52 protein-coding genes are annotated in these 56,513 nt (G+C 60.2%); 26 read left to right on the plus strand and 26 right to left on the minus strand.

Going from position 1 to position 56,513, the window contains the following annotated elements; all coding sequences use genetic code 11:
• The first annotated feature begins 67 nt into the window (after positions 1-67).
• The 3 genes from ACQK2L_RS24510 (at position 68) to ACQK2L_RS24520 (ending at position 2,213) form a co-directional block, all read left to right on the plus strand.
• On the plus strand, positions 68-598 hold the full coding sequence (locus ACQK2L_RS24510; protein WP_425399677.1) for a DUF6980 family protein: 531 nt from the start codon (positions 68-70) through the stop codon (positions 596-598).
• A gap of 253 nt (positions 599-851) precedes the next feature.
• Complete coding sequence (locus ACQK2L_RS24515) at positions 852-1,667, plus strand: hypothetical protein (protein WP_425399678.1); 816 nt, start codon at positions 852-854, stop codon at positions 1,665-1,667.
• A 9-nt stretch (positions 1,668-1,676) separates the two neighbouring features.
• The gene (locus ACQK2L_RS24520) at positions 1,677-2,213 is read left to right on the plus strand and encodes a DUF7691 family protein (RefSeq protein ID WP_425399679.1); all 537 of its coding nucleotides are present in this window, start codon (positions 1,677-1,679) and stop codon (positions 2,211-2,213) included.
• Between the two features lie 353 nt (positions 2,214-2,566).
• On the opposite strand, the gene ACQK2L_RS24525 is transcribed toward ACQK2L_RS24520, so the two are convergent.
• Entirely contained in the window at positions 2,567-2,725 is a 159-nt protein-coding gene (locus ACQK2L_RS24525; RefSeq protein WP_425399680.1) for a hypothetical protein, read from the minus strand.
• A gap of 127 nt (positions 2,726-2,852) precedes the next feature.
• Here ACQK2L_RS24525 and ACQK2L_RS24530 point away from each other — a divergent pair, with 127 nt between their 5' ends.
• Positions 2,853-4,049, plus strand: a complete 1,197-nt coding sequence (locus ACQK2L_RS24530; RefSeq protein ID WP_425399681.1) for a toxin-antitoxin system YwqK family antitoxin — start codon at positions 2,853-2,855, stop codon at positions 4,047-4,049.
• Between the two features lie 46 nt (positions 4,050-4,095).
• Here the strand turns inward: ACQK2L_RS24530 and ACQK2L_RS24535 are convergent, their stop codons facing one another.
• The 3 genes from ACQK2L_RS24535 to ACQK2L_RS24545 form a co-directional block, all read right to left on the minus strand.
• Positions 4,096-5,142 (minus strand): hypothetical protein, encoded by a 1,047-nt coding sequence (locus ACQK2L_RS24535; RefSeq protein ID WP_425399682.1) that lies wholly within the window; start codon positions 5,140-5,142, stop codon positions 4,096-4,098.
• Positions 5,143-5,298: 156 nt separating this feature from the next.
• Complete coding sequence (locus ACQK2L_RS24540; protein ID WP_425399683.1) at positions 5,299-5,544, minus strand: hypothetical protein; 246 nt, start codon at positions 5,542-5,544, stop codon at positions 5,299-5,301.
• A 138-nt stretch (positions 5,545-5,682) separates the two neighbouring features.
• Positions 5,683-7,716 (minus strand): ATP-dependent helicase, encoded by a 2,034-nt coding sequence (locus ACQK2L_RS24545; RefSeq protein WP_425399684.1) that lies wholly within the window; start codon positions 7,714-7,716, stop codon positions 5,683-5,685.
• Between the two features lie 206 nt (positions 7,717-7,922).
• On the opposite strand from ACQK2L_RS24545, the gene ACQK2L_RS24550 reads away from it, so the two are divergent.
• From ACQK2L_RS24550 to ACQK2L_RS24565, 4 genes are all read left to right on the plus strand, one after another.
• Positions 7,923-8,882: a hypothetical protein gene (locus ACQK2L_RS24550; RefSeq protein ID WP_425399685.1), complete on the plus strand. Its 960-nt coding sequence runs from the start codon at positions 7,923-7,925 to the stop codon at positions 8,880-8,882.
• A gap of 103 nt (positions 8,883-8,985) precedes the next feature.
• Positions 8,986-9,990 (plus strand): RluA family pseudouridine synthase, encoded by a 1,005-nt coding sequence (locus ACQK2L_RS24555; RefSeq protein ID WP_425399686.1) that lies wholly within the window; start codon positions 8,986-8,988, stop codon positions 9,988-9,990.
• A gap of 149 nt (positions 9,991-10,139) precedes the next feature.
• Positions 10,140-10,682, plus strand: a complete 543-nt coding sequence (locus ACQK2L_RS24560) for a hypothetical protein (RefSeq protein ID WP_425399687.1) — start codon at positions 10,140-10,142, stop codon at positions 10,680-10,682.
• An 81-nt stretch (positions 10,683-10,763) separates the two neighbouring features.
• Entirely contained in the window at positions 10,764-11,267 is a 504-nt protein-coding gene (locus tag ACQK2L_RS24565) for a hypothetical protein (RefSeq protein WP_425399688.1), read from the plus strand.
• A gap of 29 nt (positions 11,268-11,296) precedes the next feature.
• On the opposite strand, the gene ACQK2L_RS24570 is transcribed toward ACQK2L_RS24565, so the two are convergent.
• From ACQK2L_RS24570 to ACQK2L_RS24580, 3 genes are all read right to left on the minus strand, one after another.
• Positions 11,297-12,688, minus strand: coding sequence for an amidase family protein (locus ACQK2L_RS24570; protein WP_425399689.1), 1,392 nt, complete (start codon positions 12,686-12,688; stop codon positions 11,297-11,299).
• 263 nt (positions 12,689-12,951) lie between these two features.
• Positions 12,952-13,572: a GNAT family N-acetyltransferase gene (locus tag ACQK2L_RS24575; protein ID WP_425399690.1), complete on the minus strand. Its 621-nt coding sequence runs from the start codon at positions 13,570-13,572 to the stop codon at positions 12,952-12,954.
• Positions 13,573-13,614: 42 nt separating this feature from the next.
• The gene (locus tag ACQK2L_RS24580; RefSeq protein WP_425401126.1) at positions 13,615-13,941 is read right to left on the minus strand and encodes a DUF6959 family protein; all 327 of its coding nucleotides are present in this window, start codon (positions 13,939-13,941) and stop codon (positions 13,615-13,617) included.
• Positions 13,942-14,274: 333 nt separating this feature from the next.
• Between ACQK2L_RS24580 and mscL the strand changes: the two genes are divergently transcribed.
• Positions 14,275-14,691 carry a large-conductance mechanosensitive channel protein MscL gene (mscL, locus tag ACQK2L_RS24585; protein ID WP_425399691.1) on the plus strand — a complete coding sequence of 139 codons (417 nt, stop codon included), beginning with the start codon at positions 14,275-14,277 and terminating at the stop codon, positions 14,689-14,691.
• Between the two features lie 120 nt (positions 14,692-14,811).
• Here mscL and ACQK2L_RS24590 read toward each other — a convergent pair whose 3' ends face one another.
• A complete protein-coding gene (locus tag ACQK2L_RS24590; protein WP_425399692.1) occupies positions 14,812-15,540 on the minus strand; it encodes a PIG-L family deacetylase in 729 nt (242 codons plus the stop codon).
• Positions 15,541-15,813: 273 nt separating this feature from the next.
• Here ACQK2L_RS24590 and ACQK2L_RS24595 point away from each other — a divergent pair, with 273 nt between their 5' ends.
• The 3 genes from ACQK2L_RS24595 (at position 15,814) to purN (ending at position 20,539) form a co-directional block, all read left to right on the plus strand.
• Entirely contained in the window at positions 15,814-16,146 is a 333-nt protein-coding gene (locus ACQK2L_RS24595; protein ID WP_425399693.1) for a hypothetical protein, read from the plus strand.
• A gap of 107 nt (positions 16,147-16,253) precedes the next feature.
• Positions 16,254-19,814 (plus strand): isoleucine--tRNA ligase, encoded by a 3,561-nt coding sequence (gene ileS, locus ACQK2L_RS24600; RefSeq protein WP_425399694.1) that lies wholly within the window; start codon positions 16,254-16,256, stop codon positions 19,812-19,814.
• 110 nt (positions 19,815-19,924) lie between these two features.
• Positions 19,925-20,539 (plus strand): phosphoribosylglycinamide formyltransferase, encoded by a 615-nt coding sequence (purN, locus tag ACQK2L_RS24605; RefSeq protein WP_425399695.1) that lies wholly within the window; start codon positions 19,925-19,927, stop codon positions 20,537-20,539.
• A 15-nt stretch (positions 20,540-20,554) separates the two neighbouring features.
• Here purN and ACQK2L_RS24610 read toward each other — a convergent pair whose 3' ends face one another.
• Positions 20,555-22,363 carry a glycoside hydrolase family 2 TIM barrel-domain containing protein gene (locus tag ACQK2L_RS24610; RefSeq protein ID WP_425399696.1) on the minus strand — a complete coding sequence of 603 codons (1,809 nt, stop codon included), beginning with the start codon at positions 22,361-22,363 and terminating at the stop codon, positions 20,555-20,557.
• A 123-nt stretch (positions 22,364-22,486) separates the two neighbouring features.
• Here ACQK2L_RS24610 and ACQK2L_RS24615 point away from each other — a divergent pair, with 123 nt between their 5' ends.
• Positions 22,487-23,017, plus strand: coding sequence for a hypothetical protein (locus tag ACQK2L_RS24615; RefSeq protein WP_425399697.1), 531 nt, complete (start codon positions 22,487-22,489; stop codon positions 23,015-23,017).
• Positions 23,018-23,032: 15 nt separating this feature from the next.
• Here the strand turns inward: ACQK2L_RS24615 and ACQK2L_RS24620 are convergent, their stop codons facing one another.
• The gene (locus ACQK2L_RS24620) at positions 23,033-23,872 is read right to left on the minus strand and encodes an FkbM family methyltransferase (protein WP_425399698.1); all 840 of its coding nucleotides are present in this window, start codon (positions 23,870-23,872) and stop codon (positions 23,033-23,035) included.
• A gap of 123 nt (positions 23,873-23,995) precedes the next feature.
• Here ACQK2L_RS24620 and ACQK2L_RS24625 point away from each other — a divergent pair, with 123 nt between their 5' ends.
• Both ACQK2L_RS24625 and ACQK2L_RS24630 read left to right on the plus strand, forming a co-directional pair.
• Positions 23,996-24,475 carry a CbiX/SirB N-terminal domain-containing protein gene (locus ACQK2L_RS24625; RefSeq protein ID WP_425399699.1) on the plus strand — a complete coding sequence of 160 codons (480 nt, stop codon included), beginning with the start codon at positions 23,996-23,998 and terminating at the stop codon, positions 24,473-24,475.
• A gap of 117 nt (positions 24,476-24,592) precedes the next feature.
• Positions 24,593-25,723: a hypothetical protein gene (locus ACQK2L_RS24630; protein ID WP_425399700.1), complete on the plus strand. Its 1,131-nt coding sequence runs from the start codon at positions 24,593-24,595 to the stop codon at positions 25,721-25,723.
• A gap of 16 nt (positions 25,724-25,739) precedes the next feature.
• Here ACQK2L_RS24630 and ACQK2L_RS24635 read toward each other — a convergent pair whose 3' ends face one another.
• The gene (locus ACQK2L_RS24635; protein WP_425399701.1) at positions 25,740-26,537 is read right to left on the minus strand and encodes an ImmA/IrrE family metallo-endopeptidase; all 798 of its coding nucleotides are present in this window, start codon (positions 26,535-26,537) and stop codon (positions 25,740-25,742) included.
• Positions 26,538-26,549: 12 nt separating this feature from the next.
• The gene (locus ACQK2L_RS24640; RefSeq protein ID WP_425396299.1) at positions 26,550-27,491 is read right to left on the minus strand and encodes an IS5 family transposase; all 942 of its coding nucleotides are present in this window, start codon (positions 27,489-27,491) and stop codon (positions 26,550-26,552) included.
• Positions 27,492-27,717: 226 nt separating this feature from the next.
• Between ACQK2L_RS24640 and ACQK2L_RS24645 the strand changes: the two genes are divergently transcribed.
• The 8 genes from ACQK2L_RS24645 (at position 27,718) to ACQK2L_RS24680 (ending at position 37,448) form a co-directional block, all read left to right on the plus strand.
• The gene (locus ACQK2L_RS24645) at positions 27,718-28,164 is read left to right on the plus strand and encodes a hypothetical protein (RefSeq protein WP_425399702.1); all 447 of its coding nucleotides are present in this window, start codon (positions 27,718-27,720) and stop codon (positions 28,162-28,164) included.
• A gap of 58 nt (positions 28,165-28,222) precedes the next feature.
• The gene (gene rimO / locus ACQK2L_RS24650; protein WP_425399703.1) at positions 28,223-29,617 is read left to right on the plus strand and encodes a 30S ribosomal protein S12 methylthiotransferase RimO; all 1,395 of its coding nucleotides are present in this window, start codon (positions 28,223-28,225) and stop codon (positions 29,615-29,617) included.
• Between the two features lie 71 nt (positions 29,618-29,688).
• Complete coding sequence (gene pgsA, locus ACQK2L_RS24655) at positions 29,689-30,282, plus strand: CDP-diacylglycerol--glycerol-3-phosphate 3-phosphatidyltransferase (RefSeq protein ID WP_425399704.1); 594 nt, start codon at positions 29,689-29,691, stop codon at positions 30,280-30,282.
• Between the two features lie 30 nt (positions 30,283-30,312).
• Positions 30,313-31,431 (plus strand): CPBP family intramembrane glutamic endopeptidase, encoded by a 1,119-nt coding sequence (locus ACQK2L_RS24660; RefSeq protein ID WP_425399705.1) that lies wholly within the window; start codon positions 30,313-30,315, stop codon positions 31,429-31,431.
• Between the two features lie 2 nt (positions 31,432-31,433).
• The gene (locus ACQK2L_RS24665) at positions 31,434-31,736 is read left to right on the plus strand and encodes a DUF167 domain-containing protein (protein ID WP_425399706.1); all 303 of its coding nucleotides are present in this window, start codon (positions 31,434-31,436) and stop codon (positions 31,734-31,736) included.
• A gap of 113 nt (positions 31,737-31,849) precedes the next feature.
• Positions 31,850-33,163: an efflux RND transporter periplasmic adaptor subunit gene (locus ACQK2L_RS24670; RefSeq protein WP_425399707.1), complete on the plus strand. Its 1,314-nt coding sequence runs from the start codon at positions 31,850-31,852 to the stop codon at positions 33,161-33,163.
• Between the two features lie 105 nt (positions 33,164-33,268).
• Positions 33,269-36,655 carry an efflux RND transporter permease subunit gene (locus ACQK2L_RS24675; RefSeq protein ID WP_425399708.1) on the plus strand — a complete coding sequence of 1,129 codons (3,387 nt, stop codon included), beginning with the start codon at positions 33,269-33,271 and terminating at the stop codon, positions 36,653-36,655.
• 277 nt (positions 36,656-36,932) lie between these two features.
• Positions 36,933-37,448, plus strand: coding sequence for a hypothetical protein (locus ACQK2L_RS24680; RefSeq protein ID WP_425399709.1), 516 nt, complete (start codon positions 36,933-36,935; stop codon positions 37,446-37,448).
• Between the two features lie 28 nt (positions 37,449-37,476).
• On the opposite strand, the gene greA is transcribed toward ACQK2L_RS24680, so the two are convergent.
• The 5 genes from greA to ACQK2L_RS24705 form a co-directional block, all read right to left on the minus strand.
• Positions 37,477-37,959, minus strand: a complete 483-nt coding sequence (greA, locus tag ACQK2L_RS24685; RefSeq protein ID WP_425399710.1) for a transcription elongation factor GreA — start codon at positions 37,957-37,959, stop codon at positions 37,477-37,479.
• Positions 37,960-38,100: 141 nt separating this feature from the next.
• The gene (locus tag ACQK2L_RS24690; RefSeq protein WP_425399711.1) at positions 38,101-38,802 is read right to left on the minus strand and encodes a zinc ribbon domain-containing protein; all 702 of its coding nucleotides are present in this window, start codon (positions 38,800-38,802) and stop codon (positions 38,101-38,103) included.
• A 160-nt stretch (positions 38,803-38,962) separates the two neighbouring features.
• Positions 38,963-40,612 (minus strand): sigma-70 family RNA polymerase sigma factor, encoded by a 1,650-nt coding sequence (locus ACQK2L_RS24695; protein ID WP_425399712.1) that lies wholly within the window; start codon positions 40,610-40,612, stop codon positions 38,963-38,965.
• A gap of 107 nt (positions 40,613-40,719) precedes the next feature.
• Entirely contained in the window at positions 40,720-42,573 is a 1,854-nt protein-coding gene (dnaG, locus tag ACQK2L_RS24700; protein WP_425399713.1) for a DNA primase, read from the minus strand.
• Between the two features lie 129 nt (positions 42,574-42,702).
• On the minus strand, positions 42,703-43,905 hold the full coding sequence (locus tag ACQK2L_RS24705) for a S1C family serine protease (RefSeq protein ID WP_425399714.1): 1,203 nt from the start codon (positions 43,903-43,905) through the stop codon (positions 42,703-42,705).
• A gap of 255 nt (positions 43,906-44,160) precedes the next feature.
• Between ACQK2L_RS24705 and ACQK2L_RS24710 the strand changes: the two genes are divergently transcribed.
• Together ACQK2L_RS24710 and aat are read left to right on the plus strand one after the other, a co-directional pair.
• Complete coding sequence (locus ACQK2L_RS24710; RefSeq protein WP_425399715.1) at positions 44,161-45,303, plus strand: hypothetical protein; 1,143 nt, start codon at positions 44,161-44,163, stop codon at positions 45,301-45,303.
• Positions 45,304-45,345: 42 nt separating this feature from the next.
• Positions 45,346-46,065, plus strand: coding sequence for a leucyl/phenylalanyl-tRNA--protein transferase (aat, locus tag ACQK2L_RS24715; protein WP_425399716.1), 720 nt, complete (start codon positions 45,346-45,348; stop codon positions 46,063-46,065).
• Between the two features lie 13 nt (positions 46,066-46,078).
• On the opposite strand, the gene ACQK2L_RS24720 is transcribed toward aat, so the two are convergent.
• The 3 genes from ACQK2L_RS24720 to ACQK2L_RS24730 all read right to left on the minus strand — a co-directional run bounded on the left by ACQK2L_RS24720 (position 46,079) and on the right by ACQK2L_RS24730 (position 49,256).
• Positions 46,079-47,002, minus strand: coding sequence for a CHAD domain-containing protein (locus ACQK2L_RS24720; RefSeq protein WP_425399717.1), 924 nt, complete (start codon positions 47,000-47,002; stop codon positions 46,079-46,081).
• Positions 47,003-47,053: 51 nt separating this feature from the next.
• Complete coding sequence (locus tag ACQK2L_RS24725) at positions 47,054-47,965, minus strand: sugar phosphate isomerase/epimerase family protein (protein WP_425399718.1); 912 nt, start codon at positions 47,963-47,965, stop codon at positions 47,054-47,056.
• A gap of 115 nt (positions 47,966-48,080) precedes the next feature.
• Positions 48,081-49,256 carry a HEAT repeat domain-containing protein gene (locus ACQK2L_RS24730; RefSeq protein WP_425399719.1) on the minus strand — a complete coding sequence of 392 codons (1,176 nt, stop codon included), beginning with the start codon at positions 49,254-49,256 and terminating at the stop codon, positions 48,081-48,083.
• Positions 49,257-49,471: 215 nt separating this feature from the next.
• On the opposite strand from ACQK2L_RS24730, the gene ACQK2L_RS24735 reads away from it, so the two are divergent.
• Entirely contained in the window at positions 49,472-49,975 is a 504-nt protein-coding gene (locus ACQK2L_RS24735) for a MogA/MoaB family molybdenum cofactor biosynthesis protein (RefSeq protein ID WP_425399720.1), read from the plus strand.
• A gap of 5 nt (positions 49,976-49,980) precedes the next feature.
• Here the strand turns inward: ACQK2L_RS24735 and ACQK2L_RS24740 are convergent, their stop codons facing one another.
• The 6 genes from ACQK2L_RS24740 to ACQK2L_RS24765 all read right to left on the minus strand — a co-directional run bounded on the left by ACQK2L_RS24740 (position 49,981) and on the right by ACQK2L_RS24765 (position 56,425).
• Positions 49,981-51,060, minus strand: a complete 1,080-nt coding sequence (locus tag ACQK2L_RS24740) for a hypothetical protein (RefSeq protein WP_425399721.1) — start codon at positions 51,058-51,060, stop codon at positions 49,981-49,983.
• Between the two features lie 3 nt (positions 51,061-51,063).
• The gene (locus tag ACQK2L_RS24745; protein WP_425399722.1) at positions 51,064-52,458 is read right to left on the minus strand and encodes a c-type cytochrome; all 1,395 of its coding nucleotides are present in this window, start codon (positions 52,456-52,458) and stop codon (positions 51,064-51,066) included.
• Between the two features lie 181 nt (positions 52,459-52,639).
• Complete coding sequence (locus tag ACQK2L_RS24750; RefSeq protein ID WP_425399723.1) at positions 52,640-53,455, minus strand: PEP-CTERM sorting domain-containing protein; 816 nt, start codon at positions 53,453-53,455, stop codon at positions 52,640-52,642.
• A 274-nt stretch (positions 53,456-53,729) separates the two neighbouring features.
• Positions 53,730-54,758: a mechanosensitive ion channel family protein gene (locus ACQK2L_RS24755; RefSeq protein ID WP_425399724.1), complete on the minus strand. Its 1,029-nt coding sequence runs from the start codon at positions 54,756-54,758 to the stop codon at positions 53,730-53,732.
• 1 nt (position 54,759) lies between these two features.
• Positions 54,760-55,125, minus strand: coding sequence for a CoA-binding protein (locus ACQK2L_RS24760; protein ID WP_425399725.1), 366 nt, complete (start codon positions 55,123-55,125; stop codon positions 54,760-54,762).
• A gap of 160 nt (positions 55,126-55,285) precedes the next feature.
• Positions 55,286-56,425: a trans-sulfuration enzyme family protein gene (locus ACQK2L_RS24765; protein WP_425399726.1), complete on the minus strand. Its 1,140-nt coding sequence runs from the start codon at positions 56,423-56,425 to the stop codon at positions 55,286-55,288.
• Between the last annotated feature and the right edge of the window lie 88 nt (positions 56,426-56,513).

Here is a 56,513-nt window from a genome sequence, read left to right on the forward strand (position 1 = left end):
GGGTTGGAGCAAACCTCTGAACGAAAACCCATAATGCTCCCCAAGCCTCTCTCGAATCGGGGTCACCATGAGCAATAAGCCAACCCACGCATCGGTGACCAGCGTGCCCTGCACCTGCAGCTATCTCGAGCGAGCAGCGGACGAACCTGAGAATCCGATCGTCTTTCATGAGTCAACGGGCGAGTATCAGTTCACCTACCCCGATTCGGTGGACGGGGGAACTGCCATGCTGGTAATCTACCACTGCCCCTTCTGCGGAGGAGCAGCTCCAGACTCGAAACGTCCCGCGATGTTTCATGTGGTCTCACGAACCGAGACCGATCGCCTGCTCACAATACTCCGAGCATGCAAGAACGTGGAAGATGTACTCGCAGCACTGGGGCCACCCGACCGTGATGATCCGACGGGCTGCAGTTCCACCACTTTTGAAGAGGTTGATTGTCCACCTCAAATCACAATTGAGCGGCTACTCGTATACGAGAACTTGTCCGACGTGGCCGATGTCCACGTAACCGAGCGGCCGAACGGAAAGATTGGATTCTCGATCTCGGGCAAGCCAAAGTCAGCTAGCTACGGGATACGCATAAAGGACTGTTAAGAATAGTCGCAAGGAAGAATGCGGCTCGCCGACAGAACCACCACCCGACGACCTACAAGGAACGCCTCCACGCTAACGTAGCCGGATTCGCAAGAATTCGGACAACCAACCACGGCCTCTGAATTCTCACCCGCCATTACGCAACAAGAGGTTTCAAATTCATGGTTACCTTTTACTCGCCACTGGCGAAGTGGCTCAGGTGGCGGTTTGCGGATAAGGATTCAACATGTTTCATTTTTTGAAGATTTAGCTTATGAAAAGACATCAACTTCTTGGCCATCCCGAAATCGCTAACAAGTCGCTATCCGAACTCGCTGCAAGTTATCCAGCGCCGTTGGAAGACTTTTTCGGACTTGGGAATTATCCAGCGGACTGGAATCATACTGGAATGCGGTGGAGTGATGTGAGTAAGTGTCTTGAGATTGTAACGTTAGCACACCTGGGATACTCTCTCCGCGACACCAATTCCGGCGCGTTTGCGATCGCAGGTGCCAGAATCGCAGTTGACTATTTTTATGGCGACTATCTATCTCTGGACGATTGGTCAGAAGAGATGAGGAGAAGCCAAGACAACGATTTCCTATTGTGGTCAGGTGTCTTCCGTGACGGTCTCTTTCTGGCGACTTTGGTTCATGCACAGGAAGACTCCCGAAAGCTCTGCCAGTGGGTCGCTCCATGGCTCCCCTACGATGAATCGGAGTACGATTTCTCACGACAGGGAGTAGCCTACCTCAAATTGCTAGCTGCAGTAGTCGATGAGCGAACGGATGAAATGGAGTCGCTCAGCACAGAGATTGATAAAACTCGCACGAAGCGCTGGAAGTTACTCCGAGACGCACTTCTCGCGATCCAAAACCAAGATGCAACCTCGTTTGGGGAAAACATCTCTACCTTCCTGCAGCACTATCTGAAGGCGGAGCTAGGTAGGCAGTTCGTTAGCGACTGGGTAAGTTTAGACGCCAGCACGCTCTGGAATCTTGCCATCGATAGACGCATGGCAATGCCTGATCTTGACGACCGCGCTGCCGCGCTGATTGTCACTCAAGACACTATCACAGACGCAGCTTGAAAGATCGACATGTCCTACTCTGTATTCGCATATCTGGTGGACAAGACGAAGCTTGATTCGGTTATAGGCTGCAAGGATCGAGCGACACACCAGCGTATTGCTGATGCCAACGAAGGCATGCTTCTTCCAGACGAAGGCGAACCAGAGGAGCGATTGTTGGCCGAGCAATCGCTCACGGCTTTGATCGAAGGAGAATTGCAGAATGAGGGCTTGGACTATCTCTATGCCTTGGAGATGGTATGCAATGCGAATGGCGAGCGAGTAGACCTGCCTAGCCTGGAGGGTGTTCACTGGAGTTTTTTTGATGAACTCGGAATGCTTAAGGAGGCATCCTCCACTGGACTGCCTTTTCCACCGTTTGCAGGTGAGTCTCGATATGAACCGTTGTACTTGAGCCGCGAACAGCTGCGGAAACTGATCCAGAAGTGGGACGACGAGTCAATCGCCCACGAAGACAGAGAGGTTCAAGCCGCACGCTATGAGTTGCTTGAAGTCTTGGAGTCGGCTGCCGATGACGGATTGGATTTTATCGGCTTCTATGGATAGGGTCGGTTTCGTAGTTAGTCGATGAACAATGAACCGTGGAACGTAGGGTGGGTGGTTCCGTTAGCGGCCTAATTGCGGTCTCGGTCATGCTCCGACTAGTGGAAAACGTGCCCCTCGACCGCTGCTAGCTTCGCTTCTTCAACCCGGGGCGGCGCTTGGCTCGTTCCTCGCCGGCGCTTGCCCCGGGCTACCATATTACGCCCCTTCGGGGCTGTCTGAACATATCGCACTCACGCAATTCGACCCGTGCCCATCCGTGTCTATCCGTGGCTAACATTACAAGCGTGGAACGGCCACGGCTTTGTCATCTCTCGTCTTCTCTGTTACCTCTGTTGCCTCCTGTTCCAACAGATTTAGTTGTGCTCTGCGGCGCTGAGTCCTCCAATGTCTCCTGTCAAAACGTCTTTGCCAGCAGCCCGGGCCGTGTGAAGCTTTAACGGCTCGGTAAGCTCCTCCATCTGCGTAGCGGCTTCGGGACGCTCCGGAAGCAGCGGTTGGTTCTGAATTGCCATAGTTTCCGTGCGCGCCGAACCGATCGGTTTTGCTAAGTACCTTACCAGTTCGACCGAAGCGAGAGGTATGCCCCTTCCCCTTCGACGGGCACAGCTTCGGTAGACCCAGTAGCGAGAGGATTCGGCGATGAAGTCCACGCAATCACTGCAATCGTGCCTCGCGGCGCTAGCCGCCCTCGTCATGACCTCTGGCTTGGCGCTGCAGTCGGCGACCGCCCAGAACCTGGTAACCGCTCTGCCGGATGCGTTCGACGTGCCGGAACTGGCGATGAAGCCCAGAGCCGCGATCACTCCGGTGCAGAACAAGGCGAAGATCGAGGTCTTTCGCGAGCGCTACCCGAACGGCAACGTGCACATCGAACGGGAAGTGACGCTCGACACCGATGGCAACTACGTGAACCACGGCTCGTGGCAGATGCTCGATCCATCCGGATCGTTGATCGCCAGCGGTCAATACAACTACGGCAAGCGAATTGGCACCTGGACGCTGAGCCTGGACCGCAACAACGCCGAAATCCTCCGCGAAGCGCCGTTCCGCATGTTCAAGGCGCCGTTCACTTCGAACGCGAACTTCAGCAACGACAAGATCGACGGCGATTGGCTCATCCTGGACGCCGAGCAACGCAAGGTCAGCCAGATCAGCTTCGAAAACGGAGTGCGCCACGGTCTGGCCATGACCTGGCTGCCCAGCGGCGACGTGCTCCGCCAGGCCGAGTACAACCAGGGCACGCCCGTCGGCGAAGTCCTGCAGGCGAACAACTCCACCGGCAAGCTCGAGCGCGCCGCCACGTACCTGGATGGGCGTCGCATCGCCACGAACGTGGAGTACCACACGCGAGCCAAGCGTCAGAAACGCATCGAAGAAATGTACTTGGCACCGAAGACCGTGCAGAAGACGGCCGACGATTTCTGGAACAGCAAGTTCGCCACCTACGACCAGCAAGGCGAGCCGCTCCGTCACGGAACCTCGAAGTCGTGGTACACCAACGGCCAATTGGAGATCGAAGGCCAGTACGAATACAACAAGCGGGTGGGTCACTTCCGCTTCTGGCACCCGAACGGTCAGATCTCGGCCGAAGGCGACTTCAAGAACAACGACTACGCTGGCCACTGGGTGTGGTGGCACGAAAATGGCCAAAAAGCGATCACCGGCTGGTACGACAACGGTCGCAGCATCGGCGAGTGGCGGTGGTGGGACGAAAATGGACAACTTGCCAACCGCTCGACGTTCGACGAATCGGATCGACAGGCGGAGCACTCCGAAGAATCGGACATCAACCGCACCAGCCAGGCGCCGATGTTGGAGTTGCGCCAGCCCAGGTAACTCGGAATGGCAAGCCAGTGCACATCACTGGCTTGCCACTCGCTGTTTATTCCAACAGAAAGTCGGCGAAGTCGACGACCGTGCCATTGGCGTCGGCAATGTACACGCGGGCGATGGTCGGCCGGGCGAGCTTCAGCTCCGGCAGGTCGAGGTTCACGAGAGAGTCGGTCCACTCGAGCGTCTTCAATCGCAGCGCCCGACCGTCGACCAGCAGCACTGCCCGCCCTTCAACGTCGCCCGCATTGCGAGTGTTGAAGTTGAGTGACTCGCCACTGGCGAACACGGATAGTTCATCGACCGACAGGGTGGGTTTGCCCCAAGGATCGAGGTTCACCCACTTGCCGTCGAAGAACCGGGCCGAGGTCGGTGGGCGAACCGCATCGGCGGTGATCCAGGGCTGCGACCCCGTTGCACCCAGCATGGTGTTGATGCTGCCGAAGAACGGGTCGGCGGGAAGCGGCAGTCGCGGCAGCGGAGCAACCTCTTCGGGCCCCGGCGCGGCAGGTTCTTCGATCATCGGCTCGGCAGGAGTCGGCGATTCGTCCAGTGGCTCTTCGATCATCGGAGTTTCTTCGGCCGCTTCGATCATCTCGTCCAGCGGAGCCGGCAATTCCGTTGGCGACTCAGCACGCAGGTCGACCAGCGGCAGTTCGTCGAGCCCAAGTGTCAACAACTCGTCGTCGTACTTGAATCCGCCTGCTTCCTCTACTGGCTGCTGCTCGGTCGTCTCAGGCTCCTCGGCGGGTGGCATGTCGGCTTCCACCGGCATGGGCCCGTCCGTATCGTCGCTCAGGTCGTCGGACTCGTCAGTGGTCGGATCGGTGGGGAGGGCTTCGGGCTGCTCAGGTAGCTCTGGCAGTTCGGGAAGCGGTGGCGTAGCTGCCACCTCGGGCTCGGTCGCAGCCCAATCCTCATCGTCCGATTCGGCAGGTTCGAAGTCCGTGCGCGAGCTATCGCTCACCAGGGCCCGGTACAAAGCGTTCGCCGGCACCAGCCGCATCAGGTCGGAACTATCGGCCCGGGCGACGCCAGAGACCGAAAAACCCGCCAGAACCGCTGCAAAAGCCGAAAATGAAAGTACCAGAGCCCGCATGATGCACCTCGCAATTCCCTGAGATTATGTGAAATCCGCCACCCAACCGGTGGCTTCACGATCTCATACGGGGGGATTCTAGAGGTGTTACAGCGGGAAACGAGGATTTCTGGAACAAGGGCAAATGAGACTACCTCATATCTGACGCTCGCGGTGTCAAGACACGTTGTATTTGATGCAGAGTTCATCACAGGATATCTGGCCCGCCGCTGCGAGTTCAAAATCGGACTGCGTGACTTCGATACTCTTCGCCATGCCAGCCAACTCCCCTGAGATGTATTCGAATATGTACCTGCTGTCTACCTTTCGTATGCTCCACCCGTCTCCCACAAACTCATTCTCAGTAGAAACTCTCGATTTCTTCGGGTACTCAAGTGGTATTTCTTCGTAGTATTCGCTCATGGCTTACTCCTGAGCTTAAGCTCTACAATAGGTGGTTTGTGCAAGAAATTCGTTTCATCCTTTAGAGGGCCAATGAAGTTACTTCCGCATTGTGTAGATCCTTCAGTCGCTTAGGCTCCTTCACGATGACACGGCGAATCACCCCTTGCGCGTCTTCGCCCCGGGACGCCGCTGCCCGCCCTTGGGCCCTTTGGCCGCGCGTTGGCGTTTCACGAAGTTCTCGGCTTGCCCGGTCATTTCGAACAGGAATCGGCTGGGGATCGTCTCGCGCGGCTTGCCCCATTTCCGGCGCGTCAGGGCCATGGTCATCGTCAGTTCGTCCTGCGCGCGGGTCACACCGACGTACGCCAGGCGGCGTTCTTCGGCGATGTCTTTCTCGGTGCCTTCTAGGCTCCGCTTGTGGGGCAGGATGCCCTCCTCGAGGCCGACCAGGTAGACGAACGGAAACTCCAGACCTTTCGAACTGTGCAGCGTCATCAGGGCGATGGCGTTTTGCGAGAGTTGTTTCTCCTTCTCGCGGCTCTCGTCCTGGTTGCCGACCAGCAGATCGTCTAGGAACGCGATGATGCGATCGCGGGTCGACTTCTTCCGCGATTTGCGTCGCGTGTCGTAGCTGGCCGCCGCGTTGGTGATTTCCTCCACGGTGGCCCAGCGGGCGTCGCGGTCGTTGGGGTCTTCGTACAGTCGCTGCAGTTCCGACTCGTACCGCGTGTCGTCCAGGATGCGACGGAACATGTCCTCGACGTCCATCCCGTCGGCCTGATGCTGCCAGTTGTGCACCATGTTGCGGAATTCCAGCACGCCTTTCATCGCCGCCTTCGACAGGCCGGTCACGCCGGTGGGACTTTCAATCATGTCCCACACGTGCTTGCCCCGCGCAGCGGCCTCGGTCACCAGGGCCTTACGGGCTGCTTCGCCGATGCCCCGTGGGGGAGTGTTCAGCACCCGCAGCACCGCCGGGTCGTCGCCCGGATCGGCCACCAATCGTAAGAACGCGAGTAGGTCGCGCACTTCGCGGCGATCGAAGAAGCTCATGCCGCCGATCAGCACGTACGGCAAGTTCGCCGCCCGCAGCTCGGTCTCAAACGCCCGCGGCTGCTCGTTGGTGCGAAACAGGATGGCGAAGTCCTTCGCGCCGCGGCCCATGCCCATCAGCCGCTGAATGTCCTTCACCACGCTAACCGCTTCGTCCTGCTCGTCCTTGAACTGCAAAATGCGCGGCGCAGGCCCCTCGTGCCGCGCGGCTTTGAGGATCTTGTCGTGGCGCTCGGCGTTGAAGGCAATCAGCGTGTTGGCGTGTTCGATGATCGCTGCACTCGAGCGATAGTTGTCCTCCAGCCGCACCACCTTGGCGTCGGGCCAGTCCTTGGCGAAACGCAGAATGTGTGTGACCTCCGCACCGCGCCAGCCGTAAATCGATTGATCGTCGTCGCCCACCACGCACAGATTGCGGTGCCCCATCGCCAGCCCGCGGACGATTTCGTATTGGCTGTGGTTGGTGTCCTGGTACTCGTCGATCAGCACGTGGTCGAACCGCGCGGCTTCCGCGCGACGTACATTGGGATGTTCGGTGAACAATTTCTCGGTCAGCAGCAACAGGTCGTCGAAGTCGACGATGCCGCTGTTCTTGAGCGCCTTCTGGTACCGCCGATACGCGGCCGCGGCCAGGTGCTCGCGGTCGGTCTCGGCCGCGCCCATCGCTCCCTCGGGCGTGATGGACGACATCTTCCAGCGGCCGATGAAGCCCAGCAGGTCGCTCGGCTTCAAGCTATCGGCCGGGGCGCGAATCTCGCGAAGGGCCGCTCGGGCGGTGCTCTCTTGATCGCCGCGGTCGCAGATGGCGAACCGCTCGGGATAGCCCAGCACGGGTGCGTGGCGGCGGAGGATGCGGACGCACAGGGCGTGGAACGTGGAAATTTCGGGCCGCGGGGCGTCGGCCTTGCGGTATTTGCCCGGCAGTAGCGCGGCCGCTCGCTCCTGCATCTCGCCCGCCGCCTTGCGGGTGAATGTCACCGCCAGGATGCGATCGGGCTTGATGCGGTGACGGATAAGGTTCGAGATGCGGAACGTCACCACCCGCGTCTTGCCGGTCCCCGCCCCAGCCAGCACCAGCAGCGGCCCGCCGAGCGTGTTGACCGCGTCGCGTTGTGGTGGGTTCAATCCGTCGGACATCGTAGCATCATGCGGGGAGGACAAAGGTGGCATGGCATAATACCCGGGCGAGCCGCTAGCGTCGACGCCCTGAGTTTCGAGTGGTTTGCTCCGGGCGCCGACGCTTCCGGCTCGCCAAGGAAAATCCTCCGCTTGACGTTAAACCGCTACAGATTCTACACTTACGGTTTCCCAACCAACCACAAACGTCCGCCCAGGCGAAAACGATGAAATCCGAAGAACGTCACGAGCTGGAAACCAACTCGCTGGCCAAGCTGCTCACCACTGCAGGCGAGAAGCTCGGCCCCTACTCCTCTTACATTGTGTATGGCGTGCTGGGCGTCGCTGCGTTGTGGGCCATCATCAGCCTCACCACCAATAGCGTGCGGAGCAAAAAGGACCAGCAGTGGGACTCCTACACCATCGCCACGCTGCCGGGCAAGTACGACGCTCTGGCGCTACGCACCGCGGCCGATGAGCACAGCGGCGAGGCGGTGGGCGAACTGGCCGATATGGCTTGGGCCGATGGGCAACTGGCCGAAGGTTGCCGAAGCTACTTTTCCAACAAGCAGCAAGCGATCGAGGCGCTCGACGCGGCTGCGACCACCTACAAGCAACTTATCGACTCCGCTTCCGACGATGTGCTCAAGAGCCGCGCCCAACTGGGACTTGCCAAGGCACTGGAAGCCAAGGGCGAAATCGCCGAGGCGATCGACGCCTACAACAAAGTGACTGGCACTTTCAGCGAAATAGCCGATGCCAGAGTGACGGAGCTCGAAGCAGTCGATGCCGCCAGCTACGGCGATTGGCTGGCGAGGGCTCAGGGAGCCAGCATGCCGAGCTTCGGCCGAGGCGGCATGCCCGGATTCTCGCCCGACTCACTTAACTTGCCGGGCTCGGATGCCGACTCTACCCGACGTCAGGGCGAGATGCTGTTGGACAAGCTGAACCAGTTCCAGAACCTGGCGCCCGAGTCCAAGGGCAACCGCTACGACGACATGCCAGCCGACGACGAAGGCCCCAAGGTGGATCCCTTCGCCGACATCCCCTCGCCCGAGGCCACCGAACCGGCGGCTGGCGAAGGTCCCGCCATGGAAGAACCCAGCAGCGAAGAACCCGCTGCTGAAGAGTCCGCGACCGAAGAATCGGTGACCGAAGAGCCAGCCACCGAAGAGCCCAAAGAGTAGACCTCAACACGTACTATGGCCGCCATCGGCCGTAGCACGAATAGCTAGAAATGGCCCAGGCGGCCGTGCTCCGGGTGTCGTGCCCCCAATCTTCACTGCCGCGATGACCGACGCTGCGCAACCCGATTGGCCGCAGGTGCTCGTGGTCGACGAGTCGGCAGCAGGGCAGCGGCTCGACGCGTTCGTTGCCGCGCAGCTCACCGCCTACAGCCGCGCCGCCGTGCAGCGGGCAATCGCCGCAGGCCAAGTCTCGGTCGACCAGGCGGACGTAAAACCGTCGCTCCGCGTTGAATTCGGCTGGACGGTGCGTGTTGCGCAGATCGAAACGGTCCGTCCTGGCCCCGAGCCCGAAGAGATCCCGCTCGATATCCTGTTCGAAGACGATTGGATGGTCGTGGTCAACAAACCGGCCGGCATGATCGTTCACCCCGCCAAAGGGCACTGGAGCGGCACGTTGGCCTCCGCCCTGGCATTCCGCTTCGGCCAGCTCAGCACCACCGGCGGCCCGCAGCGGCCCGGCATCGTCCATCGACTCGATCGCGACACCAGCGGCGTGATCGCCGTGGCCCGCGACGATCGCTCGCACGAAGCCCTAGCCGCGCAGTTCAAAGCCCGCACCACCGAAAAGGAGTACTGGTCCATCGTCCGCGGCGTGCCCGACCGCGACGCCGACGTAATCGACCGCCCCATCGGCCCGCACCCCAAATTGCGCGAAGCGATGGCCATCCGCCCCAACCACCCCGACGTTCGCGAGGCCGTAACGACTTTTGAAGTACTAGAGCGATTCGAGCGCTTCAGCCTGCTAAAAGTACTCCCCAAAACGGGCCGCACCCACCAAATCCGCGTCCATCTAACGAGCGTCGGGTTGCCGATTCTGTGCGATAAGCTCTACGGCGGCTCGGATAGGATCACGGCTCAAGAACTCAGCCGGGTGCCTGGGGTCGAGCTCCGCGAGCCCCCAGCGAATGCCATCCTCCAGCGCCAAGCCCTCCACGCCCGACGGCTATCGATCAACCACCCCAGCACCGGCGAGCGGATCACGTTTGAAGCCCCGCTGCCGGAGGATATGGCCAAGGCGCTGGAATGCTTGCGAAGCGTTAAGAATTGAAGAATCACTTCCGCCTCATCCACTTCATGCTTTTCTGCTATTTTTCTTGGTCTCGACTTGCTGGCAAACAGCAGGATGTTCCGATATACTCAAGAGGTATTGGAGAGCTCGCTTGAGGGGCAATTCTCTCACCTACCACGGAACTCGATATGTTACTCACCTACAAGAGTTGGGCAGGCATTGTTAGTTCTGTGCTGCTTGTTATGTCTTTCCAAGCAGAAGCAATAGGGCAAGAGTCATTCGAATTGAACTTCGAAGTGGAACTGCTTACCCCCAATCCCACACCATTTGAAGACACGGAAGTCAGGGCTCAGATCACGAATTTCGGTGTAGGTGTTCAAGCGATCTTTGAGCCAAACGTTACCACGACTGACAATTCAATTCTGGTCGATCTCATCTACTTCCCACCAGACTTTGGTCCTGACGGGATTTACTTGCCAGCAGCCAAATTTATCGACGAGACCATCAGCCTCGGCAAATTAAGCCCCGGCAACTACGAGTTGGTCGTCAGGAAGCAGAGAACGGAAAGCGAATATAGCTATTCGTCCCCGCTTAATTTCACAGTCGTGCCCGAACCGAGCACGGCCGGCTTTCTCTTGGGCACGCTCGCTTGCTTTTCCCTACTGCGTCACATAGCAGTGAAATCGCAGCTTTGGCGAGCGGATGACGTTCGAAGCCCCGCTGCCGGCTAACAGCAGGTTATTCCGATATACTTAAGAGGCATTGGAGAGCTCGCTTTAGGGGCAATTCTCTCACCTACCCCGGAACTCGATATGTTACTCACCTACAAGAGTTGGGCAGGCCTCGTTAGTTCTGTGCTGATTGTTTTGTCTTTCCAAGCAGAAGCAACAGGGCAAGAGACATTCGAATTGAACTTCGAAGTGGAACTGCTTGCCCCCAATCCCACACCGTTTGAAGACACGGAAGTCAGGGCCAGTATCACCAACTATGGAGTGAATGTACTATCAACGTTCGATCCAACCATTGTGATAGACAATGGATCGATTGTCATCGACTTCAACTATCTTCCTCCGGACATTCCACCTGGCAGCACAGCGTTTCCTGCTTTCTTCACCCCCGACGAGGTCGTAAACCTCGGCAAGCTTGGCCCCGGCACCTACGAACTGATTGTTAGTAAGCAGATCGCCGAAGACACGCAGTATTCCGAGCCACTCTATTTCACGGTCGTGCCCGAACCAAGCGCCGTTGGCATCCTCTTGGGTTCGCTCGCCGGCCTTCCCCTACTGCGTCGCGTAGCAAACAGGCGACATAGTTAGCACCACGACGTTGATCGGTGACATTCGCTTCAGGGGTATTCTCTCGCTGCTAGTGCAGCTTCGACGCTGAGCCCGATGGCGATCAGTGCGGAGTCGTAATCCGGGCGGCCGTCCAACTCGAAGCCGACCGGCAAACCATCGGTTGTGACACTTATCGGAAGAGATATGCCTGGGGCGCCAATAACACCAGCGGTGGCCGCGTTGCGAACATACGTCGCCGTCGTGGGAACCTGTTTGCCGTTCAGCACAACGGTTTCCGCTGTACCGTCGATAGGCTGCGCTTCGAGGGGAGCAGTTGGCCAGGCAACGGCGTCGAGCGAATCTCTGTCGAGAACGCTCAGATACTCGGAGCGGATCCGGTCGACTCTCGCCTTGGCTTCCAGATAATCCGCCTCGCTTGGGGAGTGATTTCCGACGACCGACTGCAAATAGACTGATTTAACGTCGTCGCTCGCAATCTGTTCCACCAGTTCGTCGATTGTCGTCTGAGGTTGATGTAGTTCGAGAAATTCGATCATGCGCCACTTCATCTCGTAGAAAGCTATCGGATAGCCAATCTCGAAACACTGCTCCACGATCGCAGAAAGATCGACTTCCAGCAATGTCGCGCCGCTTGCACTCAAATGAGAACGCGCGGCAGTGAATGCAGCCGCAACTCCAGCGCTCGTATTCTCCGACTGCGGCCGCGCGACGCCGATCCGCAAATCACTCAAATTTCTGGGCGTAGGCACGCTGTCATGGGTCATGACCGATGCCAGCAGGGCGACGTCCGCCAAGTTCCTTCCTATGGGCCCTATGACGTCGAACGTCGGAGCAGCCGGCACGGCGCCACGTGGGTCCACGCGCCAAGTCGTTGGCCGAAACCCGACGACACCGCACAGCGAGGCGGGCTGACGAACCGATCCAGCGGTATCTGTACCCAGCCCTCCCAGGACCACGCCTGCTGCAACCGCTGCCGCCGTTCCGCCAGACGAACCTCCAGGGAACATCTTGGGATTCGCAGGGTTCCCCACCGCTCCAAATGCCCGATTGTTCGAGGTGACGCCAAAGGCAAGTTCGTGCATATTGGCCTTACCAATAACGATGGCACCAGCCTGTTCAAGGCGCGAGACGGTCGAAGCAGACGTCGTGGGAACGTAGTTGATCACTCGCGTTCCAGCCGTCGTAGGGAGGCCCCCGACATCCAAATTGTCCTTGACCACGATGGGCACACCAGCAAGTTCGCCGGGATGCTCGCCCGCAGCGACTCTCCCATCAACTCGTGCTGCCTTGCGGAGCGCGCCGTCCGCATCGAGCGTAATGAACAAGTTCAGAGCGGCGTTCGCACTCGCTCTCTCCAGCGACTCCTCAACCAGCGTTGTCGAAGTAGTCTCGCCACAGCGAACGCGCTCCGCGAGTTGGGCTATCGAGCACCTCAGCATTGGCTGATTTCCCTTCTATGCAGGCCTTTCAAGTTGAACACCCACTGAAGATTGTACCACCCGTCATGCACTGGTAGTCGCTGTGGTGGCTGAGAATTGCCGGATGGAGACTCACGGTGTCCCGACCATTTCGGTGTTTGCAAGGCGACCTGGATTTTGCGTCTTTACGCGCCATCCACTATCGCCGTCACACCGCACGCAAACTCCAGGCTCGGGGACGAGCCGGCTCGCTGGGGTACTCCCTTTCGACAGGGACTGTCGAACTACAATGGGGTGGGTCGTCTTGCCACGTACAGGTGGTACGGACAACCCTCCTCTTCCTTTGTCTCTTCGAGTTCGAAGCCGGTCTTTTCCAGGATTCGAATCGACCGGGCGTGCCCTACGTCTACGGTGGCGACCAGACGATCTAGCCCCAGCGAATCGAAACCGTGTTGGACGATCCGTGTTACGGCCTCCGTTCCGAAGCCTTGCCCCCAAACCTTGGATACGAACAGATAGCCCAGCTCATAGTCTTCCGCTTCCCCACCAACGATAAAAGCATGCCCGATGTATTCTAGCCCTGCTTTACTGACAATGGCCCACGAGAAGGACCACCCAGTTCTCTCAGCAGCCAGAATCTTGCTGAAGAGGCTATCTGCGGAATCAAGAGAAAGCGGACCATCCATACGTTGCCGCACGTCAGCATCGCAGTTCAGAGAAACAAATGCCTCCCGGTCGCTTTCCTGGTAGGGACGAAGAATCAGGCGTGCGGTTTGAAGAGTGGACATCATACTCATCGGAACCAAGTTACTCATCGCCATTGAACCAAAGAAAGATCCCCAGCGAGCCGGCTCGTCCTCAAGCCCGGAGTTTACATGTGATGTGACGACGATAGTGAATGACATGCCAAGGCGCAAAGGCGCGGAGGACACTCTCATCTTGAATGATTACGAATCGTCAGGGGGGAGTAACTCAACAAGGTCCGAATTAGAGAAATGCTGGCCGTATGGAAGGTCTAATCCGTGGTGTTCCAGGACCGACTGATAGTGGAGCATCCGGTCGATCAGGGCATTTGCCAATTCCTCGATTTCTCCAAGGAACTCATCGGAAGCTGTATCACCAGACTCCACGTGCTTCACGATTCGAAGCGCATTCCTACACAGAATCCCCAGAGAATCCCCTTGAATCACCGCGCCTGGAAAACGGCGTCCCGGTGGCTTGATTACAGCGTAGTTGATATCGGTTGAGTAGACTTCAAGTGCCTCGATGTGCATAGTCACCAGCCTATTCGTATGAATGTGCGGACGACGAGTCGGCAAATCGTCGCCAGGTTGTTCGTTGGACCACCTCTCCCTCCCACCGCACGCAAACTCCAGGCTCGGGGACGAGCCGGCTCGCTGGGGAATCCATTCGGGGCAATGGGGCCGCGCGAGCTTAGACTCGTTGGCCCCAATCTACGAAACTTGACTTCATGCCCCTGCAACAATCTGCGGAAAATCCCATCCGTTTGCGTTCCGACTTCTGGTCGAATCATCTCACCACGATACGATAGCGTTCGCTCCACTTAGGGAGCTTTACACAGGCTTGTCTATCACCGGAGGTGCGATATGGGTTTGCTGAAGGAGTTTCAGAAGTTCGCCATGCGGGGCAACGTGGTCGATATGGCCGTGGGCGTGGTGATCGGTGGGGCGTTCGGTAAGATTGTCACTGAGTTGGTCGGCAAGATCGTCATGCCGATCGTCGGCTATCTCACCAGTGGTGTGGATCTGGCCACCGCCACGTACGACATCACCATCCCCGCCATCCAGGAAGGAGCAGAAGCTACGACGATCTCGATCGGCTGGGGCGCTTTCGCCCAATCGATCATCGACTTCTTAATTATTGCGTTCGCCATCTTTATCGTCATCAAGATGATGAACAAAGCCCAGGAACGCTTCGCCGAAAAGCCTGAGGAAGAGAAACCCGCCCCGCCGGAGGATATTCAGCTCCTGAGGGAGATTCGGGACGCGCTCAAGAAGGCATAGTACCTCAACGGCTATTGTAGCTCGACTCTCCGAGTCGAAGGCAATTGGACACGCATTGCAACTTCATCCGACGACAGTTTTGGAACCACTAGGTGCTTCATTTCGACAGGGACTGTCGAGCTACAATAGGCCCATCACGTCCCTGACCCCCACAGCGCGGGGGCTCGATAGCCGTTCGCCGCGTTCAAATCCGGCGGCTTCGCCGAAGTAGTGGGCCATGGCTTCGAGTCGCTCGAAGATGTGCTGCTTCTCTGGTGGGAACTGCGTGGCGTACGCTTGGACCGAGGCGATCTTCTTTTCGTAGGTCGAGCTAATGTCGACCACGAAACTATTGCCGTGCGGTGGGGGTTCGAGCGAATAGAAGTTCAGCGAATAGTACAGCAGGCCGTCGATTTTGTGGGGCGGCAGGTGGTCGAACTCGTGGTCCCATTTGGTAAGCCGTGAGTAGAACATGGCCGCCTCGGTTAACTGCACCGCCTGCCAGTGGTCGGGCGAGGCGGTGGGCGTGCGTTCGCCGAGCGACAAGATCAGCCGCGGCCGCCACCGCCGGAATTCCTTGGCCAGCTCGACCCGCGACTCCCAGTCGTCCATCAGCCGGCGGTTGACCAGATCGAGCGTCGTGCGGTGCTGCACCCCCAAGATGCGGGCAGCCTCGGCGGCCTCCTCCGCCCGTACGTGCGGGCCAGGCGAGATGGGGGTGGGCTCGCCGTCGGTCAGGTCGACAATGCCCACGCGATAGCCCTGTTCGACCAATTTGGCCAAAGTACCGCCGCAGCCGATCTCCACGTCGTCGGGGTGGGCCCCTACGGCAATCACGTCCAAAGGTTCGATCGAAAGGTCGTCGCTCATGAGTGGCTATTGGCTTTCGGCTCTAGGCTGTTGGCGATCCCTGGCGGGGGGCGGAGGCCCGCTTGATGCAGAAACTCCAAGCCCTGGACCACTTTACGCGCTTGACAGACCGCACGGTGGCCCACGAAAATCGCTGTTCCACGCTAAGGGAAACCTAGCGAAAGACGGACGCCCCTACAAGCTGCAGGCGGGTAAGTGAGAAGGCGAGAAGGTTGCAAAACGTCTCCTTCCACCCACTCACCTACTGACCTACCAACCAATTTATCAGATTCCATGCTTATCGACCCTTCGCAAGATCCCACCAGTCCCGCCCCCCTGGCCAACGAACCCACGCCTGCGCCGACGGGTCTTCCTGAATACCAGTTTGAATCGGCCTCCGATCCGTTCGACGATTTCGACGACGATGATTTCGACGACGACTTCGACGACGACTTCGAAGAGGAGTGGGACGACGAAACGATCGAGGACGAGTTCGCCGACGAATTCGAGCCCGACGAAGAAGAAGTCGAAGAGGAGATCGGCGAGGAAGAGTACGAGGATGAAAAAGAAGACGGCGACGACAAGGATGGCGACAAGTTCAACGACGACGAAGATTTCGACGATTGAGCTTTAGGGGCCAGGGGTCGGGATTCAGGGGTCAGGGAATCGCGACCAACGCCAACCGTATCGCTTGCGTTTCCCTGACCTCCGACCCCTGACTCCTGATCCCTCTTATGTTCTCCCCCGTCGAAGGTTCTGTCTCTTTCCCGAAACTCGAAGAAGAAGTCGGCGCGTTCTGGAAGGCCAGCGACATTTACCATAAGTCGCTCGCCCAGCGCGAAGGGGCCGAGCCGTTCGTGTTCTACGAAGGCCCCCCCACCGCCAACGGCATGCCCCACCCGGGCCACTGTTTGACGCGGGCCATCAAAGACCTGTTCCCGCGCTACAAGACCATGCGCGGCTACCGCTGCGAACGCAAAGCCGGTTGGGACACGCACGGCCTGCCGGTCGAGGTGGAGGTCTGCAAGCAGCTCGGCATTCACTCGAAAGAAGAGATCGAAGAGTACGGCGTCGAACCATTCATCCAACTCTGCCAGGCGAGCGTCTGGCGGTACATGCAGGAATGGGAACGCCTCACGTTGCGACTCGGCTTCTGGGTCGACCTGGAGAAGGCCTACGTCACCTACCACCAGAGCTACGTCGAAAGCGTGTGGTGGAGCCTCAAGAACCTGTTCGACCGCGGGCTACTGTACCAGGGCCACAAGATCGTCTGGTGGTGGGCCCAAGGCGGCACGGCGCTCTCGAGTGGCGAAGTCGGGCAAGGCTATCGCGAGGTGGCGGATCCTAGTGTGTTTGTGAAGATGCCCGTGGTGTCACTCACGCATCCTGCATTGGAGAACCAAACAAAGCGATTGAGTTTTCTCGTTTGGACGACGACGCCGTGGACGTTGCCAAGCAATCAATTCGTTGCTGTAAATCCTGAAATCAGATACGCGATCGTTACAGACGAAGCTGACGGTGCCCAGTACATCGTTGCTCAGGATACGATTGAAACTATCGCGACGAAATTGAAAACAACGCTCACAAAGACGAAGTCGTTGGCTGGAAGCCAGTTAGTTGGATGGGCCTATGAGCCGCCGTTCGACTGCTTCCGTGACGACAAGTCTAATCCTTTCGCTGCTGGTGCTTGGAAAGTTGTTGCGGCCGACTTTGTTACAACTGATAGTGGCACGGGATTGGTCCATATCGCACCAGCATTCGGCGAAGACGACTACAACGTCCTACAGAGGGAGCGTGACGCGCTAGGCGATAACGCTCCTCCCCTCATCAACTGCGTCGGCCCTGATGGCAAATTCACCGACGAAGCACCCGAGTTTGTGCGTGGCCGCTGGGTCAAGGATTGCGATAAGGACATCATCCGCAACCTGAAAGAACACGGGCTCTTGTATCACCAGGAGCAGTACCTGCACGACTATCCGTTCTGCTGGCGGGCCGAGGACGATCCGCTGATTCAGTACCCGCGGGAAAGTTGGTTCATCAAGACAACCGCGTTCAAGGACGCGATGCTGGAGAACAACCAGCAGATCAACTGGCTGCCCGAGCACATCAAGGACGGGCGGATGGGCAAGTTCCTGGAGTCGAACGTCGACTGGGCACTCAGCCGCGAGCGCTACTGGGGAACACCGCTGCCGATCTGGCAGTGCGAGGAGACTGGCCAGCAAGAAGCGATCGGTGGCTACGACCAGCTGCTGGCCAAGCCGGGCGTTGCCGGCACCGAGGTGTGGGACAAGGCCAAAGCGGCAAACCCCAAACTGCCCGACGACCTTCGCGTCCACAAACCATACATCGACGAGGTGACGTACGACTCGCCATTCGCCAAAGGTGCGCGGATGCGCCGCGTGACCGAAGTAATCGACTGCTGGTACGACAGCGGCGCGATGCCCTTCGCGCAATGGGGCTATCGCGGCGAGCCGGAAGCGCCAACGAACAGCGATACAGCGCCGGGAGAAAGCGGAGCCGCTTCTCGTTTCCATCAGCAATTCCCCGCGGACTTTATCAGCGAAGCGCTCGACCAAACTCGCGGCTGGTTCTACAGCCAGTTGGCGATCTCGACGATGCTGTTTGGCGAAAAATCAGACGCAACAACTCCGGGCGCTAACGCTTCCGGCTCGCCAGCCTCCAGCCCCCAGCCCCCAGTCTCGGTGGCGCAGCCACCTCACCCCTTTAAGAATTGCATCGTCCTCGGCTTGATGCTCAGTGAGTGGTACGAGGACAAGAAGGACTCGAAGAAGCTATTCCTCACCGAGGAAGAAGCCAAAGCCGCCTGCGGCAATAAGGGATTTAAGCATGCGGTCGGCAAGATGTCGAAGAGCAAGCGGAACTACCGCGAGCCGAATGAGATCTTCGACCGCTACGGCGCCGACGCGCTGCGGTGGTATCTGTTCGCCAACCAACCGCCCTGGACGTCGATCCGCTACAGCGAACAAGCGATCAAGGACAGCATTCCCGAGTTCCTCCTGCGGCTGTGGAACTGCTACAGTTTCATGGTGATCTACTCGAACATCGATGAGTGGGATCCGGCGCAGGAAGTGAACGAGCAGTTCACGATCACCCCTGGCGATACACTCGAACAGCATTTCACCCAGGCCAAGAGCTACCGCCCGGTATTCGACCGCGATCAGATCGACCGTTGGATCATCAGCGATCTGCACCGAACGATCGCCTTGGTGACCGAGAAGATGGATGCGTACGACAATTTCGGCGCGTGCGCGGCCATCAACGACTTTGTCGATGCTCTCTCGAACTGGTATGTCCGGCGAAGCCGCGATCGCTTCTGGGCGAAGGAGAAGCGGGCGGTCGACAAGCTCGACGCCTATTGGACGCTGTACGAGTGCCTGCTGACGACCACCAAGATGATCGCCCCGTTCGTGCCTTTCCTGGCCGATGGCATGTGGCGTAATCTGGCCGGCGTGTTCCCCGGTGCCCTCGAGTCGGTTCACTTGTGCGATTACCCCGTGGCGAAGTCGGCCTTGATCGACGAAGCGCTTTCGGAGCGGATGGCCGTGGTGCGGCTGATCTCGTCACTTGGCCGCAGGGCTCGCGAGCTAGAGAACCTGAAGGTCCGCCAACCGCTTTCGAAAGTCACTGTGATATTGGCCAACCCCGAACACCGGGAATGGCTCGAAGAAAACGCCGGTGTGATCGCCAACGAGTTGAACGTGAAGGCTGTTGAGTACTCGGATGATCCTGAGAAGTACGTCCAGCACGAAGTAATTCCAAACTACCGTCTGTTAGGCAAGAAGTTCGGCAAGCTGATGCCGGCGGTGAAGGCTGCTTTGAACAAGGAGTCGGCCACCGAGCTACTGGCAAACATCCGCGACAATGGCAAAGTGAATATCGCTGTCGATGGCCAGGAAGTAGAACTGCTGCCCGAAGAGATCCAAGTTCGCATCGCGGCCAAGGAAGGCTACGCCGCAGCCAATGACAAAGGCGTCGTCGTGGTGCTCGCCACCGAACTGACGCCGGAGCTGGTGGCCGAAGGCACCGCCCGCGACCTGGTGCGCGTGATCCAAGACACCCGCAAAGACAAGGGCTGCGAGTTCACCGACCGCATCGAAGTGGGCATCGCCACCGACGACAAAACCATCAAGGCGGCCGTGGAGCAGTTCGCCGACTACATCGCCGGTGAGACGCTGTCCGACTCGGTGACGCTTGGTGCGATTGATGGCATTGAGGCGATTGAAGTCAAACTAGGCGACGCGGTGATCGAACTGTATTTGAAAGTAAAGAAGTAAAAGCAACTTGGTAGCATGGCCGCCCCGGCCGTGCCACCAGTAGTTCATGTACGGCCGAGGCGGCCATACTACAACCTAATCCAATACGACCGGGACGGTCGTGTTACCATATGAAAATCGCCGTCCTTATCTCCGGCTCCGGCCGGACTTTGAAGAACTTCATCGACCTGGTGGCCGAGGGCTCCCTGGATGTCCAGATCAAGCTCGTTATCTCCAGCAGCCCGGAGGCCGGTGGCCTCGAGTTCGCTAGCGCGGCCGGCATCGCTTCAGCGGTCCTGGAACGAAAGGATTACGATTCGCACGACGCCTACGGCGAGGCCATTTTCGGCCGGTGCCGTGACGCGGAGGTCGAACTAGTGGCGATGGCTGGCTTCTTGAAGCTTGCCCCGGTGCCCGATGACTTCGCGGGGCGAGTGGTGAACATTCACCCGTCGCTCATCCCGTCGTTCTGCGGTCACGGCATGTACGGACACCACGTGCATCAGGCGGTCTTGGACTACGGCTGCAAGATCACCGGGCTCACGGTACACTTTGTCGACAACGAGTACGACGCCGGGCCGATCATCTGGCAGCAGCCGGTGCCGGTATTCGATGACGACACGGCCGACACGCTCGCCGCGCGGGTGTTCGACGCCGAGAAGGAAGCCTACCCGCACGTGCTGGGCCTGTTGGCCGCTGGGCGGATCAAGCTCGAAGGGCGGAAGGTGACCATCGGCCGGCGATGAGCCAGTGAGCGGCCGCTACTCCACGTACCGCACATCGTCCAGGTAGAACGTGACCGCTCTACCCTGCCCTGCCAGCGAAAAGCCAAAACCATTCTTGATGCGGCCGAGGTCAACGCCCGAAAGCGGGATGCGATAACGCTTCCACTCGGTGGTGAGCTGGACGTCGGCGAGTTGGGTCTTGCCAGTGTCGCGATAGACGCCGTCGGTGGTGTTGAGTCCCACGAGGAACGTCACCCGCTCCGCGCCGGTTTCGCCTCGGGCCCAGAACTCAAGCGCGGCCGCTTCGCTCAAATCGAAACCGCCGGGCCGCTGTCCTTTCCAATCATTGGCCGGCGACTGCCACACCACGCCGCCCCACTGATCGGGCGCGTTGTACTTCACGCGCAGGCACGTGTCGCCGGCGTGCGGTTCGACAGTTGAATCGAGATCGAATTCCAACGCCTGCGTGTTGCCCATGAATCCCGAAGGCGTGTACGGCTCGCTGGTCGTGCCCTCCGCGTACACCACCAGCGGCAGTTTCGCCCTTGTTGCGACAATCGGCTTGATCGGAGCGTCGACGTACAGCGGCACGTTGGCCACCGCCCCGCCACCGTGACCGTCGCGGACGTACACAAACAGCCGGTACCCGCCCCCACCCGCCGGCATGTGAACTTCGACCTGGCTACCGGAACCCACGATCGCGCCGGTCACTTCGTTCTCGGCCGCTTGAGCGTCGTTGCCGTTGGCGACGACTACCGCATCGCTGCGGAGCACCCATTGGTACTCGAGCTTGTCGCCCTCGGGATCGGATGCTTCGACAGCGGCAAAGAACTTCTGCCCTGGTGCCAGCTTGCTGACTCCGCCCACGTTGAGTTCGCGAATCTCACAGCAGCGATTCGCCACCGGCTGGCCGGTCCACTTTTCGCTCATTGCATCTGCCGCAGCGAGTCGCGTACCATCGGGCAGCAGCATGCCAAACCACGTGGCGGTGGTTTCCTGCTTGTTGCCCCATAGGAACGAGTAGCTGCCGAGGCACTGGCGCGGGTTCTTGGCTACCGCGTGACGGTAACCTTCGGCATAGTGCTTGGATTTGGCCGTGCTGGTCGCCTCGATCGGCGCACCCCACGTGGTCTTGGGCGATTCCCACGGACCGCGCGGACCGTGCTCGGTGATGATGTACGGCTTGCTGCCGCCCTGTTCGCGATACCGCTGGGCGACCGTGACGATGCTGCCGTACGCGTTGATGCCGACGATGTCGATGTGCGGGCAGAAGCGGTGCAGGCTTTCGACTTTGTGCTCGCCGAGTTCGGCAATGACGGTCATCGTCGGATGGTTGGGATCGATGCGTTTGATTTCGCGGGCGATGTGATCCACCGCGTACCACACAGCCGGGTTGTCGCCGCCCTCCTCCATCTCGTTGCCGATGCCCCACAGCAGTACCGCGGGATGCGACTTGAACCGCTCGACAGTTTTCAAACACGAATCGAGCTGCGCAACGACCGCTTGCCCGCTAGAGTAGTCGAACCCGCGCTGCGGATGCCCGAGCCACATGCCGACGCACACGGTAAGCCCCCGCTGGTGAGCCGCGTCGAGCAACGCTCCCAGGTTGTCGGCGCCCCAAGTACGAACGGAGTTGCCGCCGAGCTGCTGAAGCAAATCAAGCTCCACCTGCCCGCCCACGCCGCGAATCGAATAGCGCTCGCCGTTGCGGAAGAGCTGATAGTCGCTCGTCTCTGCAGCACGTTTTAGCACGACGCGCGAGGACTCCTCGGCAGCTACCGTCGCCACGCTGTAGGCCAGCAGTATTCCCCAGGTGATCGCCCGACATTGACTGGTTGCGTACACGCGTAAGCCTCGACATCTCTTGGTAGCAAACGAATCGGAGAGTCGATTATACTTACCCGAAAACTCCCTCGCACCATCCGAGCATTCGTTGTGGCGGTCCCTTTCCACAAAAGAGATACACGCATGCGTACGCTACCAATACTCCTGCTGGCCACCTTTCTTACGGGTTGCCACACTCAACCTTCCAGCGATCGAGGAGAACACCCCAAATTGAGCGAACAAGCAGGGATGGAGTTCTTCAACGAAATCAGCGGTGAGTTAGAGATCGAGCTTTCAGAGCCACCAGAACGAATCGCGGAGAATCTAGCCAACGAGGCCGCCACGCCAGAAGCGAAAATCGTATCGCTAAAGCTCGTCGCCGAGTGGTTTGAAGAGGACTCGAGCGAGTTCCGGCCGCTCACCGAAGAGGAACTAAACCGCACGGCGTACGTAGGCCCCACAATCAAGCTCGGCGCAGACTCGCGCAACGTAGTGGAGCACGAAGCGCCAAATGGCGAGTCGTTCACAGTTCGCGAGTTGCTCAAAGCGGTCGAAGAAACCGAGCGACAGGAGCGAAGCAACACCGAGTGGTTCGGTGGCGTCGACGTGCATCACGTCTTCTTCGAAGGACTGTATGAAGAGAACGGCGTGTGGTGGATGTCTTGGGGATCCTAGCCTTCGTGCGAAGTGCTAAGCCGCGCGGCGCAATTTCATCGCCTTGGGCAGTGCGACGATGTCGAAGTGCTTGCTGGCGGTCATTTCGGCGCGGTTCATCTTCTCGCCCGCTCCCTCTTCGATGCCTAGATACCGAACGACGTCGTAGCCCAGGCCGGTGAAGAAGTCGAATAGTTCGTAGCGTTCGCTGGCGACCAGCTTACGGAACACTTCGCAGCGAATCACCGGGCGGCGTTCGCTGAGCGTTGGCAATAGCGTGCGGAGGATCTTCAGGTCGTAGCCTTCGGCGTCGACCTTCAGGTAAGTGAGCTTGCTGAGCCACTCGGGGTAGCGCGTCTTGAGGATGTAGTTCAGGTTGCGACCTTCGACCAGCAGCGGATGGCGGCGGCGGAACAACGGCCACTTTTGCTGGGTCTTGAAGCCACCGTTGCAGTACATGCCATCAGTGTAGTGGAACGTGAACTGACCATCGTCCTGCGTGGCGGCGAAGTTCAGCGCGTCGATCCGCGTCAGCTCCGGATTGAGCGAGGCGTTCTTCGACAGAATCTTGTACACATAGGGGTTCGGCTCCAGGGCCAGCGTCAGTCCCGTGGGGCCAGTGGCCAAGGCCATGGGCAGCGTGGTGTCGCCGGTGTGGGCGCCAATGTCGATCACCAGGTCGCCAGGCTGTACGTATTGCTGCACTGCGTCGACCATCGGCTGCGTGATCGACTTCTGCGTTTCTTTGGGATGTTGCCACTGGGCGTATTCAACGCGGCCTGTCCGCTCGAGTTCGAACGACTTGAGCTCGTACCCAAACTCCTGCACATTGCTGGGTGCATCGCGGCGGAAAGGGATCAGGTTGATTAGCGACATGACGAATCCTCGTGTAGGATGATAAGTACGGCGGTGGGTGGCGAACGTTTAGCAGAACTGCCCTGCCACGCCTACACCTATCGGAAGCGAAACGACAATTTGTCCACCTCTGGTGCCCCAACCTTGCAATCACTCGCACAGACCATCGCCGCATCGGTAGCCGCGGCCGACCAGCCAGTCGGTGTGGTGGTGGTGGATCATGGTTCGCGTCGTTCGGAGAGCAACGACCTTTTGCTAGCAGTGACGGCGCTATTTCGCTCTCGTAGTGAACTTGCCATCGTCGAGCCGGCGCACATGGAGTTGGCCGAGCCGACCATCGCCCAGGCACTGGCCAAGTGCGTTGCGCAGGGAGCACGAACCGTGGTCGTATTCCCCTATTTTCTCTCGCCCGGCCGGCATTGGTCGGAGGACATTCCACGGCTGGCCGCTGAAGCAGCGGCCGATTTTCCCGAGGTAAAGCACCTGGTCACCGCGCCACTGGGGCTGCACTCGCTGATCGCCGACGTGATGTCCGAGCGGATCGCCACCTGCTTGATGCATCAAACCACTGGCGGCGAAACCTGCGAGCTGTGCGCAGGCGACGCGCGCTGCCAGCTTCGCTAGCAGCAACGATTCGCGTAAACCGACAGCGTGCAGTTGAATTGCATGTTCGATCTTGTCGATACGAGAAGTGCAATCGTACTTTTTGCTCAATCGCCCCTACGGCAAAGGAATGCTGTAATGCGTCGTTACTTCGCTATCGCTGGTTCGCTCGCCCTCGCGCTGTTGCTTGCTGCCCCCGTCAGTGCAGATGAAAAAGACGACTCGATCGCCGACACGGTGGGCGAGGACGAAGCAGGTGAAGAGCAAGCCCCAGAGCGGGAGCGGCCAGTGGCTCCGCGCAATGCGTTCGTCCCCGGTACCGGGTGGTTCCTGCCTGGTTGTAGCGACGACTTCGAAGACGAGAAGTGGAGCTACTCGCTGCGGCTGCCCAAGAGCAGCTTCGAGCAGGACGACAATCAGCGCGGTCCTGGAGGCATCTCGAACAACCGCTTGTGGCACGAAGGTGCCAAGCGAGGCACGCCTGACATCGTGCGCCGAATCGCCACGCCGCCGGGCGGCATCGAGGGAAGCCTCGGCGCGCTGATGTTCCAGACCAAGAACTCGGGCATGCCGGGACGGATTACCAACGAGCAGATGCAGGACGACCTGCTGATGAAGTTCGACTCGAAGCTGGGCCGCCCCATTCCAGTGGAGTGGGAGCCAAGCTGCACCGTGCGGGTTTACTTGCCGGAATTCGACAAGTGGGAAAATCGCACTGGTGCTTCGTTCGGCATGCGGGCCGACTGCCGCGGTCGCACGCCGCAAGGCGAAACCGATGCCTACTGGCCTGGCATGTTCCTGTTGTTCCGCAGCGAGACTTCGCGGAACATCCAGGAGGACTTTGCCCAGATTTCGATCCGCTCGAACAACCGCGGCCAGGACACTCGCAGCCTGAAGATCACCGAACCAGGTTGGTGGACCATGGGGCTTTCGTTCTCCAAGGACGGTATGATTCACTACTACGCCCGACCCGGCGTCGAAGACTTGACCGAAGACGACTACCTCGGCTCGAACTATCCGTACAGCTACAAGTGCTTGTGCATGCGAAACTTCTTCTTCAACGTGGCCAACTGGGACAACGGCAAGTCGTGGAGCACGCCGTGGGTAATCGACGATCCGAAGATCTTCGTGCAGCCGCCGCAAGGAAAGGTAGCCGCCGACATCTACCGCAAGAAGGGTCAGCGGGTGCCGATGTATCCTGTGACCAAGAAGAAAGAGAAGGAACACGGCAAGTACAGCAATCGCGGCTTCTTCGGGCTGTTCAAGTAACCGAAGACTGGTGCAATCAGTCACAGTTGTGAAGTTCGGTGCGCATGATCTCGCGTCGCCAGTGAGGTTCGTGCACCGGCCAGCAGCGGATGATGGCTCGCGTCCCTTCGGCCAGTTCGATTTCCTGGGCCACTGGAGTGGCCCAGTGGTGACACTGCTGCCAACAGTCGTGCTCGGCGGTGAGCAACGCCGCCGCGCTGCGCCCCAGGTTACACCGCCGCCAGGTGATGCGCCCTTCGTCGAACAGCGTCATCACTACCGGTGGTGTGCAGTCCAACAGTCGCCGAGCGATAAACTCGTGGCTGGCGGTCCAGTACATCTGTTTCAGGGCCGCGAGGTCCCAGTCGCACATCTCGCCCGACTTCTGCAGCCATCGCTGCGGCAACAACAACCGCCCCGCCAGGGCGTTGGCCACCTGCTCGCGACTGCCAAGCGGGACGTCGCGGGGATCGATCGCCAGATGGTCGAACACCCGCACCGCAGCGAACTCGCCCAACTCGTGTGCCACGGCGAATTGCCGCCGTTCGAAGCGGAGTTCCTCCCCTAGCACGATAGTCGGTGTCGAAGTGTCGGGTTCCACCTCCAGAACGGTCGACGCTAGCCGATCGTCCAGCCGAACCAACTGCGCGCGGCCGGGCAGCGCGACGTCCTCGGTCACCACAACGCCTAACCGCATGGCGATCAGGAACACATCGACCGGCGGCTCATGCACGCCCGCCTCCCACAGCAATTCTTCGGCCACCGCGTCCAGGGCCGTGGTATAGTCGCGCGTTGGAACATCAAAGAACATCGCAGCTCCTGGCTTGATGAGCATGGGCCTTGTCTCCTAATTCCATTTGGATTTAGGCATACCCAGTTGTGTGAAGTGGTTTAGCAACTTGCATCTCAAGCGGACCTCGATCCGTTGGTTCTCGAAGGCTTTGTTTTTCAGGCGGTTGCCGAACGCCTGTTTCAAGCGAAACATGCTCGTCTCGACCAGGCTCCGCCGATGGTATCCGATCTCTCTTTTCCAACTGCTTCGTCCCGTTCGTCGAATCCTGCGAACCGCCTCGTCGCGAGCTAACGGCTTGGCTTTGCAGTTGCCATGCTGCTTGATGACCGCCCCTCGTTGAGGCGGAATGATCGGGGCAATTCCTTGTTTTTCCAACTGCTCATGAACCGCCCAACGATCGTAGGCTCCATCGCCGTAGAACTTGTCGATCGGCTGATCCACTTGCTTCAGCAACTCCGGCACCGACTCTGCATCCACCTTGCTCCGCGTGGTCAGCACCTCGGCCATGATCTCCTGCGTCTCGGGATTGATCGAAAGATGGAGCTTTCGCCAGGTCTTTCGTCTACACGTCTGGTAAGCGGCCGAACGCCATTCCCCTTCGCCTACTACTTTCAGGCCCGTGCTGTCGACCACCATATCGATCGGACCACGGGTATGCGAAACGTCCAGCGACGTCTTCAGCCTTGCCGCTCGTTTCGCTAGCAGCGTGAAACTGGGAATCGGAACATCCACGTCCATCAGTTGCACCAGCGCCCGCCCCAGACCTTCGGTCTGGCGATAGGGCAAGCGAAACAACTCACGGAGCATCAGCAAGCACTCAATCGCGGTGTCACTGTAAGTAAAAGGGCGCCCTCGCTTTACCTCCTCGTTAGCATGCTCCCAGGTCGCTAGCGCGTCCTCGTCGAACCACAAAGTGATATCACCCCGCCGCACTAACGACTCGTTGTACTCACGCCAATTCGTGACCTTGTAAGCAGTCTTCCGCTTCTTCCCCATGACAACGCTCCTTCAGATAAGAAATAGAATCCATTCCTACCCGTAAAACGCTTGGTTTGAGGGAATTGTTCGACAAGGCCTGCGTTTAGTATACACGCGACCACCACCAGTGCAAGCACTTTCTGAGGAAAGCACTGGGGGCCAGATCCACCAATCCCAATCAACGCTCTACGAATCACCTTCTGCTAGACCACCTTCGCAGGGAACTCGAACGGGAGACCCTGCCATGTCCTACAAACATACCCAGCACGGATACTTTCATTGGCTCATGTACCCCATGGCCGCTGTTGTGTTCATTATCGCTTGGCAAGCGAGAGCGGACTCGGTACCTGCCATCGTGCTCGCGTGCATCGGATTGCTGGTTGTCGCCATTGGATTCTGTTTCCAGTCGCTCACCATCGCCGACCGGGGAGATCGACTCCAACTCACTTTCGGTCCGCTGCCGCTGCTGCGCAAGTCGTTTCGCTACAGCGACATCGAAAGCGTAGAGCAGGGAAAATCGCACCTCATCGATGGCTGGGGGATCCACTGGGTGCCAGGACGCGGCTGGACCTACAACCTGTGGGGATACGATTGTGCAGTACTCCGCATCCACCATCGAATTGTGCGAATCGGAACGGATGAACCGCAGCAATTGGTTAGCTTCCTGCGTGAGCGGACTGGTCGTCCGTAAGGGGAGAATCTCACCGCACCCACTCGCCTAAAGTGGTTTTGTCGCGTAACTTAGGAGCATGGAAGAATTGCCCATCGCTCCCAACTGCTCCACCGCCCCTGCCACGGCCAGCCCTGGCGGTAAGGGGAAATACGCGTTCATTAGTCTTGGCTGTCCGAAAAACCTGGTCGACAGCGAGCGGATGCTGGGACTGCTGCAGCTCGATGGGTACGAGCTGGTTCCAACGCCAGAGGACGCCGATTTTGCCATCGTCAACACGTGCGGTTTCATCGAGTCGGCCCGCACCGAATCGTTCGCGGCCATCGACGAGATGCTCGACCGCAAACGCCAAGGTCTGCTACGGGGAGTGATCGTCAGCGGCTGCCTGGCGGAGCGCCAACAAGAGCAGTTGCTCAACGACCGACCGGAGATCGACCACCTGGTTGGCGTGTTTGGCCGCGAGGAAGTCACCAAGGTGGCCGATCGGTTGATCGGTGGCCTGGACGAACAGCGGTTGGTATTTAAACCAGCGCCGGTGCGAGCGCTAGTCGACACCCAGCGGATGCGGGTGACACCGCGTCATTTTGCGTACCTGAAGATCTCCGAAGGCTGTGACCGACTGTGCACGTTCTGTGCGATTCCCAAGATGCGGGGCAAGCACGCCACGAAGCCGATTGAGGACGTGCTGACCGAGGCCAACGAGTTGGCGGCCGACGGCGTGAAGGAACTGGTGATCGTCGCCCAGGACACCACCTACTACGGCATGGACCTGTACGCCAAGCCGCGATTGGTCGAGCTGCTGCACGAGCTCGAAAAAGTGAACGGCATTCAGTGGATCCGCTTGATGTACCTCTACCCGATGTACTTCACCGACGAGCTGATCGACGCGATCGCCCAGTCGGACAAGATCCTGCCGTACCTGGATATGCCGCTGCAGCACATCAACGATCGGATGCTCAAGCGAATGCAGCGGCGGGTGAATCGCGCCCAGACCGAAGAGTTGGTAGGCAAGCTCCGCGAGCGGATCCCGGATCTCGTGCTGCGATCGACCATGATCACTGGCTTCCCTGGCGAGACCGACGAGGAGTTTGCCGAGTTGCTGGAGTACGTCGAGCGGGAGCGATTCGAGCGGCTGGGCGTGTTCACTTATTCGCTGGAACCCGACACACCGGCGGCGCGGCTGCCCAACCACGTCGACCAGGCGGTGATGGAGGCGCGCCGCGACGAGCTGATGGCGCTGCAGCAGCAAATTGCGTTTGAGTTTGCCGACCAACAGCTCGGCACGCAGCAGCCGGTGCTCATCGACTCGCCGGTTCCCGAGGAGCCCACCGCCTGGATCGGCCGCACCATTGCCGACGCACCAGATGTCGACTGTGTGGTGTACGTGACCGGCGAGAACCTCTCGCCCGGCATGATTGTCGACTGCGAGGTCGTGGCTCGTAGCGACTACGACCTGGTGGCAGTGGCGCTGTAGAACCGGGGCGATTCCGTTACACTGCTGATAGAGCGTTTGGACTCTTCGCAACGCAGTGAATCAATCAGGCCATGGCAACCGCAACCGACGGAATCGTCTGGAACGTCCCCAACCGGCTCTCGGCCGCGCGAATTGGGCTCTCGCTCTTATGCTTCGTGGCCGTCAGTCTCGGATGGTATCTGGTAGGGCTGCTGTCGTTCCTGTTGGCATCGGGCACCGATTGGCTGGATGGCTGGTGGGCGCGAAAGTACAACCAGATCACGCAGCTCGGGCGGATTCTCGATCCATTTGCCGACAAGGTGCTGATCTGCGGTACATTCATTCTGTTGGGCGCGGCCGAGGATTCGCTGATTCCCGCCTGGGTAGCGGTTCTCATCACTGCCCGCGAATTGCTGGTCACCGCGCTGCGGAGCTTGATCGAGGGTCGCAGCATGGACTTCTCGGCCCAGTGGGCAGGCAAAGTGAAGATGGTGGTGCAGTGCGCGGCGGTGATTCTGAGCCTGTGGCGGCTGTACCAACTCGATCGCGGCCTGAGCACCTCGCAGCCGTTCGACAACGTGCTGGTGTTTGTAGTTATCGCGGCGGTGATCTCGACCATCTATAGTGGATGGGGCTACGTGAAGCTGGCGATCAGCATGCTGCTCGAAGGCGACACCGAAAAGTAACCATTCTCCCGCTCCCCACCGGTTAACGCGATGCCTGACTCCGACGTCGAGGTGCCAGTTCTCGCCGCATTGCTTTCTCTGTTCGTGATGGTCGCGGCGATCACGGCGTTGGTGCTGTGGATCATGCGGTGGTGTCGGCAGGGCTACGTGCTGCCCTACGAACCACGCCGCCGCACGCCCTGGGGGCCTGTGGCGGGAGTGCTGGCGGTGATGATGACCGCGATGGGCATTATGAATGTAATTATGTTCCGCAATGCCCAGGGCGAGGGGGCACAGTGGACCGCCGAGGAATTCGCCAACGCCCAGTTGACGATGAGCCTGATTCAAATCGGCTTTGCCGCGGCGATCGTCGCGGTGCTAGTCGTCGTGAACGGCGCCAGCCTACGCGACTTGGGGCTGCCGAGTTCGTCCGACCAGTTGATATACGACGTAACGCTTGGCATCTGGATCGCCTTTGCCGCCATGGTGCCGGTGTGGGTGCTGCAGTTGGGCGCGATCCAAATACTGCGCGTTCCTCCCGGCCATCCGCTGCTCGATCAAATGCAGCAAACCCCTGACTGGACACTGTTCGCCGCGGCCATGCTTACCGCGGTCGTGGCGGCGCCGGTTTTCGAAGAACTCGTATTCCGATTGCTGCTGCAGGGAGGTCTTGAACGGCTGGAAGACGAGTCGGTTGGCTGGAAGTTCAGCCTGCCGACCCGCAGGGAACAGCGTGTACTAGACGACTTGAGCGCCGAAACGAACTTCCGGATGGCCGCTAACGTCCCGCTGGAGAATGAGGACATCGAGGATGTCCCCCTCGAGCCCGATGCCGCTGCAACGACCGCACGCCTGGCAGCCGGCGACGAGTTGTGGTCGGCCCGGTTGCAGCCCCAGGACCTTCCCAAACTGCCACCCGGCGGAGACGGCATGGCCCCCGGCCTGAATCACGGCTGGATGCCAGTGCTGATATCGTCGTTTCTGTTTGCCTTGGCGCACCTGGGCAATGGGCCGAGCCCCATTCCGCTCTTTGCGCTGGCCCTGGTGCTGGGCTACGTGTACCAACGCACCCATCGCATCCTGCCGTGCATTGTGGCCCACATGGTCATCAATTCGGTTTCGGTACTGATGTTGATCCTCTTGCTCTCCGATTCCGGGGCCGCCGAGTAGTCATGGTTCACCTGGTTGAACACCCCGATGGCACGCTGCTGGACGTGCGAGCTCGTGCCGGGGGTCGTGTGAATGCTGTAACTGGCGTTCGCCAGGGAGCGCTGCTGGTATCCGTCACTCAGGTCGCTGAGCGGGGCAAGGCAAACCAAGCCATTGCGGCTGTCCTTGCCCAGGTATTTGGCTGCGGAAAACGTCAAATCGAACTGGTACGTGGAGCCACGTCCAGCAGCAAACAATTCCTGCTGCGGGGAATTGACCGAGATACAGCGGCCCATCGAATCGAGGCGGCCATTGGCGGCGGTTAACTGCGTTGTCGAGTGGCTCTTTCGGGGCTATGATACAGCTACGGTATGCGACCGCCATTTCGCCCTCCTGTGTGCAATCTCCCGCCCCATTTTCCCACCCTTTGAGCCTTCCCATGCCCCAGTGGACGCAGCATGCCGCCCGCTACGTCGCATTGACCATCATCACGGTCCTCGCGATAGGCATCATGGGTTGGGTGAGCATGCGCGACAACTCGGCGGCCAAGCATGCGCGCGAGCAGCTTACCACGCAAGTTCCCGTGGTGGCCCAAACCAAACCCCTGGTGGCGGCCAAGGCGGTGAAACCCTCCATCCGCGAAGTAACGGCCAAGTTCAGCGGCAAGATCCGCGCTTGGGAAACTTACTCGCTCGGCTTTGAACAACCAGGGCGTATCGTCGAGCTTGGCAAAGACGAAGCTGGGCGTCCCTTGGACGATGGCAGCCGCGTAAAAGCCGGACAGGTCCTCGCCCGCCTGGACGATCGTGTCTGGCAGGCGCGAGTCGCCGAAGCAACCGCCAACCTGGAACAGGCGTCCAGCGACCTGAGCCGCGCGCGCGACGTGAAGGCGAGTGGATTTCGCGCGATCACCGACGCGGAATTCCAGCAGTACTTAACTCAAGAAGCGCTGGCCAAAGCGGCGCTAGAGATCGCCACCAAGAATCTACAGGACGCAGTGCTGTACGCTCCCGTGGAAGGAACCATTTCCCGCCGCATGGCGGAGCCGGGCGAGTTCGTTTCCGCAAACGCCACGGTGTTTGAGTTGGTTGAAAACGATCAATTACTGCTGGTGGTCGATGTACCGGAGTCGAAGATTCGAGAACTGCATCACCGCATGCGGGCGGTCGAGCAGGCCAGCGCGTCGAACCTCAGCGATCCGGAAGCCGGAATATTTCGCGCACGGGTGAGTCTCGAGTCGCTCGATCAGTTCGGGCGTCCCCTCCCGGACATCGACGCCGATGTGTATCGCATCGCCGAAATGGCCGATACTCGCACGGGACTGTTCGAAGTAGAGATCCGCGTGCCGAACGAAAATCACCTGCTGCGTCCCGGCATGGTGGCCACGTCTGAAGTGGTGACCGACCGCATCAGCGCGTATCGCATCCCCGAATCGGCCGTGCTCTTCCGTGGCGACGAGACGTACGTGTTCGGCCTGGAAGAGGTGCAAGAGCCGCTGCAGGTCATGTTCTGGGAAGTGGATGAGATCCCGCAGGCCATCGCACGTAAGATCGAACTCACCAAATGGATCGACCAGGGCGATCACCTGCTGGTTCCCTCCACGTCTGCCGAGATGCGCCATGTGATCGTGCGTGGCCAGCAACGCCTGAACGACGGCCAGCACGTCCGAGTGATCGACGGAGCCGATGCCGACGATACGCAGTACGTCAGCCCAGAAAAGAAGAACGGCAAAGTCGCGAACGCCCGCTCTTGAGTCGATTGCGTTGCTGTCGGGGCGATGGGGATTCGAAAGTGAGCCGTTCGAGCTAGCGTCGCCGGCACCAGCAAGACAACTCAACATAGTTCAAGTCTGCCTTCCGTGAAGATCAGCAACTACGCCATCGAACGACCGCGTCTGGTAACCGTGTGTACGGTGATGGTTGTGCTGCTGGCTGCGTTTGCCTTGCTGCTCACGCCGGTGCAGCGCTCGCCCGCCATCAGCAAAGCGGTCATCCTGGTGGCGATTCCGTATCCCGACTCGCAACCTAGCGAAGCGGAGAACGAAATCGCCCGCAAGGTGGAAGAGGCGCTCACCGAGTTGCAAAGCGTCGACTTCATCGCGTCGACCAACGTTCGCGGTTCGTCGGTCACGCAGGTTATCTTCCTCGACGGGGTGACTCCCGACGATGGTCGCCGCGAAGTGAAGGACCTGGTCGACCGCATTCGCAACGAGCTTCCCGCTGGGCGGGAAGTTCAACCGGTGATTACCGACATCGATTTTGAGAACGCCCCGCTCATGCTCGTGAGCATCACCGCGCCCGACGCGGTGGACGACCGCACGCTCAAGGTGATTGCCGAGGACGTCCAGGAGCAGCTCGAAACGGTCGATGGCGTAGCCAACACGCAGTTGTTCGGCGGTAAGGAGCGCGAGATCCACGTCAACGTGCTGCCCGACCGCATGGTGCAGTACGGGGTGACGCTCACCATGCTCCGCCAGGCGCTCTCCGACTTCCACGCGGAAGTGCCCGCTGGCGCGTTCACCACCGGCGAGTTCGATCGGCAGGTTCGCAACGAGTCGAAGCTACGCGATGTGGACGACATTCGCGAAGCGATCGTCTCCAGCCAGGAAGGCCGAGTGATCCGCGTCCGCGACATCGCCCGCGTGGTCGACTCGCACCGCAAGGTGATCAATCTAGCGCAGCTAAATGGCCGGAAGTCGGCCACTATCGTGATCAACAAGGAATCGGACATCAACACGCTGGGGGCGGCCGAAAAGGTCAACCAGAAGGTGGCCGACCTCCGTGACCAGTATCCTGACCTGGCCTTTTACACTTCGCGGGACGCCTCGAACGAGATTTGGGTAATGTTTCGCGTGCTCGGCTCCAGCGCCCTGTTTGGGGCGATGCTGGTGCTGGTCATTCTGGGCTGGACGATGGGCCTGCGGATGTCGCTGCTGGTGCTGATTGCGATTCCGTTCAGCACCGCCGTGGGACTGGTGTTCCTGTTCGCCGCTGGCATTCCAATCTCCAACATGGTGGTCTTCAGCTTCATCCTGGTGCTCGGCATGGTGGTCGACGGCGCGATTATCGTGGCCGAGAACATCCATCGGCACATCGAGCGCGGCGAAGACCCGATGGACGCGGCCAAAGTTGGCATCGAGGAAGTGGGCTTGCCGGTGATTGCCGCCGACCTGACCACCATCGCCGCGTACCTGCCGATGATCCTGGTGCCCGGCATCATGGGCGACTTCATGGGCGTGATGCCCAAGGTGGTCAGTGTGGCCCTGCTCGGTTCGGTGTTGGTCGATCACTTCGTGATCCCGACGCTCGCCGCCCGCTGGTTTGGTCGTCGCGAGCCTGTGGGCGACGAATCGCAGTCGTTCGCCCGGCTCACCGCCACGCACGACAGCCACGAAGCCAACGAATCGGCCCGCGTTCGCCCCAACGTGGGCATCTTCACTCGCGCCTACGCGTGGGTGCTCCGCCAAGCACTTACGGGCATCACACCGCTGTTCGTTCTGATTTGGTGTCTGGTGGCCGTTTTTGGCGCGGGCAAGCTGATGAGCCATCTGGGTTTCAACTTCTTCCCAGCCAGCGACCGAGGGCAGTTCATCGTCAAGTACGAACTGCCGCTGGGATACAGCATCGAAGAAACACTGGCCGCGTCGCAGGTGATTACCGACAAGCTGGAGGACTGGGACGACACCGGTATTCTGGTGAACTACGTCACGTCGGTCGGTTCCGCCTCTGGCATGGCGACCCGCGTGGACGACGATCCTGCCTCGGGACCGGAATTCGGCCAAGTACAAGTCGAGTTGGTCCCGCCGATGGATCGCTCGATTCACACCCGCGAGGTGATGAACTACTTGCGCCGCAACGTCGAGCTGCTGCCCGGCATGAAGATGACCATCTCCGAGGTTCAAGACGGTCCGCCCGGCGGTGCAAAGGTTTCGGTGCGTTTCACTGGCAAAGACCTCGACCAACTGGGAATCATCGCCAAGGCCACTCGCGACCGGTTGAAGGCGATTTCCGGCACCGTGGATGTGACGACCGACTACCGCGACGACGCTCCCGTGCTGGTCATCGAACCGAAGCCCGAGGTGGTGGGCCTTTCCGGCTTGACCGAAATGCAGATCGCCCGGGCAGTGCAAACGGCGATTGCCGGCGACACCACCGTGCAGATCACGATGGACGACGAGGACATCAATCTTCGGTTGCAGCTGGCGCCCGAGTATCAAGAGCATCCTGAAGACCTGAAGCGTTTGCTGCTCACCAGCCCCGATGGTCGCCGGGCTTCGATTGGTTCGTTGGCCGAGATCCGCCGCGACGTCGACTTGTACAGCGTGAATCGTTACGACCGCAATCGTGCGGTGGTCGCCAAGTGCGACGTGGACGACTCGAAACAGCCGGCCGAAGTGTTCGAAGTGCTGGCCAAGGAAATCCTGCCCGACCTGGGCTTTCGACCGGTCGAAGGAGCGGAAAGGACGGTCGAGGGGTTCGCCAAGCAGTTCATCGGCAAGGCGGCCACCGATGCCGAGGGCATTCAGGCGGAGTTCGCCGGCGAGAACGACGAGCGCGACAAGAACTTCGGCTACCTGCTGCGCAGCATGATCATCGCGGTGGTGCTGATTGCGGCCATTCTGGTCGTCCAATTCAACAGCTTCCGCCAAGCCGCGGTGGTGATGATCACGGTGCCACTCAGCTTCATCGGCGTGATCCTCGGCATGTGGGTCACCGGATTCCCGTTCAGCCTGGCCACGTTCATCGGCCTGGTAAGCCTCACCGGCATCGTGGTGAACGACGCCATCGTGCTGGTCGACTTCGCCAACCAGGCCCGCCAACGCGGCTTACCCGTGCGGCAGGCATTGGTCGAAGCGGGCGTGAATCGCCTCCGCCCAGTGCTGCTCACCACGGTAACCACCTGCGGCGGACTCCTGCCGCTGATGCTCAATATCTCCGGCGGCGCCGAGTTCTGGCAGCCACTCACTGGGGCGATTGTGTTCGGGCTGATGTTCGCCACGATTCTGACGCTGCTGGTCATCCCGTGTGCGTACATGCTGGCGTACCGCTTGCCTGAATGGCTGCTAGTTTTTGGTACGACCGTGCCGGCGGCCCTGATGATCGGCGCGCTGATCGGCAGGTTCGCGTCCTCTATCGACGCTGCGACGATTATCCCACCACTCTTAGTCGTCGCACTAGCAGTTACCGTCACAACTGCGGTGCGCTCCTATCGGAGAAACGAATCGCTAATTTGGGTCGATCGGTAGGGATGGCCAGAGACGGGCTGGGGCGAGCTCTTGGGCATATCCGAGTCTTCCAGGCAGTAAGTGCAATTCACGACGCTACGAAGAGCGTTCACCGAGCTGGCGATTGGCTCAATCGCGGGGGGACAGTTCTCCCTCTGACACTAACTCCGAGGGCGGCGACATCGCTCGCATCTATCGCGGAAACTCTAAATTGCATTAGATCCTTCGCAGGGCAAATATTCGGAAGGCTGGGGCGAAGTGCTGCCAATTCAATCTCCCCCACAAGGACCCGTCTCCTATGAAAGCCCGTTTCGCCGTTGGCCTCCTCTGTGCAATCTGTCTTGTGGTCTACATTTGCCGCGTCGCTGGCTGCGGAAGCTCCAACTCGCCAACCACCGCAGGCGTAAACGCGATCGGCTACGACGACGTCATGGCGCAGTGGAACGCAGGATCGAAAGACGAAGCCGTCGATACGCTCACGAAGATCGACTGGAGTGGTGAGCCATTCGCGGGAAACCAGGCGCTAACGATCAGTGAGACGCAGTTTGCCATGAAATGGCAAAAGTCTCGCAACGCCCTGATGAACGAAACCATCGATCTGGTGAACAAAACCAAAGAACTTGCGCGGCATGCGATGGCTCTCGCGCAGCAAGCCGAAGCCGAGGGCGATAACGAATTGGCGGAACGTCGACGCCAGGCGGTTGACGCCTTGGGCAACGAACTGGCCAACGGCAATCACCTGCTGGTACTCCAACAGACAGGTGCCGCACTTCAAAGTATGGCCCAGGAGCAAACGCCCAGCGGATCGGAATAGCCACGGACCACAACTGGGCGTGGAAGTGCTAGTCTTCGTCGAATCGAATTTCGAGAATCTCAAACTTGTTCACACCGGCGGGCACTTCCACTTCGGCCACATCGCCCACTTTCTTGCCAACCAGGCCTTGGCCCAGCGGGCTGGCGACGTTGATTTTGCCGTTGTCGTAGTCTTCGTCGCCTTCGCCGACCAAGGTAAACTCTTCCTTGTCGCCAAAGTCGAGGTCCTTCACGGTTACCGTGCAGCTAAAGACCACTTCGTCCTTGGGCAGCTTCGACGTATCGACGATGTCGGCCCGCTTCAGCTTGTCCTTCAGCAGGTTGATCTTCGCCTGCAGCATGCCCTGCGACTCGCGCGCGCCGTGATACTCGGCGTTTTCCTTCAGATCGCCCTCGGCGCGAGCCTCGGCAATCCGTTTTTCGATCTCAGGCATCTGCTCGTTTTCCATCACTTCGAGCTCGGCTTTGATCTTTTCGTAACCCTCACGGGTCATGGGAACACGGCCACTCATGGCGAACTTTCCAGTCTCTAGGCGACAAGAGGTTTCAGCGAAGTACAAAACAAAGACGGGCACCCGCACCGGGGCGCCCGTCTTAGTAAACCCTATTTTGGTGAGTTGGCCGGGGCGTGTAAACCCCTTTTTGCGGGCCGTTCACTCCGGCAGGTAGAGCAGCCGGCCGCATGCTTTGCAGAACGTTGGGCGGTGCAGCAGGAGGTCGTTCTGCATGTTGGCGGTGATCTTCTGCCCGCAGCCGTTGCAGACCCCATCTTCGGCCTCGCTCAGGCCGTCGGCGCCTTTGACTTTGACCACGCGGTTGTAGTCGCCGCGGAAATCGGCTGGCAACTGCTTCTCGGCGTCGGCCAGATCGGCCTCCAGTCGGGCGATGTCGCCGCGAATCACTTCGGCCGCCGACTCGATTTGGGCTCTCACTTTTGCCAGTTCGTCCTCGGTCGCCTTGACGGCCGACTCGGCCGTAGCGACCTTCTCGCCCATCTTGTCGATTCGCTCGAAGCTCTCCAGGATTTCGTCGGCCAGCACGCTGTTGGCCATTTCGGCCGCAGCGATCTGATCCTTGAGTGCCTGGTACTCCTTATTGCTGCTGGCCAGATTGAGCTTCATTCCCCAATCGACCAGGCGTTGCTCGGAACTCTTGAGATCCAATTGCTGCCGATCGGCCTTCAGCTTCGCCTGTTTCTCCGCATCGCGCACCGCGGCCAATTCCGCCTCTCGCGCCTCGACGTTCTTCTGACGCAGCGAAATCTGCTTGGGACCTCGCTCCAAGCGGTCGCGAAGATCCGTCAATTGCAGGTGCAAACGATGCAGCGTACGAAGCAAGTCGGCAGTAATGGCCATGGAGCGCCCGGGTTGCGAAAGTCTTGGCAGTGTGCGAAAGAGCTACCTCCGTTATCCCGCCAATCCTCGATGTTGCCAAGCCCCTGACTTCACTGCAACAAAAAAACGGCCGCGGAAGGCATGCTCCCGCGACCGTTGTGAATGTTTGTCGAACAATCGCTTAAGCCGCTACCGGCAGTTGTGGCACAAAGTTCGCCAGCATCTGGCTGCGGACGGGGTGTTGCAGCTTGGCAACGGCTTTCGCTTCAATTTGCCGGACCCGCTCACGAGTCACTTTGAAGATGCGGCCCACTTCTTCCAGCGTGTAGCTATAGCCATCGTGCAGGCCATACCGCAGGCGGATGATCTCCCGCTCGCGGAACGTGAGCGTCTTCAAGAGTTCCTCAATCTGGTCGCGAAGCAGACCGTTGTTGGCCAGCTTGTGCGGGCTTTCGGTGTGCTGGTCTTCGACAAACTCGCCGAAGCTGCAATCCTCGCCGTCGCCCACGGGGCGATCAAGGCTCACCGGGTGACGGCCGATGTCCAGCACGCGTTCGGTTTCGTCCAGCGGCACTTCGGCGGCCGTGGCGATTTCTTCGATCGAAGGCTCGCGGCCCAACTGCTGCTGCAGCATCTTCGCCGTATTGCGAAGCTTGGTAAGCACGTCAATCATGTGCACCGGAATGCGAATGGTGCGCGCCTGATCGGCAATCGCCCGCGTGATCGCCTGGCGGATCCACCACGTGGCGTAGGTGCTGAACTTGAAGCCACGGCGATACTCGTACTTGTCGACCGCACGCATCAGGCCGGTGTTGCCTTCCTGAATCAGGTCGAGGAAGCTCAGCCCGCGGTTGCGATACTTCTTGGCGATCGAAACGACCAACCGGAGGTTGCCGCTGGAGAGTTCGCGTTTGACGTTTTCGAACGCCTTGAACTGCTTCTTGAGCAGTTCCACGCGACGTCGCAGCGTTGAGGGGCTTTCGAGCACGTTGACCAACAGCGCCTTGAGCTCCGCCTGAACCGAGGCGATCTTGTCAGCCGGTGCGTTCTCGTCCTTCAGTTCGCGAAGCTGCTCGCGTACCAGGTCGATCCGCTGGCTAAACTGCTCGAGTTCTTTGATCAGCGGCTGCACTCGGCGAGTTCGCAGGCTTAGCTCTTCGACGAGCACCAGCATCTTCTCGCGGCGACGCAGGAACCGGCGTCGCACCGTGCGGCGTTCGTCCTCCGTCAAACTGCGGCGCGTGAGTTGAGCGAAGTCGGCCTTCTGGGCTTCGATCAGGTGGCGCAACGTCGCCAGGTTGCCTGGCATGCGTCCCTGCACTTGCTCCTTGGTCAAGTTCTCGGTGAGCGAGACTTTGATCGTGCGATCGAACGGCAACTCGCCACTCTCCACACGCTCGAGCGTCTTGACGGTCGCTTCCAAGGCGTGGAACGAACGCAGCAAGTTGCGACGGAACTGCTTACGGGTCAGCTCGATCTTCTTGGCCAGCGAGATTTCTTCTTCGCGGCTGAGCAGCGGGATCTCCGCCATTTGCGACAGGTACATGCGAATCGGGTCGCTGTTGTACTGCGGCATCGCGTCGGCCAAAGCCTTGGCCCGATCGTCGGATCCATCGGCTACTGGCTCTTCGACGGTCGGGAACTTGTGAATCGTGGGATCGTCCACGATCTCGATGCCCATCGAATCGAGCGCCTCGAGCAACCGGTCGACTGGCTCCGTGCCATAGGTCTCGTCGGGCAGGTAGCTGCTAACTTGCTCGTAGGTAAGAAAACTTTGCTGCTTGGCGATATCGAGCAAAGCGCGAAGGTCCTGGGCGGCCTGCGGGGTCATCGTCGTACTCCTTGCATACATCATGCATGCAGTTGGTGGGAATGACGTGGGGCGTGCCTGGTGGAACGAAACGGGAAATCCAGGCAGCCTTGCGCCGGGCAACCACTCTAACCATCCGTGGAGAGAGACCCTGATTGCCGGCGTTTCAAGTTGTCGAAGAATTTGTTAAGCAGTTGCTCCTCTGCGTGAGGGTCGAGGTTACCATCGCGAAGGTTCGCGATGTCGGCTCGACGGTTTTGTTCTTCGTGGTGTTTGCGGTAGTGCTCTACCAGGTCGGTGAGACGTTGGTCGTGATCGCTTTCGCGTTTCTCTCCGGCCGACTCATCTAAATCAATGAGCAACTTCTGTTGTCGCTCGTGCGTGGCCTGAGCCATCAGTTGGTCGAAGGTAACGGGTTGGTGGGCCGAGTGCAACCGGTGGCACAACTCGTACAACCAACGGGCGGGACGACTCTCCATCGCCTGTTCAGGGATGTTATCAAGAATTGGACCGACGAGCGCCGAATCGGACAAGACCAATTCAAAGATTTCTTGCTCCCACCGCGATAGCAATGCTGGCGCGATTTGGTCGATCACCATCGGCGGTTCCTCTGGCGCATCGTGCACGAGTCGCGTGGTCGAACGACGCAAAGCCTTCAAACGCCCGCGTAAATCGTCCTCGCGCAGATAGAATCTGCGGGCGATCCGCCCCAGTGCTTGCTGCTCTCGCAACAGCGCGGACGAACTGGTCTCGCCAGCGGCTACTTCCACTTTCGCCAGCACGGCCAGCAGTTCCTCCACCGCTTCGGCGGCGATGTGCGTCGGTGGATTGGGGCCAACACGCTGTTCGACCAGCCACATTTTGTGATCCAGCGCGTCGCGCGCAGTGTCAATCAGCGCCTCCCATGCCTCGCGACCGTTGGCGCGCAAGTAATCGCACGGATCGAGCCCAGCGGGCAGCGTGAGCACGCGCAGATCGACTTGGTTGGCCACAAACAGTTCCAGCACTTCGCTGGTGCGTTTCTGCCCGGCTTCGTCGCCATCGAGCACCAGCACCACCTGATCGGTAAAGCGACGCAGCAGGTGCAGATGGCGTTCGCCGAGCGCCGTGCCGCAGCAAGCCACCGCGTTGTTCACACCGTGCTGGTGCGCCATGATCACGTCGGTGTAGCCTTCCATCACCACGATGTTGCCACGCTCGGCGACCGCATCGCGGGCAATGTCGAGCGCGTAAAGTTGTTCGCTCTTGCTGTAAAGCGGTGTCTCCGGCGAGTTGACGTACTTGGCCGCGCGATCGTCGGCAAATTGCGGCAGCACCCGACCACCAAACGCGATCGGTCGACTGCGAACGTCGCGAATCGGAAAGATCAAGCGGCCACGGAAGCGATCGTAGTGTCCGCCACCGTCGCGGCTGCCAACCAGGCCCACTCGCTCGAGCACCGCTGGCGAAAACTGCGTCGCGCGAGCCTGGCGGACCATCCATTCCCAGTCGGGCGCGGAGAAACCGATCTGAAACTGGTCCCGCATCTGGTCGTTGATACCGCGATCGGCCAGGTACTGCTGCACCTCGCCGGCTTCGGCCGCTTCGTGCAGGTGCCGATGGAACAGTTCGGCCGCCCAAGCCAAGGCGGCCAGCTGGGTCTTCTTGTCGCCGGGGCTGCCGGGCTCGTGCTTCGGCGCGGGGCCGCTGGTGAGCTGGATGCCGGCTCGCTCGGCCAGCATTTCCAGGGCTTCGCGAAACTCCAGCCGCTCCATCCGCATCACGAAGCTGAACACATCGCCGCCAATGTCGCACACCCAGCACTTGAACGTCTGCCGCTCGGGATTCACCTGCAAGCTGGGGCGGCTGTCGTCGTGCCAGGGGCAATGGGCCACGTAGCCACGACCCTGTCGACGCAGCTGCAAGTAGCTGCCGACCAGATCGACGATATCCACCGCCTGGCGTACTTGCTCCTTCGAGTCGTGGGCCGATCCAAAGTCCACCGCGATGATCCGTCAAATAGGGGTGATAGGTCCCTCCGTCGACAAACAGAGAGCTTCGATGCACGGACAAGCCTGCAAGAAACCGCGTCGCTCACCAACCGGATGGCTTCGGCTTGACCAGATATTAGCTTACTGTGCGAGTCGCTCGAGTCGAGGGGCCGCGCCAACGGTGACTTCCAGCTCCAACTCCTTCGGCTGGCTACGGACCAGGCGGCAGATGATGAGCCGCGCTTTGGATCCGACCGGCGTGTCGGCGATCGCCTGCGTGAGCAGGAACGGGTCGCTGGCGTTGTGCTCATTCCACTTGAGGATCACGTCGCCACCCCGCAAACCAGCCCGCTCGGCCGGCGTGTAGGGCGATACCGTGGCGGCCAGAACCCCTTCGCCTTCGCGGAGGTCCAGACGTCTACGGAGTCGATCGCCCAGAGGCTTTGGCGACACGCCCAGGTAGCCGCGCTCGACCCATCCGTCGGACTTCAAACGCGTGTAGGTGTCCTTCACCAAGTTGCTGGGAATGGCCAGACTGATCCCCTGGTACACTTGCCCCACGATGGCGGTGTTGATGCCGACCACATTGCCGTCGAGATCCACCAACGGTCCGCCACTGTTGCCAGGGTTCACCGCCACGTCGGTTTGCAGGAACTCCTGGAACGGGGTGCTCTGCAGCCCCTGCAATGAGCGCTGCGAAAGGGTGCGGCGTTGCTTCGCGCTGACGATGCCAAAGGTCACCGTATGGTCGAGCCCGAACGGGCTGCCGACGGCCCACACCAGATCGCCAACTTGCAGGGAATCGCTATCGCCCCACTCCGCGGCAATCAGGTCGGGCTTGTTGATCTTCAAGAGCGCCAGGTCGATTCGCATGTCGCCGCCAACAACGACGGGCTCGGTCTCCACCCGACCATCGGCTAGGATCACATGCAACCCGGTCGCGCCCTCGAGCACGTGATAGTTGGTGATGATATAGCCTTCGGGATCGACGATCACGCCCGAGCCCTGGCCTTCGACGCCCTGAATGTCGGCGCGGTGAATACTCACCACGCTAGGCGAGACCCGCTTGGCCACCAGGCGCGATGCGGTTACCAGATCGCTCAGCTCGGCGCGGACCTTGGTCAACTGCGTGGAGGCCACGTCGACCTCCGCCTGCATTCGAGCCCTGGTGTCGGCATACCGGAAACGGCTGAGTAAGTAAGGTCCGGCCAGGATCACAACCAGCACGGCCAACAGCACCACCAACAGACGCAGACCGCGGGTGCCGTCGCCTCCTGTCGGATGGTTAGGTTGGGATGATGGAGTGTCCGGCAGGGGGTCGTACACGGGGTCGCTGGCAGACATAGGCGGGCATCTTCAGGATAAGGGGGCAGCAAATGCGTCGCTCGAGTTCCATTATAACGAATCGATCGCGAAGTGGCGATTATTTCGCCCATAACAAAAAAACGCCCAGTTAATCCGCTTTACCCAGTCAACCTGGGCAACTCCGACCAGGAGATCTGGAACTACTGAGTTGCGGGCCGCCGTGGCGAGCTAAGGTTACTTAAACCACTTGGTCTCCGAGATTCCGCCTCTGTCTTTACCAGTGAGCACGATCGCATGTCGACGTTTGATCCCTTGGAAGATAGCCAAACCGCGCTGCTCGAAGTCCCTGTAGACGGGACCGAAAACGACGGCGCACCCGGGTACGCTGGGCCGGTTTGCTCGAAGTGCGAAGCTCCGATGCCCGACGACCAGATGGTTTGCCGCAGTTGCGGTTGGTATCCCAGCCTGGGAATCACCGTGGAAGTGGATGCGGATTGGGAACGCGTCGCCAGCCCCGAGGCGGGCCCTGCCCCGCCCAAGCGGAACCCCATGGAGGAGTTCTGCGCGGCCATTCCTTCGTGGACTTGGCCACTGGTGGGCACCAACCTGCTGATCCTGGCGGCAACCATTGCAGGCCGGTTTCTGCTGCCTGCCACTTCGGTGGTGTTCGAATTTTGGGGTGTTTGGCAATTAGTGGCCGGTTTGGCCCTGGTGGTCGTGCTGCACGTGGTGTGCTTTGTGATGACTGCCTCGAGCGATACATCGATCGGACTGTTCGATATCCTCGTCAGCCCGCTAAAGGCGTGGTTCAAAACTTGCCAGCGCTTGCCCGAACGCAAGTGGCTGGTGATCGGCGCCACGAACGGCGTGATGCTCTCATTGACGGCCGCATTGGTGGTTGGCCATATCAACTGGGATCGTCTGTGGGACTGGAATATCAAGGCCCATACCAAGACCAGCTTGGTGGAAGCCATCGCATCGGCAGCCGGCAACGGTCCCGTCGAGGGCGACCTGGAAGACTCCATCGAAGACTTTACCGGTAAAGCAGGTCAGGTTAGCGATGCAAATGCGGGTGGCGCCAAGAAGAACACGCAGCCCGTGAACATCGAGCGCCAGAACGCCGACTGTTTGATCGTTGGTTTCGAACTGAACGATCTGGAGCAACTGGACAAGCTCTACCTGGCCCACGAAGTGAATGGCCGCTTGTACTACGCCGGCAACCTGACGCCGAGCCTCGAACCGGAAGAGTCCGCGAAACTCAAGGCGGGCTTAATGCGTTCAATCACTGGCACACCACTGGTCAAGACCGGACACGTTGCCACGTGGGTCAAACCACGCTTCCCGGTTCGCGTGTCGTACACGGTGAAGTCGACCGACGGCAAGCTCCGCGAGATGCAAATCGAAGAATTGCTGCCTGAAATTAGCCTGCCTTGGTAGCAACCGCAGGACGCCAGCCGGGTTTGTCGCTATGCTCATGGTATGAGCGTCGACCCTCCCAGCCCCAGAGCCTCGCGGCGGCCGCGGTTCTTTCCGCCGCCCGAGTCGGCCGGTCCCGAAGGGGCCCTGGTCATGGGGGGCGATTTGAACGCCGAGTTGCTGCTCGACGCTTACTCCCATGGGATATTCCCCTGGCCTCACAGCGATGAGGAACCGCTGGTGTGGTGGTCGCTCGATCCACGGGCGATCATCGAGCTAGGCGACTTCCGTCCGCACCGCCGGGTGCTGCGGAGGTTGCGCAGCGGGCAGTTCGTGACCTCGGCCGATACCGACTTTGCCGGCGTGATGCGCGGCTGTGCGGTGGGCCCCGGACGCGAAGGCGGCAGTTGGATTACGCCCAACATGATCCGCGGCTACACCCACCTGCACCGACTAGGACACGCCCACAGCGTCGAGATTCGCTCCGATGGCCAACTGGTGGGCGGCGTCTACGGTGTTTCGATCGGCGGCCTGTTCGCGGCCGAGAGCATGTTCCACCGCCACCGCGACGCGTCGACTGCCGCACTGGCCGTGCTGATCGCGCACTTGAAGGCCCGCGGCTACGGCCTATTGGATATACAGCAGTGGACCGAGCACACCGGCCGGTTGGGAGCGATCAAGATTCCCCGCCGCGAGTACTTGGCACGACTCGCTATCGAAGTCGAACGCCCCGTGACGTTCGGGCACCGACTGGAAGGGAACGTCGAGTCGCTGCGAGAATGACGCCTCGTTCGCCCTACTCCTGCGAAACGCTCCACAACGACTCCACCTGCGCGGCCAGCTCGTCAATGCGGTCGTGACGCCACCAGTGCAGAAAGGCTTCGCTCTTGCCGCGGTACTGTTCGCGCTCGTCCCGTTCGTACTGTTTTAGGAGTTCCCGCTCGTCCTCCGACTCGGCGTCGGTGCACCAAGCCGCCAGCTTCTCAGCCGCCACGGCGTGGTCCTGTATTTCGCCAAGCTGGCCCTGTAACTGTTTGACCTGCGGATAGATCTGCTTGCGAACCGAACCGGGCAGGCCGTTGTGCAGTAGCTCCAAGACGTAGCGAAACCGTTTGGTCGCGATGCGAAACGCGTGCAACTGCTCGGCGGTGGGTTGATCGTCGGGCACCTCCGCAGCGAACTCCTCCCAGGCCCGCTCGAGTTGCCTGGCGGCCCATTCGCCAAACGGCCTGCGTCGCAGGCGCTTACGAGCGTGCTTCTCCACCTTGGCAACCAGCCTAGAAACTTGCCTCCGGAAACGCTGGTTGTACAGCAGCGGCGAAGCACATTGGATGATCGGAGTCTGAGCGTGCCGGCGGTGGCGTTCGAGCCGGTGATAGAACGACCGCGCGGCCGGCTCTTCGGCGGCGCGAAAGCGCTCGAGGTATACATCCAGATCACGAGCTTCGTCCATCGACTTGCGAATCTGCTTGAGCGACACCTTTATTCGCTGGCGTTTCGACTTCGGCACGAAATCGCGAAACATCGCCAGCGCCGCCCCGGCGCGGCGGGTCGCCACGCGAGCTGAATGGACGTACTCCACGTCCTCGTCCGCCAAGTGGGCCGCCAACGGCAAATAGTGAATCACGTTGCGCAAGCGCAACTCCAGCGCGCGCTGAGCCACCTCGCCAGTCGGCGTGTCGGCACTCGCTTCAGATATCCACTTGTCGATTGCTCCCATGCGAGCCATTGTAGCTGGGCACGCTGGCCGCGACCAATCCGCTCGTGGGACCTAGCCCATGAACGTCCGCAGCACGTTTCGCGAGATTCGCAGCGACTGCTTGCGGAGCTCGAGCGTCTCGGTAAATGCCTCGTCCTCCACTTCAATACAGACTGGACCATGATAGCCGGCATCGGTCAACGCACCGACCCACAGGCCCCAATCGATGTCGCCCAGGCCCGGAATCTTGGCGGTCGAGCGGTCCATCGGCGGCTCCAACGATCCGACGTCGTTGAGCCGATGCTCGTCGACTCGCATGTCCTTGGCGTGCGAGTGAAAGATTCGCGGGCCGAATTCGCGAATCGGTGCGATGGGATCCATCAACTGCATCCGCAGGTGCGAGGGATCGTAGTTTAGACCGAAGTGGTCCGACGGGATCATCTCGAACATTCGCCTCCAGATTGCTGGACTGCGGGCGATGTTTAGCCCCTGCGGCCACGTCTTCGCGTACATCATCGGGCAGTTCTCAATGCCCAGGTACACGCCCACCTGTTCGGCGTGTTTCACGATCGGTGGAAACACCTCGCCAAACAGGGCCAAGTTTTCCTCCAATGTCTTGTACTGGTTGGCCCCTGCAAACGTGTTGACGTTCTTCAGTCCCAGCATCGGCGCAGCGCCGATCACCTTATGCAGGTGCTCTACGGCCGTGGTTGCTTGCTCCTCGTCGGCCGAAAGCGGTATCGAGTAATAGCCGAGCGCGGAGATGGCGACGCCGTACTTATCGAGCAACGCGCGGACATCGTCGGCCATCGCCTGGGTGAATTCCGACACATCGATGTGCGTGACGCCGCCGTACTTGCGATCGGGCCCGCCGGGTGGCCAGCACATGACTTCCACGCAGTCGAACCCTTCGTCGGAGGCGAACTGCAAGACCTCTTCGAATTTCAGGTCGCCGAAGATGGCGGTGACAAAACCAAGTTGCACGGTGGACTCCCCATCCAGAATCGGGCTCAAGAAAGACAATGCAAGAAAGTCTAGAGCCTCAAAGGGGCATGTTCAACTGCGCGGTGGAAGCGTCGCCAAGGCGTTGCAGTGGGCCTTATTTGTCGCGGCGCAAATCGACATGCACCAGCTGAGCCTGCGTGGCGTGCCACTTCTCCCACAATTCTTGGTCGTAACCAAAGTGCTCGCCGGTAATCCGTACCAGCGCGCCGAGCACAGCGGGATTCTTCAGCATGCCGGAGATTTCTTTGGGCCCACCCCCACCAAACGACGACATGCCGTTGCTGGGTGTAAACGAGTAGGTCGTACCACCGCCACCGCCGCCCACGACCTTCTTGTGCTTGGTCACTAGTGCGTCGATCAGCGGGCCGATGGCGCTGTCGTCCTCCAGGCTGCTCAGCGCGACTCCGGCGCGATTCACCACCTCGTTGTCGTTGCTACGCAAGGCTTTGACGTACGCCTCGGTCAGTCCGGGGCGCTTCGAGTCGATCAACCACCCCAGGCAGTTGAGGCGCAAGTCTTCGTCGGGAGAATTCAACGACAGCAGCACCAGCGCGTTGACCGTCGACTGGTGATTGATTTGCGAGGCTGCCTTGGCCATGAGCCGCAGGGCCGCAGGGTCTTTCTCGTCCTCCATCAGCTCCACCAGCGGCGGTCCCGCCATGGGATCGTTCACCGCGGAGAAGTTCGCTACCGCCTCTTGCACGCGTTCGGGTCGGCGGTCGTTCAACCAACGACGCCACTTGCGAATCTCCGACGACCAGTGCGCGGCCAGCTTGGTCTGTTTCTCCGACCGCTGCATCAGCGCGATTTCCTGACGAGTGCGGGGGCGGCCGTTGTACCAAACCATGCCCCGTGATTCCATCACCTGCTCGCGCGTCATCCACTCGCCGTCGACATTGCGAAAGTTCAGCATCTGCCGCGCTTCGGCATTGCCCGGCTCTAACTCGATCACTCGTTTGGCATGCCGCGCCGCGCGAGCGTTCAATTGGTGCTCGCGACACCACTTGGCCAGCTTCAACTGCGATGCCGCGTCGTCTGGCGTGGTCCGGGCGCGGCCTTCGTAGGTTCGCGTTTCGTCCGAGTCCTCGTCGACCTTCGACACCTGCGAGCGGCCCAACGAAACGACCGTGCCCGACGGGGTGGTTACGCGATAGCTTCCATCGTCCACCTGCTCTACCTTCCCCTCAATCTGCCCGCCGGCGCTTAGATGCACCAGATCGGCCGCGGCGGGCGTGGCGACTAGCAGCAGTGGCAGCAGGAAGGTTCGCATGAGGCTCTGGCGGTGGGGATGGTCTACCGCAATGGGACTACTCGCTATTATAGAAGCCTCGCCGCCCGCGTGACCAGCAGACTAATTCCCGTTTCTCCTGGCCGCTGGCGGAATGTTCCGGTTTTGCGGGGTGAATCGCTAGTGGGGCCGCTGGGAGGCCAAACCGCTGGGGAAACGCCATCCTACGCCCAAATTTACAACACCAACCAAACTCCATGTCTGTTAGCCAGCATCAACAGTCCGCCAAGTCGTCTCTCCAAGTGGCGGTGCTCACCGTAAGCGACACTCGCACTCTCGAAACCGACAAAGGAGGCGGGCTAGTAGCCGAACTGCTCGCTGCCGCCGGCCATGTGGTCGCCGATCGCGAAATCGTGCCCGACGAGCCCCTGTTGGTCAAGGAACTCGTCACGCGGTGGATCGCCGACCACGCAGTCGACGCGGTGCTGGTCACTGGCGGAACCGGCATCTCCGCGCGCGACACTACCTGCGAGACTGTCGTGGGCCTCATGACTAAGCTTCTCCCCGGCTACGGAGAATTATTCCGCATGCTCAGCTACGACGAGATTGGTGCGGCCGCCATGCTCAGTCGGGCGGTGGGCGGTGTGTGCGACCAGACGATTGTACTCACCATGCCTGGCTCCACCGCGGCAGTTCGACTGGCGATGGAGAAGCTCATCCTGCCCGAGCTACCACATCTGGTGCACGAAGCAACGAAGTAGCCATTTCAGGCGTTGTGCTGCAGCTGCTGGGCCACTCGCCGCAGGACCCAGGCGATGGCCGCGGCGTTGAGCACGAAAAACAGCAGGAACACGCCGAAGCCACCCAACTGGGCCGAATCCTGCGTGGCCTCTACGGCCGGCTGCCAGTGGCCAACCTCCACCAGCGCAACGTACCGCCGTACTTCGCGCAGCAGCGTCGCACAAGGGATGGCGATCGCCATTCCACCGGTCGCCAACCACAACAGCATCGCGGGCATGCGGCCACTGCGGGCCATCTGCACCCAAGCGGCAACAAACACCGCGAGCCCCACTCCGCCACCGATCACGAGACTCAGGTTCGCCGGCTCGGCGATCGCGGTCCGCACCGCCTCCGGCAGCGCGGCCCAATACCAACCCGCGGCCAGCACCGAGCCAACCGCACCGCTTAGCCCAACGAGCGCGAGTCGCCGCACGGTGGTCGAGCTCGCGCTGCCGCGCAGCTGCCAGGCGACCAGCACCGACAGCGTCGAAAGCGAGCCAATCATCCACAGCAACAGCCGAGGCAGCGTCTCCGGTGTCTCGTACCACATCCGCCCGGCGGCATAGTGCTCGGTCCACTCTTGCTGGCTGGCGAGCGACAGCAGGTGGTTCTCCGACCAACTCCAGGCGACGAACAGGAACATCGCCAACACGCCCAGCGCGACCAGCGCCCGGACGAGTTGGCTTCGCCGCTCGATCCACGCCGACTTCTGCAAGTAGAGCAGATAGAACGCGATGATCAGCACTGGCAGGATGGCCATCCAGCGGTGAAACAATAATAGGTTCGCGGTGTAGAACGCGTGCTTGTACAGCAGCTGAATAAACAAGATCGGCGCAACGCCCAGCGTGATGGTCACCCCGAGCGCTAGCGGCAGCCAATCCTTGATCACCGCGACGATCGACCGCGTGGCGTCGCAGTAGTTGCCCACCACGCGATACACGGTTGCGCCGGCCACGACCATCGCTCCGCCAACCACGTAGTTCATGGCGACCACGTGCAGCATGAGCGTTACCAGGTAGAGCACCAGGTACAGCAGGTTGTCGGCGGGTAGGTCGAGGGCGAACATGGGCTACTTTGGCGGCGGCACCATCGACTGGGTGCCGGCTTGCTTCATGTATTCGGCGATCTGCTCCAGTACCTCAGGGTCGCTGGTGTCGGTCCAATCTGCTGGACGGTGTTCGTGCTCCCAGCGAATCAGTTGCACCAGGTCCTCGAGTTCCTCCGACGTGCCGGCGAATGGCGGCATGAACGGCTTGGTGTGCTGCAGTTTGGCGATGTTCAGCCGCAACTGGTCCTCGCTCCACGTGCCGGCCAGATGCATCAGTCCGTTGGCACCATCCATCGTGTGGCAGATACTGCATTGCATGCGAAACACCTTCGCACCCAGCTGCAGTTGCTCGGTCGGGTACTGATCGGGATCGACCAACGGATAGGGGTCCTTGGTCACCGAGCCAATCTCGCGGAAGTGGGCCACTTCGTCTTCGGTGATGCTGTTGGAATACAACGCGTGCCGCACCGTGTACGGCTTGCGGACGCCTTCGCGGACGAACTCACCTCCGGCCGTGGCGGCGAACGCCAGCGCGCACAGCAGTGCCGCGGTGGCGCCGTTCACGAACAGTCGAGGCTTGGCGAACATGGCGATCGCGTAGGCGCCGATCAATAGCGACGCGCCCGCGCCAATCGCAAAGAACATCGTCATCGCGATGCTGCCGCCCATCACCCAGCCGCGGCTATCGGCCGGCAGCACCGCCAGGAACCACGCGCCGATGATCGGCATCAACGCCATGGGAGCGAGGAACCAGAACACGCGGCGAACCAGCGTTAGCTTCTCTTCGGCATCGAACGACCGCGCCAGGTTCACCACCACCGCGGCCACCAACGCCGCAATCGCCATGCTGGCGAGCGTGCGATAGATGAGCGAGGGCCAGAACGTGGCGTTGAAAAACCCGCTCCATACCCCGCCCCCGTCGAGCCACCCGCCGGGTGTCAGTTGCCAGGCGAGGATGCCGTTGATCCAGAACAAGCTCATCCACGCGGCCACCGCGTATAGCGTCAACAGCGCGAGCCGCGTGCGGCCATCCAGCACCTTGGCGTAACGGTAGAAGGCGTAGCCGCTGCCGACCTCCAGGCAGAAGAACGTCCACTCGGTCGCCCAGATCCAGTGGAATTCGTCGACCATCATGCCAATGGTCCGCGGGCTGATCTGAATGGTCGTGAACCACATGGCCACGCCGGTGAGCGCTCCGGTGACGAAGCTCACCAGCACCAGCCAGCGGAAATAGCCATCGACAAACCGCCGGGCGAGCGTGTCGCCGTAACGATTGTCGCGCCACTGGAAGTAGCAGAGCAGCATCCCCCCGCCGATGGCAAACTGCGCCAGGAACACGTGAAAGATGCCCAGCCCCCCGATCACCATCCCCTTCATCACGGGGCCAAACTCGTTGATCGGATAGTAGGGAAACACGTGGCGAAGGGGATTGCGTGCAGGAGTTCAGTTGAATCCAAGGCACTTAATCCTACCACGAATGTCCACAACGTGAATGCGGCAAAACGTCGCACTCAAGCAAAAGCAGCCTGCGGCCCCGCTGTTTCGGCGAGACTCGCAGGCTGCTTTGATACTACGTCTTGTTGTCAGTCTATCCGAACTATCGGCGGCGATAGGCTACCGCGGCCAAACCTACCGCAAGACCAAGAATCAGAGCAGTGCCAGGCTCGGGCACGGCGCCTACGGTTTGCGGCGCGAGCATGAATTCTCCCGACGTACCAGGGATTTCCTGCGCCACCAGACCACCAAAGGTGAGCATGTCTCCATCGGCTGTGGTGGTGAACTTCATCGCCGGAGCCGGCACCGCTTCGGTGAGAAACTCAGAGCCAGCCGGCAGGAAGATCGCGTCCACGAGACCAGCGGTCATCTTGGCGGTTGTCGATTGGTAAGTCTGGATGCCCTCGACAAAGTCACCCTGATAGGGATCATCTCCTGGAAAGTCATCGAATTCATCGAACGGCGCCAACAGCATGACACTCGAGGGTATCAAACTACCTGCGGGCATCTCGTAGCTGAAGTTCACCGCGAGGCTCCCCCCCACACCGCGATCGGGATTGTCATCGGGCGGATCATAGAATCCGGATTCATCCGGCGTGAAGTAGACGGTCCAGTTGATGAACTCTCCGTCACGAATGCCGATCGCCGAAGCCGTCGGACCGTCGGCGGCGGGCAGAGCGCCACCCAAGGTGGTCAGCAGTGCGGGACTGGGAACGTCCGCTCCAAAGTTCTCCTTCCACACCGTCAGTGTGTCCGAGTCGCCACCGTCTGCAACCCAGCCGTTGTAATCAGTCAGCCCGAGCTTTCCGTCGCCGTCGTAATCGGCGTCGCCCAGACTGGCCGCGCCGACAACGCCGGGCGATACCAAAACCCCCATGGCCATCAGCCACAGGAGGCCCCACAAACTCTTCCTAGTCATTGGATCTAACCTCACAGAATAAAGACGCGTAGCCCGAAGCTACTGTTGCCCCACTGTTGCGGCCCATTGGACAAAGAGAGCGTCCACTGGCCAGGGCCGCCTACAATTACGAACAGCAGGGTAACGCCCCCCGACGCCTGCGGTCAAGCAAGAATCACCCGATTTACTCGGTTTCTTAACGCAGGTGTGAGAAATCCGCTGTTCCCTAGAAGACATGATGGTGCAGAAAGGGGAGAATCCTTCTGTTATTCCACACTCTCAGTACGGGGGCCGCCTATTCGCTACCCTTCTCCAGTCCCTTCAGAATTGCTTCCATCCGCTCGATATGTCGCTTCTTGCGCTCGATGCGAACCGCGACGCGCGGATCTGCGTCGGCTGCATAGACTCTCTCAAGATCCGCAATCTCCACCCTGACCCGCTCCAACTGGTCGGCAAGGCGGACAAGTTTGCTGGCTCGTTCCGCATCGGGAAAGAACACGTGGTCGGCGGCGGTCGCCAACCCCAACTCGCCGGTATTCACTTCCTCCGGAATCACTGTCGCGTCGTCCGCCAGGCGGCGCTGGTTCTGATACACGGGCGAAACGATCTCGATGCCCGCCCCGTGCAGCATGTCGATCACCATCTTGCGAAGGTTCGACCGGGCGGTGACCATGGCGTTCACTTCCTCCAGCACGCCGGCCACGCGGTAAGTAATGGAGTAGTCACCCAGTTCGGTCACCTGCACGCGCGGATCGCGAAGTTCGGCGGCCAGCGCTGCCATTTCGAGGACGCGCTCGATCTCGGCTCGACAGATCTCGTAGCCGAGCGAAACCGTGCAAGCGATAATGGTGCCTTCGGCGTGCACTACCTTCACTGGCCGGGAAACGATGTGAAGGCTCGGCACGCGCATCAAGTCGCGATCTTCGGTCTGCAGTTCGGTGTACAGCAAGCGAACCTGGGTGACTCGCCCGTACGTGCCATCGAACTGCAGGATGTCGCCGGGCCGGTAGGTTTCCTCGAACAGCAGCATCGCCCCGGCCATCAAGTTGGAGAGCAGCGGCGTCGAGGCCAGAGCAAGTCCGCCCGAGATGATAATGCCCACCACGGCCAGAAAGTGGTGCTCCATGTCGAGCGTGGCGAGCGACAGCGACAGGCCCATCACGCCGACGAACGTCAGCACGGTGCGCCGCAGGAGTCGCTGGTCGTCCAATTGAGGAACACTGCGGCCCTTCCTTAACCGCTGCCGGATGATGATCAGGGCAACAATCGTAATGAACAGAATCAGGCAGAACGGCCAGTGACGAATTAACCAGTCGTCGATCATGCTACCGCCCCATCACATCGACAATGCTGCACGCTTGCACCACGTTCAGCCCCAACGCGCGGGCCTTCTCCACCACCTCTGGTGCATCGCTGCCAGGGTTGAGCCACAACTCATCGCAACCCTTCGCGGCGATCTCGTCGAGCATCGTCACGCCGATCGCCGGCGGCAGGTACACACTGATGCGATCCAACTTCTCAACCGGCACATCGGCCAACGACGTATACACGACGAGGCCCTCGATCTCGCCCCCCTTCGGGTTCACGGGATAGACCTCGTAGTCGGCCGCAAGATGCGAGCGGATCGACTTGTAGCCAAACTTCGAGGGATCGGCGCTCGCGCCAACGATGGCAACGGTTGGCTTGGACATGGCGGTGTCCTCGTGGAAAGCAGGGGAAAGAATGGAACGCGGTTTTTCCAGAACTGGCGCAGAGGAGTCGATACAAGTGCAATGATAAGCTCACTGCGCCCAAAAACCAAATCGGCGATCATCTGGCCAGTTCCGCGACGGAATACGAAGCTTCGAAGCCCTATCCAATCGCCTGAGCCAAGTCGTCGCGGAGATCTTCGAACGCTTCCAGCCCCACGCTCAAGCGGATCATGCCGTCGGTGATGCCGTGCTTGGCTCGATCGGCCGCGTCGTAGCTGGCGTGCGACATGCTGGCGGGCTGCTCGATGAGCGACTCCACCGCGCCGAGACTCACCGCCAGATGGAACAGCTTGGTCGATTCGACCACCCGTTTGGCGTCGTCGAACGTGCCGTCGAGGTCGAACGACATCATGGCGCCGAAGCCGCCGTCCATCTGTCGGGCGGCCAACTCGTGCCCCGGATGCGTGGCCAAGCCTGGATACCGTACGCACGCCACGCGCGGGTGCTGCTCGAGCCAGTCGGCGAGCTGCATGGCAGTCTTACACTGTTCGCGAACGCGAAGCTCCAGCGTCTTGAGACCCCGTGAGCAGAGGAACGATTCGAGCGGCGCCATGATCGCACCGGTGGAGTTTGCAACGAAGTACAGTTCGTCGTACAGCGCTTTGGTGTTGGCCACCAACACGCCGCCCATTACGTCGCTGTGGCCGCCGATGTACTTGGTGGCCGAGTGCATCACGATGTCGGCGCCCAGTTCGATTGGCCGAGTGAGCACCGGCGTGGCGAACGTGTTGTCGACGCCCAACACCGCGCCGGCGTCGTGGGCAATCTTCGCACACGCGGCGATGTCGGTGATCGTCATCCGCGGGTTGCCGGGTGACTCGATCCACACCAGTTTCGTGTTCGGCTTGATCGCGGCCGCGAAGGCTTCCGGATCGGTCGAGTCGGCCAGCGACGTCTCGATGCCCGCGCGATTCGACACCTTATGCAGCAGTCGATAGGTGCCGCCGTAGATGTCGCTGCCGCACAGCACATGGTCGCCCGACTTGAGCATCGCCATCACACAACTGGTGGCCGCCATGCCGGTGGCAAACGCCATGGCCCCGGCGCCGCCCTCCAGATCGGCAATGGTCTGCTCGAAGCACGACCGCGTCGGGTTGCCACTCCGCGAGTAGTCGAACTCCCGCCACTTGCCCGCCTCGTGCTGCATGAAGGTGCTCGCCATGTAGATCGGCGGCACCACCGCTCCGGTTTGCGGGCAGGGCTCGTTACCAACGTGAATTGCGCGGGTTCGAAATTTCATCCGGCCAGTATGGGCAGCCGCCAAGTGAATGTCGAGGGCCGAAGCCGTGGCCTTCAAGTGTAGCTGGATTCGCAAGAATTCAGTGAAT

It is taken from the genome of Aeoliella sp. (genome assembly GCF_965227375.1).
GTDB lineage: Bacteria > Planctomycetota > Planctomycetia > Pirellulales > Lacipirellulaceae > Aeoliella.

Excerpts from the sequence above, each read along its gene's own strand:
- ACQK2L_RS24510 (WP_425399677.1), top strand. The coding sequence starts at position 68 with ATGAGCAATAAGCCAACCCACGCATCGGTGACCAGCGTGCCCTGCACC.
- ACQK2L_RS24515 (WP_425399678.1), top strand. The coding sequence starts at position 852 with ATGAAAAGACATCAACTTCTTGGCCATCCCGAAATCGCTAACAAGTCG.
- ACQK2L_RS24520 (WP_425399679.1), top strand. The coding sequence starts at position 1,677 with ATGTCCTACTCTGTATTCGCATATCTGGTGGACAAGACGAAGCTTGAT.
- ACQK2L_RS24525 (WP_425399680.1), bottom strand. The coding sequence starts at position 2,725 with ATGGCAATTCAGAACCAACCGCTGCTTCCGGAGCGTCCCGAAGCCGCT.
- ACQK2L_RS24530 (WP_425399681.1), top strand. The coding sequence starts at position 2,853 with ATGAAGTCCACGCAATCACTGCAATCGTGCCTCGCGGCGCTAGCCGCC.
- ACQK2L_RS24535 (WP_425399682.1), bottom strand. The coding sequence starts at position 5,142 with ATGCGGGCTCTGGTACTTTCATTTTCGGCTTTTGCAGCGGTTCTGGCG.
- ACQK2L_RS24540 (WP_425399683.1), bottom strand. The coding sequence starts at position 5,544 with ATGAGCGAATACTACGAAGAAATACCACTTGAGTACCCGAAGAAATCG.
- ACQK2L_RS24545 (WP_425399684.1), bottom strand. The coding sequence starts at position 7,716 with ATGTCCGACGGATTGAACCCACCACAACGCGACGCGGTCAACACGCTC.
- ACQK2L_RS24550 (WP_425399685.1), top strand. The coding sequence starts at position 7,923 with ATGAAATCCGAAGAACGTCACGAGCTGGAAACCAACTCGCTGGCCAAG.
- ACQK2L_RS24555 (WP_425399686.1), top strand. The coding sequence starts at position 8,986 with ATGACCGACGCTGCGCAACCCGATTGGCCGCAGGTGCTCGTGGTCGAC.
- ACQK2L_RS24560 (WP_425399687.1), top strand. The coding sequence starts at position 10,140 with ATGTTACTCACCTACAAGAGTTGGGCAGGCATTGTTAGTTCTGTGCTG.
- ACQK2L_RS24565 (WP_425399688.1), top strand. The coding sequence starts at position 10,764 with ATGTTACTCACCTACAAGAGTTGGGCAGGCCTCGTTAGTTCTGTGCTG.
- ACQK2L_RS24570 (WP_425399689.1), bottom strand. The coding sequence starts at position 12,688 with ATGCTGAGGTGCTCGATAGCCCAACTCGCGGAGCGCGTTCGCTGTGGC.
- ACQK2L_RS24575 (WP_425399690.1), bottom strand. The coding sequence starts at position 13,572 with ATGTCATTCACTATCGTCGTCACATCACATGTAAACTCCGGGCTTGAG.
- ACQK2L_RS24580 (WP_425401126.1), bottom strand. The coding sequence starts at position 13,941 with ATGCACATCGAGGCACTTGAAGTCTACTCAACCGATATCAACTACGCT.
- mscL (WP_425399691.1), top strand. The coding sequence starts at position 14,275 with ATGGGTTTGCTGAAGGAGTTTCAGAAGTTCGCCATGCGGGGCAACGTG.
- ACQK2L_RS24590 (WP_425399692.1), bottom strand. The coding sequence starts at position 15,540 with ATGAGCGACGACCTTTCGATCGAACCTTTGGACGTGATTGCCGTAGGG.
- ACQK2L_RS24595 (WP_425399693.1), top strand. The coding sequence starts at position 15,814 with ATGCTTATCGACCCTTCGCAAGATCCCACCAGTCCCGCCCCCCTGGCC.
- ileS (WP_425399694.1), top strand. The coding sequence starts at position 16,254 with ATGTTCTCCCCCGTCGAAGGTTCTGTCTCTTTCCCGAAACTCGAAGAA.
- purN (WP_425399695.1), top strand. The coding sequence starts at position 19,925 with ATGAAAATCGCCGTCCTTATCTCCGGCTCCGGCCGGACTTTGAAGAAC.
- ACQK2L_RS24615 (WP_425399697.1), top strand. The coding sequence starts at position 22,487 with ATGCGTACGCTACCAATACTCCTGCTGGCCACCTTTCTTACGGGTTGC.
- ACQK2L_RS24620 (WP_425399698.1), bottom strand. The coding sequence starts at position 23,872 with ATGTCGCTAATCAACCTGATCCCTTTCCGCCGCGATGCACCCAGCAAT.
- ACQK2L_RS24630 (WP_425399700.1), top strand. The coding sequence starts at position 24,593 with ATGCGTCGTTACTTCGCTATCGCTGGTTCGCTCGCCCTCGCGCTGTTG.
- ACQK2L_RS24635 (WP_425399701.1), bottom strand. The coding sequence starts at position 26,537 with ATGCTCATCAAGCCAGGAGCTGCGATGTTCTTTGATGTTCCAACGCGC.
- ACQK2L_RS24640 (WP_425396299.1), bottom strand. The coding sequence starts at position 27,491 with ATGGGGAAGAAGCGGAAGACTGCTTACAAGGTCACGAATTGGCGTGAG.
- ACQK2L_RS24645 (WP_425399702.1), top strand. The coding sequence starts at position 27,718 with ATGTCCTACAAACATACCCAGCACGGATACTTTCATTGGCTCATGTAC.
- rimO (WP_425399703.1), top strand. The coding sequence starts at position 28,223 with ATGGAAGAATTGCCCATCGCTCCCAACTGCTCCACCGCCCCTGCCACG.
- pgsA (WP_425399704.1), top strand. The coding sequence starts at position 29,689 with ATGGCAACCGCAACCGACGGAATCGTCTGGAACGTCCCCAACCGGCTC.
- ACQK2L_RS24660 (WP_425399705.1), top strand. The coding sequence starts at position 30,313 with ATGCCTGACTCCGACGTCGAGGTGCCAGTTCTCGCCGCATTGCTTTCT.
- ACQK2L_RS24665 (WP_425399706.1), top strand. The coding sequence starts at position 31,434 with ATGGTTCACCTGGTTGAACACCCCGATGGCACGCTGCTGGACGTGCGA.
- ACQK2L_RS24670 (WP_425399707.1), top strand. The coding sequence starts at position 31,850 with ATGCCCCAGTGGACGCAGCATGCCGCCCGCTACGTCGCATTGACCATC.
- ACQK2L_RS24680 (WP_425399709.1), top strand. The coding sequence starts at position 36,933 with ATGAAAGCCCGTTTCGCCGTTGGCCTCCTCTGTGCAATCTGTCTTGTG.
- greA (WP_425399710.1), bottom strand. The coding sequence starts at position 37,959 with ATGAGTGGCCGTGTTCCCATGACCCGTGAGGGTTACGAAAAGATCAAA.
- ACQK2L_RS24690 (WP_425399711.1), bottom strand. The coding sequence starts at position 38,802 with ATGGCCATTACTGCCGACTTGCTTCGTACGCTGCATCGTTTGCACCTG.
- ACQK2L_RS24695 (WP_425399712.1), bottom strand. The coding sequence starts at position 40,612 with ATGACCCCGCAGGCCGCCCAGGACCTTCGCGCTTTGCTCGATATCGCC.
- ACQK2L_RS24705 (WP_425399714.1), bottom strand. The coding sequence starts at position 43,905 with ATGTCTGCCAGCGACCCCGTGTACGACCCCCTGCCGGACACTCCATCA.
- ACQK2L_RS24710 (WP_425399715.1), top strand. The coding sequence starts at position 44,161 with ATGTCGACGTTTGATCCCTTGGAAGATAGCCAAACCGCGCTGCTCGAA.
- aat (WP_425399716.1), top strand. The coding sequence starts at position 45,346 with ATGAGCGTCGACCCTCCCAGCCCCAGAGCCTCGCGGCGGCCGCGGTTC.
- ACQK2L_RS24720 (WP_425399717.1), bottom strand. The coding sequence starts at position 47,002 with ATGGGAGCAATCGACAAGTGGATATCTGAAGCGAGTGCCGACACGCCG.
- ACQK2L_RS24730 (WP_425399719.1), bottom strand. The coding sequence starts at position 49,256 with ATGCGAACCTTCCTGCTGCCACTGCTGCTAGTCGCCACGCCCGCCGCG.
- ACQK2L_RS24735 (WP_425399720.1), top strand. The coding sequence starts at position 49,472 with ATGTCTGTTAGCCAGCATCAACAGTCCGCCAAGTCGTCTCTCCAAGTG.
- ACQK2L_RS24740 (WP_425399721.1), bottom strand. The coding sequence starts at position 51,060 with ATGTTCGCCCTCGACCTACCCGCCGACAACCTGCTGTACCTGGTGCTC.
- ACQK2L_RS24750 (WP_425399723.1), bottom strand. The coding sequence starts at position 53,455 with ATGACTAGGAAGAGTTTGTGGGGCCTCCTGTGGCTGATGGCCATGGGG.
- ACQK2L_RS24755 (WP_425399724.1), bottom strand. The coding sequence starts at position 54,758 with ATGATCGACGACTGGTTAATTCGTCACTGGCCGTTCTGCCTGATTCTG.
- ACQK2L_RS24760 (WP_425399725.1), bottom strand. The coding sequence starts at position 55,125 with ATGTCCAAGCCAACCGTTGCCATCGTTGGCGCGAGCGCCGATCCCTCG.
- ACQK2L_RS24765 (WP_425399726.1), bottom strand. The coding sequence starts at position 56,425 with ATGAAATTTCGAACCCGCGCAATTCACGTTGGTAACGAGCCCTGCCCG.